The 55,609-nt window shown below is 73.5% G+C and carries 52 protein-coding genes and 2 pseudogenes (1 of these 54 only partly in view); 26 read left to right on the top strand and 28 right to left on the bottom strand.

Features of this window, described 5'->3' with window-relative positions:
- Positions 1-639, bottom strand: the 5' portion of a protein-coding gene (gene nusA / locus ACFOWE_RS13630; protein WP_377289106.1) for a transcription termination factor NusA. 354 nt of this gene lie to the left of the window's left edge; the window shows 639 of its 993 coding nt (coding positions 1-639); the start codon lies at positions 637-639; its stop codon lies off the left edge, out of view.
- A 23-nt stretch (positions 640-662) separates the two neighbouring features.
- Positions 663-1,172, bottom strand: coding sequence for a ribosome maturation factor RimP (gene rimP / locus ACFOWE_RS13625; protein ID WP_377287659.1), 510 nt, complete (start codon positions 1,170-1,172; stop codon positions 663-665).
- 187 nt (positions 1,173-1,359) lie between these two features.
- Between rimP and ACFOWE_RS13620 the strand changes: the two genes are divergently transcribed.
- The 4 genes from ACFOWE_RS13620 (at position 1,360) to ACFOWE_RS13605 (ending at position 3,048) form a co-directional block, all read left to right on the top strand.
- Complete coding sequence (locus ACFOWE_RS13620; protein ID WP_377287658.1) at positions 1,360-1,845, top strand: hypothetical protein; 486 nt, start codon at positions 1,360-1,362, stop codon at positions 1,843-1,845.
- Positions 1,842-2,411, top strand: coding sequence for a ferritin-like domain-containing protein (locus ACFOWE_RS13615; protein ID WP_377287657.1), 570 nt, complete (start codon positions 1,842-1,844; stop codon positions 2,409-2,411). The genes ACFOWE_RS13620 and ACFOWE_RS13615 overlap by 4 nt, the downstream gene beginning before the upstream one ends.
- 93 nt (positions 2,412-2,504) lie before the next feature.
- Positions 2,505-2,699: a DUF4236 domain-containing protein gene (locus ACFOWE_RS13610; protein WP_377287656.1), complete on the top strand. Its 195-nt coding sequence runs from the start codon at positions 2,505-2,507 to the stop codon at positions 2,697-2,699.
- A gap of 145 nt (positions 2,700-2,844) precedes the next feature.
- The gene (locus ACFOWE_RS13605) at positions 2,845-3,048 is read left to right on the top strand and encodes a DUF4236 domain-containing protein (protein ID WP_377287655.1); all 204 of its coding nucleotides are present in this window, start codon (positions 2,845-2,847) and stop codon (positions 3,046-3,048) included.
- A gap of 141 nt (positions 3,049-3,189) precedes the next feature.
- On the opposite strand, the gene ACFOWE_RS13600 is transcribed toward ACFOWE_RS13605, so the two are convergent.
- On the bottom strand, positions 3,190-4,932 hold the full coding sequence (locus tag ACFOWE_RS13600; RefSeq protein ID WP_377287654.1) for a proline--tRNA ligase: 1,743 nt from the start codon (positions 4,930-4,932) through the stop codon (positions 3,190-3,192).
- A 176-nt stretch (positions 4,933-5,108) separates the two neighbouring features.
- Positions 5,109-5,717 (bottom strand): hypothetical protein, encoded by a 609-nt coding sequence (locus ACFOWE_RS13595; RefSeq protein WP_377287653.1) that lies wholly within the window; start codon positions 5,715-5,717, stop codon positions 5,109-5,111.
- A gap of 118 nt (positions 5,718-5,835) precedes the next feature.
- Here ACFOWE_RS13595 and ACFOWE_RS13590 point away from each other — a divergent pair, with 118 nt between their 5' ends.
- On the top strand, positions 5,836-6,864 hold the full coding sequence (locus ACFOWE_RS13590) for an acyl-CoA dehydrogenase family protein (protein WP_377287652.1): 1,029 nt from the start codon (positions 5,836-5,838) through the stop codon (positions 6,862-6,864).
- Between the two features lie 96 nt (positions 6,865-6,960).
- Here ACFOWE_RS13590 and ACFOWE_RS13585 read toward each other — a convergent pair whose 3' ends face one another.
- Positions 6,961-7,410, bottom strand: coding sequence for a hypothetical protein (locus ACFOWE_RS13585; protein ID WP_377287651.1), 450 nt, complete (start codon positions 7,408-7,410; stop codon positions 6,961-6,963).
- 199 nt (positions 7,411-7,609) lie between these two features.
- On the opposite strand from ACFOWE_RS13585, the gene ACFOWE_RS13580 reads away from it, so the two are divergent.
- Both ACFOWE_RS13580 and ACFOWE_RS13575 read left to right on the top strand, forming a co-directional pair.
- Positions 7,610-8,965, top strand: coding sequence for an FAD-dependent oxidoreductase (locus ACFOWE_RS13580; protein WP_377287650.1), 1,356 nt, complete (start codon positions 7,610-7,612; stop codon positions 8,963-8,965).
- Positions 8,966-9,194: 229 nt separating this feature from the next.
- Positions 9,195-10,784 (top strand): GGDEF domain-containing protein, encoded by a 1,590-nt coding sequence (locus ACFOWE_RS13575; protein WP_377287649.1) that lies wholly within the window; start codon positions 9,195-9,197, stop codon positions 10,782-10,784.
- A gap of 217 nt (positions 10,785-11,001) precedes the next feature.
- On the opposite strand, the gene ACFOWE_RS13570 is transcribed toward ACFOWE_RS13575, so the two are convergent.
- On the bottom strand, positions 11,002-11,898 hold the full coding sequence (locus ACFOWE_RS13570) for a quinone oxidoreductase family protein (RefSeq protein ID WP_377287648.1): 897 nt from the start codon (positions 11,896-11,898) through the stop codon (positions 11,002-11,004).
- A gap of 255 nt (positions 11,899-12,153) precedes the next feature.
- Here ACFOWE_RS13570 and ACFOWE_RS13565 point away from each other — a divergent pair, with 255 nt between their 5' ends.
- On the top strand, positions 12,154-13,338 hold the full coding sequence (locus ACFOWE_RS13565) for a DUF6986 family protein (RefSeq protein WP_377287647.1): 1,185 nt from the start codon (positions 12,154-12,156) through the stop codon (positions 13,336-13,338).
- A gap of 129 nt (positions 13,339-13,467) precedes the next feature.
- On the opposite strand, the gene ACFOWE_RS13560 is transcribed toward ACFOWE_RS13565, so the two are convergent.
- The 3 genes from ACFOWE_RS13560 to ACFOWE_RS13550 form a co-directional block, all read right to left on the bottom strand.
- Entirely contained in the window at positions 13,468-14,142 is a 675-nt protein-coding gene (locus ACFOWE_RS13560) for a copper homeostasis protein CutC (protein WP_377287646.1), read from the bottom strand.
- Positions 14,143-14,185: 43 nt separating this feature from the next.
- Positions 14,186-14,968, bottom strand: a complete 783-nt coding sequence (locus ACFOWE_RS13555; RefSeq protein ID WP_377287645.1) for a GNAT family N-acetyltransferase — start codon at positions 14,966-14,968, stop codon at positions 14,186-14,188.
- A 212-nt stretch (positions 14,969-15,180) separates the two neighbouring features.
- Entirely contained in the window at positions 15,181-15,927 is a 747-nt protein-coding gene (locus tag ACFOWE_RS13550; RefSeq protein ID WP_377287644.1) for a GntR family transcriptional regulator, read from the bottom strand.
- Between the two features lie 562 nt (positions 15,928-16,489).
- On the opposite strand from ACFOWE_RS13550, the gene ACFOWE_RS13545 reads away from it, so the two are divergent.
- The gene (locus ACFOWE_RS13545; RefSeq protein WP_377287643.1) at positions 16,490-17,638 is read left to right on the top strand and encodes an acyl-CoA dehydrogenase family protein; all 1,149 of its coding nucleotides are present in this window, start codon (positions 16,490-16,492) and stop codon (positions 17,636-17,638) included.
- A 10-nt stretch (positions 17,639-17,648) separates the two neighbouring features.
- Positions 17,649-17,855, top strand: a complete 207-nt coding sequence (locus ACFOWE_RS13540) for a hypothetical protein (RefSeq protein ID WP_377287642.1) — start codon at positions 17,649-17,651, stop codon at positions 17,853-17,855.
- Here ACFOWE_RS13540 and ACFOWE_RS13535 read toward each other — a convergent pair.
- A complete protein-coding gene (locus tag ACFOWE_RS13535) occupies positions 17,834-18,805 on the bottom strand; it encodes a glycoside hydrolase family 16 protein (protein WP_377287641.1) in 972 nt (323 codons plus the stop codon). The genes ACFOWE_RS13540 and ACFOWE_RS13535 overlap by 22 nt on opposite strands.
- 522 nt (positions 18,806-19,327) lie before the next feature.
- On the opposite strand from ACFOWE_RS13535, the gene ACFOWE_RS13530 reads away from it, so the two are divergent.
- Positions 19,328-20,626 carry a DUF2252 domain-containing protein gene (locus tag ACFOWE_RS13530; protein ID WP_377287640.1) on the top strand — a complete coding sequence of 433 codons (1,299 nt, stop codon included), beginning with the start codon at positions 19,328-19,330 and terminating at the stop codon, positions 20,624-20,626.
- A 224-nt stretch (positions 20,627-20,850) separates the two neighbouring features.
- Entirely contained in the window at positions 20,851-21,612 is a 762-nt protein-coding gene (locus tag ACFOWE_RS13525; protein ID WP_377287639.1) for an SDR family oxidoreductase, read from the top strand.
- 78 nt (positions 21,613-21,690) lie between these two features.
- Here ACFOWE_RS13525 and ACFOWE_RS13520 read toward each other — a convergent pair whose 3' ends face one another.
- From ACFOWE_RS13520 to ACFOWE_RS13505, 4 genes are all read right to left on the bottom strand, one after another.
- Positions 21,691-22,857, bottom strand: a complete 1,167-nt coding sequence (locus tag ACFOWE_RS13520; protein ID WP_377287638.1) for a hypothetical protein — start codon at positions 22,855-22,857, stop codon at positions 21,691-21,693.
- The gene (locus tag ACFOWE_RS13515; protein WP_377287637.1) at positions 22,850-23,239 is read right to left on the bottom strand and encodes a hypothetical protein; all 390 of its coding nucleotides are present in this window, start codon (positions 23,237-23,239) and stop codon (positions 22,850-22,852) included. The genes ACFOWE_RS13520 and ACFOWE_RS13515 overlap by 8 nt, the downstream gene beginning before the upstream one ends.
- A 205-nt stretch (positions 23,240-23,444) precedes the next feature.
- Positions 23,445-23,867, bottom strand: a complete 423-nt coding sequence (locus tag ACFOWE_RS13510; protein WP_377287636.1) for a hypothetical protein — start codon at positions 23,865-23,867, stop codon at positions 23,445-23,447.
- 61 nt (positions 23,868-23,928) lie between these two features.
- Complete coding sequence (locus ACFOWE_RS13505) at positions 23,929-24,471, bottom strand: RNA 2'-phosphotransferase (protein WP_377287635.1); 543 nt, start codon at positions 24,469-24,471, stop codon at positions 23,929-23,931.
- 178 nt (positions 24,472-24,649) lie between these two features.
- Between ACFOWE_RS13505 and ACFOWE_RS13500 the strand changes: the two genes are divergently transcribed.
- Complete coding sequence (locus ACFOWE_RS13500) at positions 24,650-24,832, top strand: hypothetical protein (RefSeq protein ID WP_377287634.1); 183 nt, start codon at positions 24,650-24,652, stop codon at positions 24,830-24,832.
- A gap of 90 nt (positions 24,833-24,922) precedes the next feature.
- A complete protein-coding gene (locus ACFOWE_RS13495) occupies positions 24,923-25,162 on the top strand; it encodes a M14 family zinc carboxypeptidase (RefSeq protein ID WP_377289104.1) in 240 nt (79 codons plus the stop codon).
- Here the strand turns inward: ACFOWE_RS13495 and ACFOWE_RS13490 are convergent.
- Positions 25,129-26,168 (bottom strand): annotated as a pseudogene (locus tag ACFOWE_RS13490) (RNA-guided endonuclease InsQ/TnpB family protein). The gene ACFOWE_RS13495 and the pseudogene ACFOWE_RS13490 overlap by 34 nt on opposite strands.
- A gap of 149 nt (positions 26,169-26,317) precedes the next feature.
- Between ACFOWE_RS13490 and ACFOWE_RS13485 the strand changes: the two are divergent.
- The gene (locus ACFOWE_RS13485) at positions 26,318-26,689 is read left to right on the top strand and encodes a hypothetical protein (RefSeq protein WP_377287633.1); all 372 of its coding nucleotides are present in this window, start codon (positions 26,318-26,320) and stop codon (positions 26,687-26,689) included.
- A 179-nt stretch (positions 26,690-26,868) separates the two neighbouring features.
- Here the strand turns inward: ACFOWE_RS13485 and ACFOWE_RS13480 are convergent, their stop codons facing one another.
- Together ACFOWE_RS13480 and ACFOWE_RS13475 are read right to left on the bottom strand one after the other, a co-directional pair.
- On the bottom strand, positions 26,869-27,027 hold the full coding sequence (locus ACFOWE_RS13480) for a hypothetical protein (RefSeq protein ID WP_377287632.1): 159 nt from the start codon (positions 27,025-27,027) through the stop codon (positions 26,869-26,871).
- Positions 27,028-27,520: 493 nt separating this feature from the next.
- Positions 27,521-28,372: an ATP-grasp domain-containing protein gene (locus tag ACFOWE_RS13475; RefSeq protein ID WP_377287631.1), complete on the bottom strand. Its 852-nt coding sequence runs from the start codon at positions 28,370-28,372 to the stop codon at positions 27,521-27,523.
- Between the two features lie 196 nt (positions 28,373-28,568).
- Here ACFOWE_RS13475 and ACFOWE_RS13470 point away from each other — a divergent pair, with 196 nt between their 5' ends.
- A complete protein-coding gene (locus tag ACFOWE_RS13470) occupies positions 28,569-29,258 on the top strand; it encodes a TetR/AcrR family transcriptional regulator (protein ID WP_377287630.1) in 690 nt (229 codons plus the stop codon).
- A 68-nt stretch (positions 29,259-29,326) separates the two neighbouring features.
- On the top strand, positions 29,327-30,013 hold the full coding sequence (locus ACFOWE_RS13465) for a DNA alkylation repair protein (protein WP_377287629.1): 687 nt from the start codon (positions 29,327-29,329) through the stop codon (positions 30,011-30,013).
- Between the two features lie 95 nt (positions 30,014-30,108).
- On the opposite strand, the gene ACFOWE_RS13460 is transcribed toward ACFOWE_RS13465, so the two are convergent.
- From ACFOWE_RS13460 to ACFOWE_RS13440, 5 genes are all read right to left on the bottom strand, one after another.
- Positions 30,109-31,017: a carbohydrate ABC transporter permease gene (locus ACFOWE_RS13460; protein ID WP_377287628.1), complete on the bottom strand. Its 909-nt coding sequence runs from the start codon at positions 31,015-31,017 to the stop codon at positions 30,109-30,111.
- A gap of 118 nt (positions 31,018-31,135) precedes the next feature.
- Positions 31,136-32,128, bottom strand: a complete 993-nt coding sequence (locus tag ACFOWE_RS13455) for a carbohydrate ABC transporter permease (RefSeq protein ID WP_377287627.1) — start codon at positions 32,126-32,128, stop codon at positions 31,136-31,138.
- A 9-nt stretch (positions 32,129-32,137) separates the two neighbouring features.
- Positions 32,138-33,550 (bottom strand): N-acetylglucosamine/diacetylchitobiose ABC transporter substrate-binding protein, encoded by a 1,413-nt coding sequence (gene ngcE / locus ACFOWE_RS13450; protein WP_377287626.1) that lies wholly within the window; start codon positions 33,548-33,550, stop codon positions 32,138-32,140.
- Positions 33,551-33,569: 19 nt separating this feature from the next.
- The gene (locus tag ACFOWE_RS13445) at positions 33,570-34,328 is read right to left on the bottom strand and encodes a sugar isomerase domain-containing protein (protein WP_377287625.1); all 759 of its coding nucleotides are present in this window, start codon (positions 34,326-34,328) and stop codon (positions 33,570-33,572) included.
- Between the two features lie 4 nt (positions 34,329-34,332).
- Complete coding sequence (locus ACFOWE_RS13440) at positions 34,333-35,208, bottom strand: MurR/RpiR family transcriptional regulator (RefSeq protein ID WP_377287624.1); 876 nt, start codon at positions 35,206-35,208, stop codon at positions 34,333-34,335.
- A 209-nt stretch (positions 35,209-35,417) separates the two neighbouring features.
- On the opposite strand from ACFOWE_RS13440, the gene ACFOWE_RS13435 reads away from it, so the two are divergent.
- From ACFOWE_RS13435 to ACFOWE_RS13425, 3 genes are all read left to right on the top strand, one after another.
- A complete protein-coding gene (locus ACFOWE_RS13435; protein WP_377287623.1) occupies positions 35,418-36,227 on the top strand; it encodes an SAM-dependent methyltransferase in 810 nt (269 codons plus the stop codon).
- A gap of 26 nt (positions 36,228-36,253) precedes the next feature.
- Positions 36,254-36,895 carry a MerR family transcriptional regulator gene (locus ACFOWE_RS13430; protein WP_377287622.1) on the top strand — a complete coding sequence of 214 codons (642 nt, stop codon included), beginning with the start codon at positions 36,254-36,256 and terminating at the stop codon, positions 36,893-36,895.
- Positions 36,896-36,967: 72 nt separating this feature from the next.
- A complete protein-coding gene (locus ACFOWE_RS13425; protein WP_377287621.1) occupies positions 36,968-40,276 on the top strand; it encodes an NACHT domain-containing protein in 3,309 nt (1,102 codons plus the stop codon).
- Between the two features lie 27 nt (positions 40,277-40,303).
- On the opposite strand, the gene ACFOWE_RS13420 is transcribed toward ACFOWE_RS13425, so the two are convergent.
- Positions 40,304-40,972, bottom strand: a complete 669-nt coding sequence (locus ACFOWE_RS13420) for a ThuA domain-containing protein (RefSeq protein ID WP_377287620.1) — start codon at positions 40,970-40,972, stop codon at positions 40,304-40,306.
- A gap of 275 nt (positions 40,973-41,247) precedes the next feature.
- Here ACFOWE_RS13420 and glnII point away from each other — a divergent pair, with 275 nt between their 5' ends.
- Entirely contained in the window at positions 41,248-42,267 is a 1,020-nt protein-coding gene (gene glnII, locus ACFOWE_RS13415) for a glutamine synthetase (RefSeq protein WP_377287619.1), read from the top strand.
- Positions 42,268-42,425: 158 nt separating this feature from the next.
- A complete protein-coding gene (locus tag ACFOWE_RS13410; RefSeq protein WP_377287618.1) occupies positions 42,426-43,187 on the top strand; it encodes an SDR family NAD(P)-dependent oxidoreductase in 762 nt (253 codons plus the stop codon).
- Positions 43,188-43,205: 18 nt separating this feature from the next.
- Here ACFOWE_RS13410 and ACFOWE_RS13405 read toward each other — a convergent pair whose 3' ends face one another.
- The 3 genes and pseudogenes from ACFOWE_RS13405 to ACFOWE_RS13395 form a co-directional block, all read right to left on the bottom strand.
- Positions 43,206-43,652 (bottom strand): deaminase, encoded by a 447-nt coding sequence (locus ACFOWE_RS13405; RefSeq protein WP_377289102.1) that lies wholly within the window; start codon positions 43,650-43,652, stop codon positions 43,206-43,208.
- Between the two features lie 129 nt (positions 43,653-43,781).
- Positions 43,782-44,333, bottom strand: a pseudogene (locus tag ACFOWE_RS13400) (RibD family protein); the annotation flags it as partial.
- Between the two features lie 154 nt (positions 44,334-44,487).
- Positions 44,488-45,990, bottom strand: a complete 1,503-nt coding sequence (locus ACFOWE_RS13395; RefSeq protein WP_377287617.1) for an EAL domain-containing protein — start codon at positions 45,988-45,990, stop codon at positions 44,488-44,490.
- 347 nt (positions 45,991-46,337) lie between these two features.
- Between ACFOWE_RS13395 and ACFOWE_RS13390 the strand changes: the two genes are divergently transcribed.
- Positions 46,338-47,702 (top strand): serine hydrolase domain-containing protein, encoded by a 1,365-nt coding sequence (locus tag ACFOWE_RS13390; protein ID WP_377287616.1) that lies wholly within the window; start codon positions 46,338-46,340, stop codon positions 47,700-47,702.
- A gap of 94 nt (positions 47,703-47,796) precedes the next feature.
- Here the strand turns inward: ACFOWE_RS13390 and ACFOWE_RS13385 are convergent, their stop codons facing one another.
- The gene (locus ACFOWE_RS13385; RefSeq protein WP_377287615.1) at positions 47,797-49,368 is read right to left on the bottom strand and encodes a BCCT family transporter; all 1,572 of its coding nucleotides are present in this window, start codon (positions 49,366-49,368) and stop codon (positions 47,797-47,799) included.
- A gap of 123 nt (positions 49,369-49,491) precedes the next feature.
- Between ACFOWE_RS13385 and ACFOWE_RS13380 the strand changes: the two genes are divergently transcribed.
- Entirely contained in the window at positions 49,492-51,441 is a 1,950-nt protein-coding gene (locus ACFOWE_RS13380; protein WP_377287614.1) for a protein kinase domain-containing protein, read from the top strand.
- A 157-nt stretch (positions 51,442-51,598) separates the two neighbouring features.
- Positions 51,599-52,348 (top strand): glucose 1-dehydrogenase, encoded by a 750-nt coding sequence (locus ACFOWE_RS13375; protein WP_377287613.1) that lies wholly within the window; start codon positions 51,599-51,601, stop codon positions 52,346-52,348.
- 124 nt (positions 52,349-52,472) lie between these two features.
- Here the strand turns inward: ACFOWE_RS13375 and ACFOWE_RS13370 are convergent, their stop codons facing one another.
- Complete coding sequence (locus tag ACFOWE_RS13370; RefSeq protein ID WP_377287612.1) at positions 52,473-53,129, bottom strand: PaaI family thioesterase; 657 nt, start codon at positions 53,127-53,129, stop codon at positions 52,473-52,475.
- A 558-nt stretch (positions 53,130-53,687) separates the two neighbouring features.
- Between ACFOWE_RS13370 and ACFOWE_RS13365 the strand changes: the two genes are divergently transcribed.
- Positions 53,688-55,544: a CHAP domain-containing protein gene (locus ACFOWE_RS13365; protein WP_377287611.1), complete on the top strand. Its 1,857-nt coding sequence runs from the start codon at positions 53,688-53,690 to the stop codon at positions 55,542-55,544.
- Positions 55,545-55,609 lie beyond the last annotated feature (65 nt).

Here is a 55,609-nt window from a genome sequence, read left to right as displayed (position 1 = left end):
GGCACGAACCGCGATCTTGGTCCGGTGCCCGGCCTCGCGGGCGATCGCGGCGATCTCGACCGTGCCGTCGGCGATCTCCGGGACCTCCAGCGCGAAGAGCTTCTTCACCAGGCCGGGGTGGGTGCGCGAGAGCATCACCGACGGCCCCTTGTGGCCCTTCTTGACCTGGACCACGTAGCAGCGGATGCGCTCGCCGTGGGTGTACTCCTCGCCGGGCACCTGCTCGTTGTGCGGGAGCACGGCCTCGATCCTGCCCAGGTCCACCAGGACGGCCCGCGGGTCCTTGCCCTGCTGGATGATCCCGGAGACGAGCTCGCCCTCACGGCTGGCGAACTCACCGAAGTTGATCTCGTCCTCGGCGTCCCGGAGCTGCTGCAGGATGACCTGCTTGGCCGTGCTCGCGGCCACCCGGCTGAAGTTGCCCGGGGTGTCGTCGTACTCCCGGAGCACCTCCCCGCCCTCGCCGATCTCCGCGGCGTAGATGGTCACGTGCCCGGTGTCCCGGTCGAGCTCGGCGCGGGCCTTGGCGGCCGCGCCCTCGGTCTTGAAGTACGCGATCAGCAGCGCGTCCTCGATCGCCTTGACGACCAGGTCGAAGGAGATGTCCTTCTCTCGCTCCAGGCCGCGCAGGACGCTCATGTCGATGTCCACGAGGCTCCCCCTTAGCCCTCGTCGCCGTCTTCGCCGTCGTCGTCGACGTCGTCGCTCTCATCGAGCCGGCGGAATTCCACCTGCACCCGGCCCCGGGTCAGGTCCTCATAGTCGAAACGGCGCGCGGCGCCCTCGACGTCCAGCTCCACGCCGGTCTCGTCGGTGGCGACGATCCGGCCCTCCACGCAGGCGCCGTCCCGCAGGTCGGCCTTGACCAGCCGCCCCCTCGCCCGGCGCCAGTGGCGCGGCTCGGTGAGCGGGCGGTCGACCCCGGGAGAGGAGACCTCCAGCACGTAGGGGGCGGAGCCCATCACGTCACCGGCGTCCAGCGCGGCGGAGACCGCGTGACTCACCTCGGCCACGCCGTCCAGGCTCACCCCGCCGTCACGGTCGACGACGACGCGCAGCAGCCGGCGCTTGCCCGCCGGTGTGACCGTGACGTCCTCCAGGTCGTAGCCCTCCGCCTCGACGACGGGGGCCAGGAGCTTCACCAGGCGGTCGCGGGATGTGACGCTGCCCATGTCGACCTCCTATTGTCACGATCTCTCAGGGCGGACCTCGCCCATGTGGTTCACCAGCCTATCCACACCGGGGCGCGGAAAGAGCGTCACGCGGTGTGGCGGGACCGCCCGCCGCACGCGGTGACCGCCGTTCCGAGCCCGTACGATGCTAGAGCGTCAGCACCCCACCCGAGACCGGAGGTCGTCCGTGCGTTCCCTGACCCGGCGCGCCCTGTTGCGGAGCGGTGCCCTCACCGCGGCCGCCGCGGCGGCCGCGGGGTGCGCGGCCGAGGAGCCGGAGCCCGCCGCGCAGGAGCCGCCGGATCCGGAGACCGTGCTGCTCAGGCAGCTGATCGCGGACAAGGAGCAGATCGTCGCGATGTACGCGTCGCTGTCCTCGCGCAAGCTCGTCCCCTTCCGGGAGCGGCACGAGGCCCACCTCGCCGAGCTGCGCCGGCGCCTGCCCGCGGTCTCCCCTCCGCCCGGACCGTCCTCTCCGGCCGCCCCGTCCTCCGCGGCCACTCCGGCGCCGGGCGCCAGGGCCAGTCTCAAGAGCCTGCGCGAGCTGGAGCGCAGGGCCGCGGCGGCCCGGCCCGGGCAGACGGCGGGGGCCTCCCCCGCGCTCGCCCAGCTGATCGCGTCCATCGGCGCGTGCGAGGCCGCTCACGCGGTCGCCCTGCCGAGGTCGCTGTGACGGCCGCTGCGAGGACCACGGGGACGACCACCGCGGCGACCACCGTGCCGACCGCCGACCGGGCGCTCGGCACGGTCCTGGCGGCCGAGCACGCGGCCGTCTACGCCTACGGGGTCATCGCCGCGCGCACCACGGGGAGGCTGCGGACCACCGCGACGGCCGCGTTCAACGCCCACCGCGGCCGCAGGGACCGGCTCCGCGCCCTGATCACCGAGCGCGGCGGCACCCCGGCGGAGCCGGAGGCGGCCTACGAGCTTCCGGTCACCCCGTCCGGCGCCGCCCAGGCCGTGGAGCTGGCGGTGCTGGTCGAGGAGGGCGTGACCACCGCCTATCTGGAGCTGGCCGCCGCCGACGACGCCGGGCTGCGCGAGCTGGCCGCGCTCGCCATGCAGGAATGCGTCAAGCGCGCGTACGGCCTGCGCCCCCGGATCGAGGCCTTCCCCGGCATGCCGGAGGGCTCCGGGGCGGTTGCGCCGCCCTCGCCGTCCGGGACCGCCACCCCGGAGAAGAGGCCGGAGGAGCCGGAGAGGGACGGCGCGGACCCGGAGACGGCCCCCGGCTCCTGACCTCCCCTGGAACACCCAGGGTCCGTTTTGCCGATGTTTGACCCGGCCCTGGCGGGTAGCTGGATCCTCCGGACCCACCGAGAGGAGGACACGATGGGCTGGGGATACAGGAAGTCGATGAGGTTCGGGCCGTTCCGCCTCAACCTGTCCCGGAGCGGGGTCGGCCACAGCTGGGGCAACCGCGCCTTCCGGGTGACCAGGACCGCCGACGGCCGCCGCACGCTGACCGTCAACCTGCCCGGCGGCTTCCACTGGCGCAAGACGCTCGGCGGGACCTCCCGCCGCTGATCCGGAACCCTCCGGGGGCGCCCGTCGTTCTCATTGCACACGCGTCCGCCCGCGGGCATGCGAGCGAGCGGAGCGAGCCGATGGGCACAGCAGCCCGGCGGAGGCCGCCGACGGAGAGGCGGCATCCGCCCTGGAGGGGAGAACGATGGGCTGGAACTACCACAAGTCGATCAAACTGGGTCCGCTCCGCTTCAACCTGTCCCGGCACGGGATCGGGCAGAGCCTCGGCGGCCGCCGCTTCCACGTCACCAGGACGCCGGACGGCCGCACGTACGTGAGCGTGAGCCTCCCGGGTGGATTCCACCTCGGCAAGACCGTCGGCGGGCGCCCGCGCCGTCACCGCTATTAGGCCTGTCAGGCGGCCGCCGGGCGGGTGTTCCGCCGCCGCCACCAGGCGGCCGCCGGGCAGGCAGGAAGGCGCCGGGCGCACCGGAGAGGGCGGCGCCCACCGGGGAGCCCGGCGGGCGCCGCCCTCGCGTCCACCGCGGGATCAGGCCCGGCAGGCCGCCTCGACGCGGTCGGCGGCCTCGGCGACCGGGATCTCCTCCTTGGCGCCGGTGACCCGGTCGCGCAGCTCGGCGACGCCCTGGGCCAGGCCGCGGCCGACGACCAGGATGGTCGGCATGCCGAGCAGCTCGGCGTCCTTGAACTTCACGCCCGGCGAGACCCCCGCGCGGTCGTCGAGCAGGACGCGCAGGCCGCGGTCCCTGAGCTCCTCGGCGATCCGGGTCGCCACCTCGATCTGGTTCTCCTTGCCGGTGCCCACGATGTGCACGTCGGCGGGGGCCACCTCACGCGGCCAGACGAGCCCGAGCTCGTCGTGGCGCTGCTCGGCGAGCACCGCCACCGCGCGGGAGACGCCGATGCCGTACGAGCCCATGGTGATGCGGATCGGCTTGCCGTCGGGGCCGAGGGCGTCGAGCTTGGCGGCGTCGGCGTACTTGCGGCCGAGCTGGAAGATGTGGCCGATCTCGATGCCGCGGTCGATGGACAGGGCCGAGCCGCAGGTCGGGCAGGCGTCCCCGGCGCGGACCTCGGCGGCCTCGATGGTGCCGTCGGGGACGAAGTCCCGGCCGCAGACCACGCCGGCGGCGTGCCTGTTCGGCTCGTTGGCCCCGGTGACCCAGGCGCTGCCGGGGACCACGCGGGGGTCGACGAGATAGCGGACGCCGAGGTCCTTGAGAACCTGCGGACCGATGTAGCCGCGGACCAGGCCGGGGTGCCTGGCGAAGTCCTCGGCCTCGAAGATGGCGGGCTCACCGGGGGCGAAGGACGCCTCCAGGCGCTTGAAGTCGACCTCGCGGTCGCCGGGGACGCCGACGACCAGGACCTCGGCCTTGTCGGAGCCGGGGGTGGTCACCTTGACCACGACGTTCTTGAGCGTGTCGGCGGCGGTGACCTCCATGCCGTGCTGCTCGTTGAGGCAGTGGACCAGCGACTCGATGGTCGGGGTGTTGGGGGTGTCCAGCACCCGCAGGGCCGGCTGCTCGCCGGTGACGGCGGGCGGGGCGGGGGTGGTGACCGCCTCTGCGTTGGCCGCGTAGCCGCAGCTGCGGCAGGCGACGAAGGTGTCCTCGCCGGTCTCGGCCGGGGCGAGGAACTCCTCCGAGGCCGAGCCGCCCATCGCGCCGGAGGTGGCGAAGCAGATCTTGTAGGTGATGCCGAGCCGGTCGAAGGTCCGGATGTAGGTCTCGCGGTGCTGCTCGTAGGAGCGCTTGAGGCCGTCGTCGTCGAGGTCGAAGGAGTAAGAGTCCTTCATGACGAACTCGCGCCCGCGCAGGATGCCGGCCCGGGGGCGGGCCTCGTCGCGGTACTTCGTCTGGATCTGGTAGAGCGTCACCGGGTAGTCCTTGTAGGAGGAGTACTCCCCCTTGACCATGTCGGTGAACATCTCCTCGTGGGTGGGGCCGAGCAGATAGTCGGCGCCCTTGCGGTCCTTGAGGCGGAAGAGGGTGTCGCCGTACTCCGTCCACCGTCCGGTGGCCTCGTAGTACTCCCGGGGCAGCAGGGCGGGGAAGAGCACCTCCTGGCCGCCCATCCGGTCCATCTCCTCGCGGATGATCCGGGTGACGTTCTCCAGGACCAGCTTGCCGAGCGGCAGCCAGGAGTAGACGCCGGGCGCGACCCGGCGGACGTAACCGGCGCGGACGAGCAGCTTGTGGCTCGGGACCTCCGCGTCTGCCGGGTCGTCCCTCAGCGTTCGAAGAAACAGCGACGACATGCGCAGCAGCACGGTCACTCCTAGCTCGCAGGGAATGGATGCCCTACAGGTTATCGACCCGGGCGGGGCGGGCGCTCGCCCATATGCGGCGCCGGCCCCGGCCTGCTGCGCCCGCGCTCCTCGCGCGCCCGCGGCCCTGCCTCACCCGCGCTCCTCACCCGCCGCCGTCCCTGCTGTGCCCGCGCTCCTCACGCGCTCGCGGCGATCACGACGTGCGCGGCGCCGAGGGCGACGGCCACCAGGGCGGCTCTGACCGCCCCGGTTCCCCGGCGCAGGGCGAGCACCGCGGCGAGCACCGCGACGGCCGCGACCAGGACGCTCCAGGAGCCGGAGCGCGCCGCCTCGGCCACCTCGACCAGCAGGACCCCGGCCGGCAGCCCCGCGGCGAGGTCGCCCGGCAGTCCTTCCCGCCCGGCGAGGTGGGCCAGCAGGGCGGCCACCGCGACGGCCAGGAGGGTGATGCCGGGCACCATGGCGTCGCCGCCGAGATAGAAGGAGGGGCGTCCGGCCGGGAAGAACGTCGCGGCCAGCATCGCGACGACCGGTCCGAGCGCGGCCAGCGTGCCGCCCAGGGCGGCCCAGCCGAACCCTGCGGCGCTGTGTCCCACGACGACGGCGAACAGCAGATAGGCGTAGGGGTCGAAGGCCGCCGAGAGCGGCTCCGGGCCGTGGGCGAGCACCTCGCCGAGGGCGCCCAGCAGCAGGCCTCCCGCCAGCGAGAGCACCATGTGGCGCATGATCGCCCGTTCCCGGCGGTCCCAGGCGAGGAAGTCGAGCGCATCGTCTTGTCCAACCAAAGCCGCATATCCCCCGATACACACCTTAATGTGGCTATGCAGAGCATATATGACCTGCAAGAACGCGCAAAAACGGTCAAGCCCTACCAAGCAAACGGTCGCTTGTTATGCTGCGCCTGTGCGCCTCGACGACACCGCCCCCGCCGGACCCGCCTCCGCCGACGACTCGCCCGGCCTGAGCCTCACCGAGGAGCATGCCTACCTGCGGGACACCGTCCGCTCCTTCCTCGCCGGGCATCCCGGCTCCGCCTGGAGCCGGTTCGCCGGGGAGCTGGGCCTGGCGGGCCTGGCCGTCCCGGAGGAGTACGGCGGGGCCGGGTGCGGCACGGCCGAGCTGGCGGTGGTCTCCGAGGAGATCGGCCGTGCGCTCTCCCCCCACCCCTACTTGGCCACCGCCGTGCTCGCGGTGGAGGCGCTGCGCGCCGGAGGCGACACGGAGGCCATGGCCCGGCTGCTGCCCTCCATCGCCGACGGCTCCCGCACCGCGACCGTCCTGCTGCCCGGGGACGCCGAGCTGACCCTGAGCCGCGGACGGCTCACCGGCGCCGCCCCCTGCGCGCTGGACGGCGAGGTGGTCCTGGCCTTCGTCGGCGACGAGCTGGTCGAGGCCGCGCCCTCGGCCCGCACGCCGCTGACGACGCTCGACGGGACCCGCCCGCTCACCGCGTTCTCCTTCGACGCCGTCCCGGTCCGGCCCGCCGGCGACGGCGCGGCACGCGACCGGGTCCGCGACGTGGGCGTCGCCTGCCTGGCCGCCGAGCAGGTGGGCGGGGCCTCCGCCTGCCTGGAGACGGCCCTGTCGCACGCCCTGCGGCGCCACCAGTTCGGCCGCCCCATCGGGTCCTTCCAGGCCGTCAAGCACAAACTCGCCGACCTGCTCCTGCGGGTGGAGTCGGCCCGCTCGGCCGCGCTGGCCGCCGCCCGCGCCCTGCCCGCCGAGCTCCCGGTCGCCGCCGCGGTCGCCGGCTCCTACTGCGGCGAGGCCTATCTGGCCGCCGCGGGGGAGAACATCCAGATCCACGGCGGCACCGGGATCACCTGGGAGCACTCCGCCCACCGCTACTTCAAGCGGGCCACCTCCGACGCGCAGCTCTTCGGACCGCCGCACACCCACCGCGCCCGTCTCGCCGCGGCCGCCGGGCTCTGAGCGCCCGGCCCCGCCCTCCTTGCCCTTCCTTGCTCTCCCCTGCCCTTCTCTGCCCTTCCCCGCCGACGCCCTCGTCCGGCGCGCGGGCCGTACGGCTCAGCCGCCGAGCAGCTGCTCCCAGGGCCGGGGAGAGGGGCCGCGGCGGGTGGTGTCGAGGGCCTCGGCCAGGCGCCAGGGGCTCAGCCGGGTGCGGGGACGCCGGCCGAGCGGGTCGACGGCGCGCAGGAGGAAACTCACGCCGATCACCTCGACGACGGCCGAGCACGGCGTGCCCTGTCCGACCGGACCGGCCAGGACGCCGGGGCCGCCGGCCCGTTCGGCCAGGACCTGGGCCACCTCGGTGGCGTAGGGCCCCTCCCGCCACTCGATGTGCCAGCTGTGGTCCGCCCCTCGCCACCAGGTCAGGTCACGGCACGATTCCAGCAGCTCCGCGTCGCCGCCGAGCGCGGCCATCACCCGGCCGAAGGCCTCGAAGCGGCGCGCGCCCGCCCGCTGGATCTCCTCGAGCGCGCTCGCGCAGCTCTCCCCCCCGACCGGTCCCCTCATGCGTCGCAAGCGTGCCAGCCCCCGCCGGCCGGCCGTCCTCTCTTTGCCGCTTCTTCGCCTCCTCCTCACCTGAATTCGCCCGAGCCCCGCGCCACGGAACGGGCACCGCCGCAAGACCCTTCACACGGGTGGTCCCCGGAGTAGGTTGGAGGTGCGCCCGGCCGGTGCGCGGCCACCGGCACGAACCCTGGGAGGCGATGTGTCACTGCGAGTCGCGATCGTCGGATCGGGCCCCGCCGGGATCTACACCGCCGAGGCCCTGACCAGGCAGGCCGGCGGCCCCGTCGAGATCGACGTGCTGGAGCGGCTGCCCACGCCCTACGGGCTGGTCCGCTACGGGGTGGCCCCCGACCACACCTCGATCAAATCGATCGCGGACTACCTGCGGCGGGTGCTGGAGCTGCCGGGCGTGCGCTTTCTGGGAGGCGTCGAGTTCGGCCGCGACGTCAGCCGCGACGACCTGCTGGCCTGCTACGACGCGGTGGTCTACTGCACGGGCGCGATGGTGGACCGCAGGCTCGGCGTCCCCGGCGAGGAGCTGCCCGGCAGCGTCGCCGCCACCGACTTCGTGAACTGGTACTGCGGTCATCCGGACGTACCCGCCGACCGCTTCGTCCTCGACAGCCCCGAGGTCGCGGTGATCGGCGTGGGCAACGTGGCGGTGGACGTGGTGCGCATCCTGGCCAGGACCGCCGAGGAGCTGCGCGGCACCGACGTGCCCGAGGAGGTCCTCACCCGGCTGGCCGCCAGCAGGGTCAGGGTCGTGCACATGATCGGCCGCCGGGGACCCGAGCACGCCAAGTTCACGCTGAAGGAGCTGCGCGAACTCGGAGAGCTGGCCGGCGTGGACGTGTGCGTGCGGCCGGAGGAGGCGGCCGCCGAGGTGGAGGGCCTGCCGCGGCAGATCCGGGGGAACGTCGAGGTGCTGCAGGGCTGGGCCGCCCGCACCCCCACGGGCCGTCCCCGCCGGCTGGACGTGCGCTTCTGGCTGCGGCCGGTGGAGATCGTCGGCCGTGACCGGGTGGAGGCCCTCCGGCTGGAGCGGACCCGCCTGGCCGACGGCCGCGTCGTCGGCACCGGGGAGTTCGAGACCCTGCCCGTCGGCATGGTCCTGCGCTCGGTCGGCTACCGGAGCGTCCCGCTGCCCGGCGTGCCGTTCTCCGAGACCACCATGACCGTGCCCAACGAGGCCGGCCGGGTGCGCGACCGCGAGTACGTGGCGGGCTGGATCAAGCGCGGCCCCACCGGAGTGATCGGCACGAACAAGTCCGACGCCGCCGAGACCGTCCGGACCCTCCTGGCCGATCTCGCCGGCCGCGCTCCGGCGCGCCGCACGGACCCGGACGCCCTCCTCGCCGGGCGCGGGATCACCCCGGTGACCTACTCCGGATGGCTGTCCATCGAGGCCGCCGAGACGGCGCTGGCCCGGACCCTCGGCCGCGGTCAGCGGGTGAAGCTCCCCGGTCTCTCCGCCATGCTCGCGGCCCTGCGGGAGCGGGCGGACCGGGCCGCGCCGGCGACGGACGCCCCGGGGGACCCCGCCGCCGCCCGGTAAAGAAATGATCTACCGGTGGCCGGGGGAAAAGACTACAGAGCCGTCTCCCGCCGCCGATGAAGGGCGCGTGAACGGACCGTTGATGGACCCTGCCGCGCGACCGGCGTCACGGCTTCCCGCCGCCCAGGACACGGCGGAGCCGGGTCACGCCGAGCGGGCCGCTCCGCCGGACGCGCCCCCCGTGCCCGAGGATCCCCCGAGGCCGGCCGGGACCCTCACGGCCGGGGAGATGGCCGCCGAACTCCAGTCGATGGAGATCAAGATCGGCCACGACCTCGAGACGGCGTTCGACCGCGCGGTGGCGCTGGAGCAGGCCGCCGAGGCCCTCGGCGACACCGTGCTGGCGCTGCGCGCGAAGCTGGTCCAGGTCGACGTGCAGACGCGCTGGGGCGAACTGAGCTCGGTCATCCCCGTGATGTGGCAGGCCAACCAGTGGGCGGCCGAGAACGACTGCCGGCCTCTGCTGGCCCGCAGCCACCTGCTGATGGCCCGGGCCTACCGGGACCTGGGCGACCCGGCGTCCTCGCTGGAGCACACGGTGCGCTCCATGGAGGCACTCGACGAGCACACGCCTCCCCGCGTCCGGCTGACCCACCTGATGAGGCTCGCGGACGCGCTCGGCGAGACCGGTTCCGTGGACGCCGCCCGGGAGCGCTACCGGCAGGCCGAGCGCCTGGCCGCCACGATCGACGTGGAGCGGCACGTCACGACCATCAACAACCTCGCCTACGCCGAGTACGAGGCCGGACGCCACGACCTCGCCTGGGAGGCCGTCGAGCGCATGCTGGCGATCGGCACGGCCCACGGCCACGAGTTCGACGTGCTCATCCTGGACACCGTCGCCCGCGTCCAGATCGCCCTCGGCCACCACGACGAGGCCGTGATGACCGCGCAGACGGCCCTCCAGATGAACGACGACCAGGGGCTGCAGCAGGCGGCCGCGCTCCCGGAGCTCCTGCTCACCCTCGCCATCGCCCAGCGGCATCTGGGCACCCTGCCGCAGGCGCAGGAGAGCCTGGAGCGCGCCCGGCTGATCTGCGAGGAGCACGGCTTCGTCAGGATCCTCGTCCAGGTCCTGCAGGAGCAGGCCGAGCTGCACGCCGCCACCGGCGACCACCGCCGGGCGTTCGAGACGTACAAGGCCTACCACGCCGCCGAGCGGGAGCTGGTCTCCCGGCAGCAGGAGGCCCGGGCCCGCACCCGGCAGGCCATGTTCGAGGCCGCCGAGGCCCGCCGGGAGGCCGAGCTCTTCCGCGAGCAGGCCCGCCGCGACCCGCTCACCGGGCTGCGCAACCGCCGCTACGTCGACGAGCACCTGCCCGAGCTGCTCTCCACCGCCGCGGTGACGGGCAGCACGGTGACGGTCGCGCTCGTCGACCTCGACCACTTCAAACGAATCAACGACACCTGCTCCCACGACGTCGGCGACCAGGTCCTGGTCGCCGTCGCAAAGATGCTCGACGCCGTCCCGGACCCGACCTGCACCGGCCTGGGCTTCGCCGCGCGGATGGGCGGCGAGGAGTTCCTGATCGTCCTGGACGGGATGAGCCCGGCCGCGGCCGTGGCCCGGCTGGAGGACCTGCGCGCCTCCATCGCCGCCCGCTCCTGGGCGCCGCTCACCGGGGAACTGCCGGTCACCGTGAGCATCGGCGTCACCGCCTCCCACCCGCACAGCACCCAGGGCGAGCTCATCGCGCTGGCCGACGCGAACCTCTACACCGCCAAGAACAAGGGCCGCAACCGCGTCTGCGCCACCTCCGTCACGCCCTTTCCCGAGCGGCGCCGCTACCGCGACGCTCCCCGGCCCGGTGCGGGCTGAGGGCAGTCCCCAGACGGCCCTTCCGCATGACGGCCCTTCCGCATGACGGCCCTTCCGCATGACGGCCCTTCCGCATGACGGCCCTTCCGCATGACGGCCCTTCCGCATGACGGCCCGCGATCCGGCCCGACCCGGTGCCGGACGTCGTCGGCCGGCCCGCCGCGCCGCGCCATGGGCGACCGCCCGGCCGCACCGGCCGTGCCGTTCATCGGACAGGCTAGGGGCTCAGGACCACCTTGCCGAAGACCGCGCCCGACTCGAGGCGCTCGTGCGCGAGCGAGGCCTGGGCGAGGGGGACGGTCTCGCCGGCGACGCCCCGTAGGACCCCGCGGGCGGCGAGGTCGAAGACGGTCTTCAGCCCCGATCGACGCCCCGCGGCGTCGACCGAGCTGAGACTGAACATGAGCAGCGACGGGGAGCGCGGGAAGAGCCCCAGAAGGCCGGCGGCGAAGTCCGGGGCGGGCAGTCCGCCGGCCGCGCCGCACAGGACGTAGCGGCCGCCGGCCCGCAGCCGTCCGAGATGGCGGCCGAGGTCGGGACCGGCCACGGGGTCGACGATGACGTCGTATGCGGCGTCCTCGCCGTCCCGGGTGGAGAACCCGAGTCCGCCCAGGCGCCCGGCATGCGCCGCCGACCGGGTGCTCGCGGTCACCGCCGCCCCCAGGTGCGCCGCCACCTGGGCGGCCATCAATCCCACGCCGCCGCTGGCGCCGCGGACCAGAACGCTCTCTCCGGGGGCCACGCCGGCCCGTTCGCAGAGCAGCAGCGCCGTCAGCGCGTTCACGCCGAGTGCCACGGCCTGCGCCGGGGAGACCTCCGGCGGCAGCTCCACGACGTCGTCGGCCACCGCCAGCTCGGCGTAGCCGCCTCCGTCGAGCAGGGCGTAGACCCGCTCGCCGGTCCCCCTGACGACGCCCGCCACCTCCAGCCCGGGGACGAATCCCGGGGCCGGGAAGCCGGGGTCCTGCCCGCGGCGGGACATCACATCGACGTATCCGACGCCTGCGGCCTCGACCTCGACCAGCGTCTGTCCCGGCCCGGGAACGGGATCGGGGAGGTCGACGAGGCGCAGGACGCCCCCGTCCCCGAACGAATGCACAGTGATCGCCTTCATGCCCCTCACCGTAGGGATCAGCGGAGGTGCGGGACGATGCTCGAGAAGACCCGATCCATACGAGATCGTGCGGGCCGCACGGCGTGGATCCCTCCGGCGGCGTGATCGGCGGTACGAGGGCCGGACGGATCGTGCGGCAGGGGACGGATGGCGAGGTGAGCCCCGGCCCCGGGCGCGGCCGGACGGGACCCCGAGCGGATCCGGGGCTCAGGACACTAGGGTTCGGGTCAACCTCCCGGCGGCAAGGAGCACCACATGCGCGTCACGCTCTCCGACCCCCTCGCTCTGATCCCCGGCTTCGAGCGGGCCCACCGGGAGCAGTCCGCGCTCTGGCCCGCGGCGGAGCCCCGGTGGCAGCCGGTGCACACCGTCTACGTCCCGGCCGACCGCTTCGGCGCCGGAACGGTCGCGGAGTGGGGGCGGACGGCGCTGGAGCTGCTCGACCGGCACCTTCCCGGACCCGGGCGGCTCGCCGAGGTCTTCGGCGTGCCGGAGGAGACGGCCGCGGAGCTGCGCCCCCGGATCGCCGCGAAACTGGCGGCCGAGCCGGTGGAGGACCTGCGGGTGGACTTCGAGGACGGGTACGGCGTCCGCCCCGGCGAGGAGGACGGCGACACCGTCCGGGCCGCCGCCGCGGTCGCCGCCCTGCACGCGGCGGGAGCGCTGCCCCGCCGGTGGGGACTGCGGGTGAAGTCGTTCGCCGACGGCGACCCCGGCCGGAGCGTGCGGACCCTGGACGGCTTCCTGACCGGGATCATGGAACAGGCCGGACGGCTGCCGGAGGGGTTCGTCGTCACCTTCCCCAAGGTCCTCGTGGAGGACCACCTCCACCGGTTCGCCGACTGCCTGGGCGCCCTCGAGGAGGGACTGGGCCTGGCCTCGGGCACGCTCCGCTTCGAGTTGCAGGTCGAGGCCGCCCCGACCCTGTGGTTCCTCCGCCCCGGGCTGGCCGTCTCGCTCGGCGGCAGGCTCGCCGCCGCGCACTTCGGGGTCTTCGACTACACCGCGAACTGCGCGCTGCCCCCGCACGAGCAGCGGCTGGACCATCCGGCCTGCGACCACGCCCGGCACGTCATGCAGACGGCGTTCGCCGGGACCGGCGTGGAGCTGTCGGACGGCTCCCTGGCCGCCTCCCCCGCCTCCGGCGAGGACCGCGACGTGCACGCCCTGTGGGCGCACCACGCCCGCCTGGTCCGGCACTCCCTGCGGCGCGGCTTCTACCAGGGCTGGGACATGCATCCCTCGCACCTGGTCAGCCGCTACGCCGCGGTCTACGACTTCCACCTGCGCCACCGCGCCGAGTACGCCCGCCGGGTCCGGGCCTGGCAGGAGCAGCGCGGGCCGGAGGGCGGCGTGATGGACGAGCCCGCGACCGTCAAGACGATGAGCGCCGCGCTGCGCCGCGCGGAACTGGCCCTGGAGCGGCCCCCGGGCCGCTGACCCCGGGCCGTCTCCTCCCTGCGGCCGCTTCCCCGCGGGCCGCCCCGGGACCGGAGGACCGGGGGCAGGGCCGGAGCGGCCCGGACAGGACCGTTTCCGGCGGACGCGGCCGGGGTCCCGCCGGGTCCGTCAGCCGATCAGCTCCCGCCACCTGCGGACCAGGTAGGCGTCGACCGGATCCGACCACGACGGCCGCACCGCGCTGCCCACGTGGAAGGCGCGCACGCCGTACTCCAGCAGGGGCGGGACGTGGCCGGGCCGCAGCCCGCCGCCCGCCAGGATGATCGGGCCGTCCCCCGCCTCGCAGCGGGTCCGCAGGACGGCCAGGCCGTCCCGCACCCCGGTGGGCGCCCCCGCGGTGAGCACGGTGGCGAGGTTGGGCAGCAGCCGGACGGCCCGCCAGCCCGCCTGGAGGTCGGCGGCGTGGTCCACCGCCCGGTGGAAGGTCCAGGGCAGCGGAGCCACCGCGTGGATCAGCGCCTCGGTGGCCGCCAGGTCGACCTTGCCGGCGGAGTCGAGGAAGCCGAACACGAACCCCGCCGCCCCGGCCTCGGCGAGAGCCTTGGCGTCACGCCGCAGGCCCTCCAGCCCCTCGGGCGAGGCCAGGAAGGTGGCCTCGCCGCGGAGCATCACCATCTGGGGCAGCCTGCACTCCGCGGCGATCGCCGCGACCGTCTCCACCGCCGGTGTGAGCCCGCCGGCCGCCATGTCCGCGACGACCTCCAGACGGTCGGCGCCACCCTCTTCGGCGGCGACGGCGTCGCGCACGTCGAGCGCGATCACCTCGAGCAGTGATCCGGTCATGAAGTGAGGCTATCGGATGAGTTTGTCCGGGGATCGCCGTGGTTCAGGGGTACTCCGTCAGCAGCGGCGGACGGCTCCCGCCGGCCGGGCGGGCTCCGGCCCGGGCGGGCTCCGGGATGGGCGCCGGGATGGGCTCTGGGATGGACGCCGTGGCGCCGCGCAGGCCGCCGGGCCGCTGGAAGAGCGCGCCCGAGGCGCGGTGCGGCAGGTCGACCGTGCGCAGGTGGGCGAAGCGCAGGCGCCGGTAGTACTCCTGCAGCCGCCGGTTGTCCTTGGCGCAGTCGAGCCGGAGCCACCGGCGGCCCGCCGCGACCACGCGCAGGCCCGCCCAGTCGAGCAGCGCCTCGCCCAGCCCGCGACCTGCGTGGCCGCGCGCCACCGCCAGCTTGTGGACGTAGAGCGCCGAGCCGGGGGCGTCCTGCGCGGTCCAGAACTCCGGATCGGCCTCGCCGTCCAGCGCCACGGTGGCGATCGGCCCGGCCGGGCCGTCCAGCAGGTACATGTCCCCTCGATCGACCAGCGGGGCGATGCGCTCGGCCGGGAACCCGCCGGCGGGCCACTGCCGTACGCCCTGGCGGTTCAGCCAGGCGGCGGTCTCCGCCAGGAGTGCGAGCACGCCCGGCAGGTCCGCGGCGACCGCCCGGCGCAGCGTGAGTCTGCGCCCGCCGGCGGCGGGAAGGACGGCCGGGAGGCTCTCGGCCCGGGGGGCCGTCCCGGGAGCGGGTACGGCGGGAGCGGGAAGCAGGGGGACGGAGGGGGACGGGGTCGCGGAGGCGACAGCGGGGGACGGGGTCGCGGAGGCGACGGTGACGGTGACGGAGTGCATGGTTCATCCCTTCGTTGCGCTTGGTGTGCGGAGTGACACGGAGCGTGTTCGTCTGATGACGTACGGTGTCCGTGACGGACCTGGGAGCCCCGCGCTAGGGCCCCGAGGCGAGCAGGGGGAGGCGGCCGCGACCGCGAGGGCGGGCGGAGCCCGGTGGCCGCCCTCCGGCACGGTCGGGCGGAGGCCGGCCCATCAGGGCGGCCACGGGGAGGTCAACGGCTTTCCAGCTCGTATCTGATCAGGTGCTTGTCGGCGGGGAGCACCGACACCGCGACCCGCACGGGGACGTCCTCGGCGTCGTAGCCGACCCGGACGTAGACGACGACCGGGGTGCCCGACTCCAGCTGGAGCCGCTCGGTCTCCGTGCTGGTGGGCATCCGCGCCCAGATGTCGTCCACCACTCTGACCTGGGCGTGGCCGAGTTCCTCCAGCACGCGGTTGGCCCCCCGCTGGATGTCGCCGGGACGGGCGACCTCGGAGCCGGAGACCAGCCAGAGGGGGAAGTAGGAGTCGTTGGTGTTGTACGGCTGCGCGTCCACGAAGCGCAGCCGCCGCCGGACCACGGCGAGGCCGTCGTCGGGCAGCTCCAGCCTGCTCGCGATCTCCTCGGGCGGGTGCACGATCGACACCTCGATCTCCTGGCCGGGCTCGCGCCCTTCCTGGGAGACCGCCCACGCGAAGGCCTCCCTGGTCTCACCGGGCTGCGGCCGGAGCTCGCGCTGCGGGTGGATCAGCAGGGGCCGGCGCTCCCTGACCACGGTGCCCCGGCGGGGCGTGCGGGTGACCAGCCCCTCGTTGACCAGCTCGCCGAGGGCCAGCCGCACGGTGTTGCGGCTCACCCCGTGGGTGAGCATCAGCTCCGCCTCGGTCGGCAACTGGTCCCCGGGCTTGAGCGCACCGGAGTAGATGGTCCTCCTCAGTTCGGAGGCCACCTGCTGGTACAGCGTCGACCGTGCCATTTATGTCCCCTTTGTGCCAACAAAACTAGACGATTTAGTTCTGATGGGGAACAGCCCCTTGACCTAGGGTCCCAGGACTTGCATTATCCAATCGTTGGTACAAATCCATTGAAAAGTCTTCAACCTCGTACCGACCTCCCGTGCGGCCGACGGTGTGAGGACCCCATCCCTCGCCGGGGTCCTCGCACCACCGCGACGGGAAGGAGCGCGTCCTGGCGGGTCCCCCACGCCCGCCAGGGCGCGTCTTCCCCTCATCGCGCCGGGCTCGCCCGGCCACCCGCGGTCCTGCTCCCCCTCGGGACCCCGCCCCCGGTCCCGCCCGGATCCGCTCCGTCCGGCCCCCACCCGCCCACGGCCCGTCCACAGCCTGTCCGGGCCTCTCCGCCGTCCGGGACGGGCCCGGCGCCCTTCTTCCGCCCCGCGCTCCCGGAGACCGGGACCGCGTTTGACGCCCTCCGCCGCACCCTCCTAGCTTGCCGGGCAGTCGCCCGGTGACGGGGAGAGCAGGAGAGCCGGCCCGCCGCCCCGGAAGGGCGGGCCGGACGGAGGAGGCGGGACGACCATGACGGGCTTCCGTGAGGAGATCCGGGCCTGGCTGCGGGAGCAGCTGGAAGGCGAGTTCGCCCACGCCCGGGGACTGGGCGGGCCGGGCCGCGAGCACGAGGGCCACGAGGTGCGCCTGGCCTGGGAGCGGCGGCTCGGCGAGGCCGGGTGGACCTGCCTGGGCTGGCCCGAGGAGCACGGCGGGCGGGACGCGTCCCTGGCCGAGCAGGTGATCTTCCACGAGGAGTACGCGCGGGCGGACGCCCCGGCCCGGGTCGGCCACATCGGCGAGGGCCTCATCGGGCCCACGATCCTGGAGTTCGGCACCGGGGAGCAGAAGCGGCGCTTCCTCGAGCCGATCCGGCGCGGCCACGAGCTGTGGTGCCAGGGCTACTCCGAGCCCGAGGCCGGCTCCGACCTGGCGGGCGTGCGCACCCGGGCCCGGCTGGAGGGCGGCGAGTGGGTCGTCACCGGGCAGAAGACCTGGACCTCCCTCGCCCACGTCGCCGACTGGTGCTTCGTCCTCGCCCGCACCGAACCCGGCTCACAGCGGCACGCGGGCCTGTCGTACCTGCTGGTCCCGCTGGACCAGCCCGGGGTCGAGATCCGCCCCATCGTCCAGCTGACCGGGACGAGCGAGTTCAACGAGGTCTTCTTCGACGGGGCCCGCACGGCCGCCGGGAACATCCTGGGCGCCCCCGGCGAGGGCTGGCGGGTCGCGATGGCCACCCTCGGCTACGAGCGCGGCGCCTCCACCCTCGGCCAGCAGATCGGCTTCCAGCGGGAGTTCGAGCAGGTCGCGGCCGCCGCCAGGCGCACCGGCGCGGCCTCGGACCCGATCCTGCGCGACCGCCTGCTCCAGGCGTGGCTGGAGCTGCGGATCATGCGCCTGAACGCGCTACGCACGATGACCTCCCTGTCCGCGGGAGAGCCGGGGCCTGAGGTGTCGATCGCCAAGCTCTACTGGTCGGAGTGGCACCGGCGGCTGGGCGAGCTGGCGCAGGCCGTGCAGGGACGGGCCGGGCTGGTCGCCGACGGCGGGCCGTACGAGCTGAACGACCTGCAGCGGCTCTATCTGTTCAGCCGCGCGGACACCATCTACGCCGGGTCCAGTGAGATCCAGCGCAACATCATCGCCGAGCGCACCCTGGGCCTGCCCCGGGGGTGACGCTCCCCCGGTGAAGGCGCTGGAGGCGCTGGAGGCGCTGGAGGCGCTGAAGGCGGAGGCGCTCCCCGGAGCGGCCTCCGGGGACACCGGGGACACCGGGGACACCGGGGGCGCCGGGGGCGCCGGGGGCGCCGGGGGCACGGCCGAGCCGGGGAAGGGCGGGCCCGCGCGCGGCCGTGCCCGGCCGGGGCGCTCTCACCGGCTCATCCGCACGTAGTCCACAGTCAGGGCGCTGCGCAGGTCCCGGGCCGGGCGGCCCGCCTGCGAGCCCACGGCGACGTTGAGGATCAACCGGGCGGGCGTCCCGGCGGGCACCCGGTAGGGCAGGGAGCGCACGAACCGGCCGTCGACGTAGAACCGGGCCCGGCCCGACCGCCCCGTGCTCCAGGTCACCTTGTACACGTGCCAGCGGGTGGCGTCGACGTCGTAGACACCGCCGGCGCTGGAGCGGTCCGTGTGCACGTGGTACTCGGGGTTCCACCGCGAGCCGTTGAGGCCGTTCTCCATCAGGTCGATCTCGCCGTAGTGCCGCCGCCCGCCCCGGGGCTCGGCGAGCAGCCAGATCGCCGGCCACGCGCCGCGCCGCCAGCCGGAGACCTTCGCCCGCACCTCCACGGTCCCGCTCTTCGGCGCGTGGGCCGAAACGAGCCGCGCCGAGGTGTACCTGCGCCGCACCCCGTGATCGCCGGTGAAGGACTCGCGCCGGGCGGTGATCACGAGGTGGCCGTCGCCGTTCAGCCGTGCGTTGCGCCCGTCCGCGGTGTAGCACTGCCGTTCGGCCCGGTGCCCCCACAGGCACCCGGTGAGCTGCGTCCACCGCGAGGGTGCCGGAGGGCTGCCCTCGGAGCCGGAGAACTCGTCGCGGAAAACGTACTCCCGGGTGTCGCGGTCCCGGGTGTCGCGGTCCCGGGTGTCGCGGTCCCGGGTGTCGCGGTCCCGGGTGTCACGGTCCCGGGTGTCGCGGTCCCGGGTGTCACGGTCCTCCGCCTCCGGGTCGGCCCTGCCCGCCGCGCCGCCCGCCGCGAACGGGCCGTACGCGGAACCCGCGCCGCCCGTCCCCCGGCCCCCCTCCGGGACCGCCGCGGCCGCACCGCGGGCGAGCACGGCGCCCTCCAGGCACAGCGCCGCCACGGCCACCGCCGCCACGGCCAGGCTTCCGACTCCCACCGCTGGATTCCCCTTTCCCGGACGGAACCGTCTCCCACGGGATCCGGGGGCCGTGCGAGGCGCCGGCACCCGGAGAGAGGATCATCACTCATTGTGATCGGCTAGAAACATACCGCGAGAATGCCCCGGCATCGAGCAGGCGGCGGGGGCACGCAGGAGTCCTTCCGCATCCCCGCGGAGTGCGGATCCCGGCGGATCGTTATCTTCCATTGACATACATCGCCCGGTACACGATGCTGAGAGCGCTCTCCCACTGGATGTCCTTGCCCGTCTCAGGAGGATCGCCGTTGTGAGAGCGCTCTAAAGATGTCCGCCGCACGCCGTCCCGGCCCGGCCGCACGCCGTTCCCGACCCGGCACGCGACCGGACCGGGCGCCGGGGCGCGCGGCCGCCGCACGGCCGGCGGGCCGGGAGGAAGAGAAGGCCTCCCGGCCCACCGGTCCCCTCTCCGTCACCGGCGCGTCTCCCGGATGCGATCTCCCGCTCTGGCCGGAGCCACCGCGGGGACGTACCGTGCGCACCATGACCACCCAGCAACGCTCCGCCCACGTCCTCGACGTCCTCACCACCGAGTTCGGCGACGCGATCCGGCGGGACCCGGCCGCCTTCCGGCGCAAGTTCCGGAAGATGGCCGCCTCGCCCTTCGCCTTCTACCGGGGCAGCGCCTGCCTGTTCTACGCGGACATGACCGGCGCCTTCGCCGACGAGGCGTTCCTGGACGCCCGGACGAGCCGGGTGTGGATCCACGGCGACCTGCACGCCGAGAACTTCGGCACCTACATGAACGCCTCTGGCGTGCTGGTCTTCAACGTCAACGACTTCGACGAGGCCTACGTCGGGCCCTACACCTGGGACCTCAAACGGTTCGCGGCCAGCGTCGCCCTCATCGGCTACGCCAAGGCGCTCTCCGACGAGACGATCTCCGAGCTGGTCACCGGGTTCGCCCGCGCCTACCTCGCCGAGCTGAACGGCATCGCCCGCGGCGGCGACGAGGCGATCGGCTCGCTGACGCTGGCGACCACCACCGGGGTGCTCCACCGGGTGCTGCAGATCGCCAGGCTCAACACGCGGGTGGCCCTGCTCGACCGGGAGACGACGGTCGAGAACTACGACCGCCGCTTCGCCGCCATGGAGGGACGCTTCCCGGTCGGCGAGGAGACCCGGGAGGCGGTCGAGGCCGCCTTCCTCGACTACCTGACCACGCTCCCGGCCGTCTCCGAGGTCGAGCACCAGATCAAGGACGTCACGCTCCGCACGGGCGTCGGCATCGGCTCGGCCGGGCTTCCCTCCTACAACCTCCTGCTGGAGGGCCACACCGAGGCCCTGGAGAACGACGTCATCCTCTACATGAAGCAGGCGCAGGTCCCGGCGGTGGCCCGGCACATCGCCGACGAGCGGGTGCACGGCTACTTCGAGCACCAGGGGCACCGCACCGCCGAGTCGCAGCGGGCCCTGCAGGCCTACGCCGACCCGTGGCTCGGCTACACCACCCTGGGCGGCGCCGGCCAGCTGGTCGCCGAGGTCTCGCCGTACGCGGCGGACCTCGACTGGGGCGAGGTCAACGAGCCCGAGGAGTTCGCCTCGGTCATCGGCGACCTGGGGCGGGCCGTGGCGCGCATGCACTCGGTGGCCGACGACGAGTCCAGCCACGACCTGGTCGACTTCTCCACCGAGGAGGCGATCGTGGCCGTGATCGGCGGAGACGGGGACGGCTTCACCGAGATGCTCGTGCGCTTCGCCCACGCCTACGGCGCCCGGGCCAGGACCGACCACCAGCTCTTCGTCGACCTGTTCCGCAACGGCCGGCTCCCCGGCCTCTGACCGGCCTCTGACGGGCGCCGGCGGCCCGCCCGGCGGTCCCCCGTGCCCTGGCTCCGTCAGCCCCGCCCGCCCGTCCGACCGGCCGGGCGGGCGGGCGGGCGGGACCCGCGCCTCGCTCCGCCTCCGCGGGTTTGTCGGCGGTGATGTTTCCCACTCACCCGGCGACGATGTGACCGACCGGTCGGTATGGACGTGGCGACGGCCGTACGGCATGCTTACCGAACATGAGTCTGTTCTCGGTGCAAGGCAAGAAAGTCGTGGTCACGGGAGGTTCCCGGGGCATCGGCCGCATGATCGCGGCAGGTTTCGCAGAGGCGGGGGCCACGGTCTACATCTCCTCCCGCAAGGCCACCGAGGTCGAGAAGACCGCGGCCGAGATCGGGTGCGTCGCCGTACCGGCCGACCTGTCCACCGAGGAGGGCGTCGCCGCGCTCGTGGAGGCGGTCTCCGCCCGCGAGGACCGGCTGGACGTGCTGGTCAACAACGCCGGCGCGACCTGGGGCGCCCCGCTGGAGGAGTATCCCGAGCACGCCTTCGACAAGCTCTGGAACATCAACGTCAAGGGCGTGTTCTACCTGACCCAGCGCTTCCTGCCGCTGCTGCGCGCCGCCGCCTCCCCCGAGGACCCGGCCCGCGTCATCAACGTCGGCTCGGTCGACGGCATCCGGGTGCCCGCCCTGGAGACCTACGCCTACTCCACCACCAAGGCGGCCGTGCACATGCTCACCCGCCACCTCGCCCACCGGCTCGTACGCGACTCGATCACGGTCAACGCGATCGCGCCCGGCCCCTTCGAGTCCAAGATGATGGCCTTCGCCCTCGACGACCCCGGCATGCGCCAGGCGATCGCCTCCAGCGTGCCGCTGGGCCGGATCGGCGCCCCCGAGGACGTGGCCGGGACCGCGATCTACCTCTCCTCCCGGGCCGGCTCCTACCTCACCGGCACCGTCATCCCCGTCGACGGCGGCATGACCACCCACGGCTGAGTCCCGGTCGGCGGGCGCGGTGTGCGCTCCGGAGCGCACACCGCGCTCGCGCCCGCGCCCCCACCGGGGCCGCGCCCGTCAGGGGATCGCCTGCAGATCGACGACCAGGAACCCGTCGTCGAGCCTGTAGCGCAGCAGGCGATCGTCCTTGGCGACGGACGGTAGCGGCGCACTGTCCTTCATCGCCGGGGCGAGGCTCACCGCGATGTTCCTGTCGAAGTCCTGCAGGACGGGCTGGAGCGCCCCCGGAACGTCCGCCACGCCGGCGATGAAGCGGTCCCGGACGAGTCTGGCCATCGGGTGCGGCCTCATCGCCAACGGCACCGCCCGGCTCCCGCCGTCCGCACGCCCCTGCGCGTCCACCCGTCCCTGCACGGCCCCGGTGCGGGAGGGCCCGTCCGCGCTGCTGACGCACCGGCGCACCCCGCAGGCGACCAGCGCGTCCCCGGAAGCGCTCGGGGCCCGCTTGACCTCACCCGTCTCGACGTTGCGGGCCTCGGCGAACGTGCCGTCGCCGTACGGCATCGGCCCCGGGCTGCCGACCCACGGCCACGACAGCAGGTGCCGGCCCTCCGTTCCCTCGACCTTCCGCACCTCACCACCGGCCGCGGCGCGGAAGACGCCCAGGTTCCCCTGGGACCAGACGACCTCCTCGCCGGTCACGGTGAGAGCCGTGACCGGCACCTGCCGATGGTCGCGCTGCGGCTCGGCGGCCGCCGCGACGACCGGTTCGCCCCCCGTCACCGGCACCGTCCAGATCTCCACGCGCTCGCCCCTCCGCTCCTTGCGCGCGGTCCACCAGGCGATCTTCCCTCCGCCCATGGCGAACCCGTCGGGGAAGAGAACGGTGTCCCGCGGCACGGGAATGTCGGCGATCTTCGTGGTCTTCCCGGACCCGAGGTCGTAGGCCCAGAGCGTGTCGGCCTTCTCGAAGCTCGCCTCGCTGGTGATCAGGATCGTGGAGTCGTCCAGGAAGAGGTACGGAATGATCTTGCTGCCGTCCGGAAGTCTCCCCGGAAGGCGGTGGACCGCCTGGGGCCAGATCTTCCCCACGTCGGGGAGCTCCGGCCCGGCCGCCACCGTGGCGGTCGCCGCGAGCGGGACCGGTTCGACCGGCGCCTGCGCGCCCTGAGCGCCCCCCCGGCCTGCCAGCCAGAACCCGCCGACTCCGACCAGTGCGACCGCCAGCGCGCTCGCGGTCGCCCCGGCCCACCGGGCCACCCCGCTCCGCCTCGGATCACGCATAGAAGTACCTCGTCCCTCCGCAGTTGAAGGTCCGGACGACGCCCGATACCGAGTCCCGGCTGCACACGTCCACATCGATTCCGGTGAACTCGACGAGGTCGAATCGGAAGAGCTCACCGCCATTCGCGCCACCGGCATAGTCGAAAGTGCGCAAATACGATCCCCTCACCCACGATCTGGCGCGGACACCGTACCCGTCCTTCTTGTAGTCGTAGACATAGATGCTCTCGATCTCCCCGGACCGGCCTCCATCACTGAAATCCGCACCTCCGGAGATGTCGCCGTTGAACACCGAGCCGCTGCTCGCGTGCGCCGCGTTCGGAAACACCAGGACCGCGAGGACGGCGGCCACCGAGAGAACTGCAAGGAAAAGCCTTTTCAAAGGACCGTACCAGCCTTTACTCCAGGCATTACTCCGCGATTCATCCGGCAAATTACATGATCACGGAGCACAACTGAAGATCTTGACTTCCCCGCCGCCCTGTGGTCATGGCCGGTCGGCGGGTGTTCAGCCTCGCCTCGGGGACCGTCCCACCCGTGGAGTGCGGAGTCCCGCCCGCCGGACCCGTCCCGGCCCGCGGGCCGTCCTACCCGGGCGGGGCCGTGTGCTCCGGGAAGCGCCGGTCGAGGGCCTGGATCCACTTGGCCGCGACGGCGGCCACCTGGACCAGCTCGGTGCGGAGCGCCCCCGGGTCGTCCTCGGCGAACGCCTCCAGGACCTCTTCGATGAGGATGTGCCGCCACGTCAGCGTCCCGGCCGCGGCCGCCGCGGCGGTCTCGTCCTTGGCCCGCTCGGCGGCGGCCGTACCCTCCGGGCCCGTGCCGTCGGGGACGTCCTGGATCCCCCACCGGGCGTCCTGCGCCGCCCGCTCCGCCCCGATCTCACCGAGCACCCGGGCCAGCGAGCCCGGCATGCCGAAGTCCCCGTCCGCCGCACCCGCCGGCACCGTCGCCGGCGCCGTCGCCGTCACCTTCCTTCGCGCAGACGCCTGCGCCGCTGTCTCGTCCACGCCGAGGCACGCTACCGTCTCCCGACCGGGCCCGCCCGGCCGGGAGAACGGTCCACCGGGCTCAGCCGGGGAAGCGGATGAACGGCGGCGGGACGTGGCCGGTCAGCCAGACGCCGTTGGCGCTGCGGCGGAACTCGTGCCCGGCCGCGCGCATCGCCCCGGCGTCGACGGCCAGCACGACCGGCCTGCCCCGGCGCGCCCCGACCCGGGTGGCGGTCTCCCGGTCCGGCGAGAGGTGGACGTGGTGGCGGCCCATCGGCCGCAGCCCCTCGGCGCGGATCGCGACGAGGTTGCGGGCCACCGTGCCGTGGTAGAGGAAGGCGGGCGGCTCGCACACCGGAAGGTCGAGGTCCACGGGGACCGAGTGGCCCTGGCTCGCCCGGATCCGGCCGCCCTCGATCACGTAGCGCCGCTTGTCGTTTCCGGCCACGACCTCGTCCAGCTCGGCCCGCGAGATCGGGAACCCGTGCTCCGCCGCCGCGGCCAGCAGCACGTCGATTTCCACCCAGCCGTGCGGGTCCAGTTCGATCCCGATCCGCTCCGGCCGGTGCCGCAGGTGCCTGGCCAGGTACTTGGAGATCCCGACCAGCCGTCGCTCGTCCATCGTGCGCCTTCCCGCCGGAGTCCCGTCATCCCCCGTCCCGCCCGCCGGGCACGGTGAAGGTCCAGCCTTCCCTTCGGTGAGCGGCGCGTCCACGCGTTTTCCCGGTGGCTCCCGTCGGGTTCCCGGCGGATCCCGTCGAGCGGGCACCGCGGCACCCGATGGAATGTCACGTCTTGTCATGATGATCACCGGTGTCAGCGTGATCGACATGGCGAACCGCTTCACGGTGATCGCGGCGGCCCTGCTGGCCGCCGCCCTCGCGATCCCCGCCGGGGCCGCCCACGCGGACCCCGCCCCGGCGACGTCCCCCACCGCGTCGTCTCCGGCACCCTGGCCACCAGCGCCCAGGGGCGGCCGGTGAGGTACGCGATCGTCGGCGAACCGCGCACGATCAGGAACCTGCCCGCGGTCCAGGCCGCGATCCGCTCACCCCGCGCCCGTCGCCCGCGCCCTGGCCCGCGCCACGCCGGCGATCCTCTGGATCACCGGCAACGTGCACGGCGGTGAGGAGAGCGGCACCGACGCCGCCCTGAAGACCCTCCACGACCTGGCCGGGCGGGTCGACTGCGCGGACCGGCGCATCCTGGCCAACGCCGTGGTCGTCGTCGTGCCGGCCCAGAACCCCGACGGCCGCGAGGCCGACACCCGGCGCAACGCCTACGGCTTCGGCTTGGCTTCCTCCCCCTCGTAAACGAGGGCGATTCCAACCGTCGCCGGTCGGCCTTCCTGCTTCACCGCCGGTCGCCTTCCCGAGAGGACTCCCGTTGAGGTCTCACACCGGCTCCACAGGCGTTTCACCTCTCCGCCAGCCCGGCGACGAGGATGTCCTTCGCGGCGTTGACGTCCCGGTCGTGGAGTGCGCCGCAGGCGCACTGCCAGAACCGGACGCCCAGCGGCATCGCCTCTCGCAACGCGCCGCAGGCCGAACAGAGCTTGCTGGAGGGCAACCAGCGGTCCACCGCCACCACGGTGCGCCCGTACCACTGCGCTTTGTACTCCAGCATCGTCCGCAGCTCCCGCCAGGAGGCATCCGAGATGGCACGGGCCAGCGAGTGGTTCTTGACCATGGTGCGGACGGTCAGGTCCTCGATCACGACCGTTTGGTTCTCACGGACGAGCCGAGTGGTGAGCTTGTGCAGGAAGTCGCGGCGGCGGTCGGTGATCCGCGCGTGGGCGCGGGCCACCTTCACCCGCGTCTTGGCCCGGTTCGCCGACCCCTTCGCCTTGCGGGCGAGGTTCCGCTGGGCCTCGGCCAGGCGGCGCCGGTCGGCCCGCTCGTGCCCCGGGTTGGTGATCTTCTCGCCGGTCGACAGGGTGAGCAGGGACGTGATCCCGGCGTCCACCCCCACCGACTGCTCCACGGGCTCCAGCGGGGCGATCGTCTCCTCCACCAGCAGGGACACGAACCAGCGCCCGGCCGCGTCCTTCGACACGGTCACCGTGGACGGCTGCGCGCCCTCGGGAAGCGGACGCGACCACACGATGTCCAGCGGCTGATCCATCTTCGCCAGCGTCAGCTGCCCGTCGCGCCAGCGGAAGGCGGAGCGGGTGTACTCGGCGGTGTAGGCGCGGGTGCGTTCTTCGAGGGCCTTGTTGTAGACGTAGCGGACGCAGCCGAATGTGCGGGCAAGCTCGGACGCCTGCTCGGGGGTCGGGTGGAGGCGGTACTTGTAGGCCTGCTTCACGGTCTGCGTCATGCCTCACGTAATATCGCGGGATCGGTTAAGAATCTCATGGTTGTTCGATACGGCGGTCCGCCTCGCGGCGGATCGCCTGCCCCTGCCCTGCTCCGCAGGGGTCCGATTCCTCCCCCGCCTGAAGGCGGGGGTCTCCTCGGAGGTTTCCGATGAACCGCGACTGGTTCGCGCGGACCCAGCCGGAGACCGACGGCAAACTGGAGCTGCTCCGGAGATATCCGCCGCAGCTGTTCATCGACGCCCACGAGATGGGCGGCACGGAGTTCTTCTTCCCGCCCAACACCGACCCGGTCTACCACGAGATCGCCGAGCCGGCGGTCGGGTGGATCAACGACGTCTACGGCGCCTCGATGATCGAGGAGTTCACCGCGCGGAGGATCCCGTTCTTCAACCGCGACGTCTACGACCTGTTCTACCCGGGCTACGGCGACACGGTCCCCACCACCGGCTTCAACGCCGCGGGAATGACCGTCGAGAAGGGCGGCTCCGCCCCGATCGCGGCCCGCGCCTTCGAGCAGTGACTCACCCAGTGGGTCTCCCTGTCGGCCGCCGCCGACCGGAAGACGGAGATCCTCACCGCCTGGGCCGGGATGCACCGGGAGGCGTTCCGGCAGGGTCTGGCCGGCGAACCGGAGCCGAACAGGGTCTACAACTCCGGCGGCGAGGTCGTCACGCAGGTCCCGGACCTGAAGGTCCGCCGCTACTTCCTGCGCGCCGACGACCCCGCCGAGACCGAGCTGATCTTCCGCCGCCTGCAGCGCATGGACGTCCGGGTCCTCGAACTCTCCAGGCCGCTGACCGTCCCGGACTTCAAGCAGTACGGCGGGCCCTCGGCCAGGACCGTGCTGCCGAAGGGCACCTACTGGATCCCGCTCGCCCAGGGGCAGAAACACTGGATCCAGGCCATGCTCCACGAGGACCCCTACACGCCGTTCCCGTACTTCTACGACGTCACCGCGTGGAGCCTGTCACTGCTGGCCAACGTCTCCGGAGGCTCCTCCGGCGGGGTGCCGGTACCCGCCGCGACCCCGGTGCGGGCCGTCGGCGCCCCCTCCGCGGCGATCACCACCTCCCGCCGGGTCGACGTGCTGCAGATGGCCGGCGTCGAGCAGAACGCCAACGAGTCCGCCGGCTGGCTCCGGCACCGGCTCGACCGCGACCGGAGGCTCCCCTACAAGGTCCTCGCCCCCCGCCGACGTCGCCGCGGGCGGTCTCGACGGCGTGGACGTGCTGCTGGTTCCCGACGGCCCGGCCGCGGCGGCCGGGGGGCTGACCGGGCTCGGCGCCACCTGGGCCGAGCAGCCCGCCTCCGGCGGCGCGGTCCGCCGGCGGGGCCGGCCCGATGGCCTCCGTCAGGAGGCGTGCTCCAGCACCGCGCGCGCCAGGGCGTCCGCGGCGCCGGGGGCGTAGCGCAGGAAGAGGTACGGCTCGGTGAGCTCGACCTCGATGAGGGCGGGCGAGCCGTCCGGGAGCCGGACGAGGTCGACCCGGGCGTACAGCAGGCCGGGGAACTCCGCCAGCACCCGCTCGGCCAGGGCGACCTGGTCGGGGGCGGGGTCGCGGAGCTCGGCCCGGGCGTTGTCGGCGTCCGGCGCGGCGGTGCCCCCGGCCAGCATCGGGTTGCGCCGTACGGCGTGGCTGAGCCGGCCGCCGAAGTACAGCAGGGAGGTCTCCCCCTCGGCCTCGACCATGTCCAGGTAGGGCTGGACCATCGCGGTCCGGCCCTCGGCCGCCAGCCGGGCCGCGTGCTCGGCCGCCTTGTCCCGGTCGGTGGTCCGGATCGTGTCGCGGGCGCCCGCCGAGATCGCGGGCTTGACCACGTACTCGCCGAGGCCGGGGAGGTCGGCGGCCCGGCCCGGCGCCACCCACCAGGTGGGGATGATCGGCACCGGCAGGTCCCGCAGGTAGGTCTTGTCGGTGTTGCGCTCCAGCACGGCCGCCGGGTTGGCCAGCCGGGTCACGGACTCGACCCGGCGCGCCCAGGCGAGGAACTCCGCGCGCCGGTCCACGTAGTCCCAGGCCGAGCGGACCACCACGAGGTCGAAGACGGACCAGTCGGCCTCCGGGTCGTCCCAGCGCACGGCCCGTCCGGAGATGCCGGCTCCGGCCCAGGCGGCGAGAGCGGGCTCCTTCTCGTCGTCCAGCCCCTCCGGGTCCGCGTAGGTCACGTACGCCACGGCCATGCTCATGAAAAACGCCCCCATGTCAGGATCAAAAGACTAGAAAGGACATTACACAGAAGGTCGGGACCGGACACGCCCCTGTCTGGCGACTGGCCTCGCCTTTACGAAGTATGTCCAAATTTATCCACCGAGCGGCGGGAGCCGTACGGCCGGCCCCGCGGTCCCGGCCCCGCGGTTACCTGAACAAGCGATTGCGCAAGGGCTCATAATGGGAGGCGTGAACACGCGAAAGAACTCCGGAGGCGCGACCACCACCCCGGTCAGGCGCCGGGGTGCGACGAAGCGGGCGGCATCATCCGGCTCCGCCTCGGAGCGCCGCGACCACCTCGTCAAGCTCGCCGCGGAGCTCTTCGCCCGCAAGGGCTTCCAGGCGACCACCGTCCGGGAGATCGCGGAGGAGGCCGGCATCCTGTCCGGAAGCCTCTACCACCACTTCGACTCCAAGGAGACGATCGTCGACGAGGTGCTCAGCACCTTCCTCCACGACATCGTCGGCCGCTACCGGACCGCCCTGGAGAAGGGTGGCGACCCCCGCACGATCCTGTCAGAGATGGTGCGGATCGGCTTCAGCACCCTCGAGCCCCACCGCGCGGCGATCACGGTCATGCAGAACGACTGGAACTACCTGCGCTCCCTGCCCGGCGACCGCTTCGACTACCTGGTCAAGGCCGAGGACGAGGTCGAGAGCATGTGGGTCGAGCAGATCAAGCGCGGCCAGGCCGCCGGCCAGTTCCGTCCCGACGTGGACCCCAAGCTCACCTACCGCATGATCCGTGACACCATCTGGGTCACCGTCCGCTGGTTCCGCCCGGGCGGGCGCCTCGACACCGCCGCCCTCGCCGAGCACTACGTCGCCGTCCTCTTCGACGGCCTGGCCACGGGCCAGCGGACGACCCAGCAGGCGTAGGCGGGAGGCCACGGGGCGGGCGGCGAGGGTGCCGTCCCGCCCGTGGAGTGCACAAAAGAGGTGGGTACGTGAGCGCGGAGGCGCTGCAGAAGGCCGTGCGGCTGGCGCTCGCCGAGGCCGCGGATCCCGGCAAGGCCCCGGCCATGCAGGCCTACATGAAGTCGGCCATGCCGTTCCTCGGCGTCCAGGCCATGCCCCGCCGCGCGATGCTGCGGAAGGTCTTCGCCGAGCACCCGTTCGAGGCCGCGCCCGAGTGGCGCAGGGCGGTGCTGGCCCTGTGGCGGGAGGCCGAGTACCGCGAGGAGCGCTACGCGGCGATCACCCTCACCGGTCACCCCCTGCGCTGGGGCCGGACGCTGTACACGCTCCCGATCTACGAGGAGATGATCGTCACCGGCGCCTGGTGGGACTTCGTCGACGAGGTCGCCATCCAGCGGATCGGCCCGCTGCTGCGGGAGTTCCCCGACACCATGCGGCCCCTGATGCTCGAGTGGGCGCACGGCGACGACCTCTGGAAGCGCCGCACCTCGATCATCTGCCAGAACAAGTTCCGGGCCGCCACCGACACCGGTCTGCTCTACGCCTGCATCGAGCCGAGCCTGTCGGACACCGACTTCTTCGCCCGCAAGGCGATCGGCTGGGCGCTGCGCGAGTACGCCAAGACAAACCCCCGCGAGGTCCTGCGCTACGTCGACCACAAGGGCATCAGCGGCCTGAGCCGCCGCGAGGCGCTGAAGAACCTCCCGACCGCCTGATCCCCGCCGGGCACGGCCCTTCCCGCCGGACACCCGCCGAGGCCCGGTGGCGACCCTGGGCCCCCCACCGTGACCGTCCTGACGGATCCGGCGGGCTACTTCAGCGCCCCGGCCGTCAGGCCCTTCTGGATCTGGCCCTGGAAGATCGTGTAGACCACCAGCATCGGCAGGACGGCCATGCTCAGCGCGGCGAACAGGGCCGCCCAGTCGGCGTTGTAGCCGGCGGTCGTGGAGATCTCGTTGATGCCCTGGGTCAGCACCCACTTCTCCTTGGCGGAGGTGAGCAGGACCAGCGGGAGCTGGTACTGGTTCCACTGGCCGAGGACGTTGAAGATCGTCACGCTGACGATGCCCGGCCGGGCCATCGGGAGCATGATCTGGAAGAAGACCCGGGTGTGCGAGGCCCCGTCCACGAAGGCCGCCTCCGCCACCGCCTCCGGCAGGGTCCGGAAGAACGCCGCCAGGAAGAAGACGGTGAACGGCAGCGAGTAGGCGATGTAGACCAGGACCAGCCCGCCGTGGGTGTTCAGGCCGATGAACGGGCCGACCACCGGGATCGAGCCCAGGTTCTGCACCACGAAGAAGAGCGGGGTCAGCGCCAGGTAGACCGGGAAGGCCAGGCCGGAGACGAACAGCAGGTAGATCGCCCGGTTCCCGCGGAACCGGTAGCGGGCGAGCACGTAGGCGGCCATCGAGCCGAGCAGCATGGTGCCGAACGTGCTGAAGGCCACCACGACCACGCTGTTGAGCATGTAGCGGCCGATGCGCGCCTGGTCCCAGGCCCGCGCCCAGTTGTCGAAGCGCAGGACGGCCGGCAGGGACCAGGCGTCGCCGAAGATCTCCTGCTCGCTCTTGAACGACGCCAGGAACGTCCACAGGATCGGGACGACCACCAGGACCGTCCAGACCAGCAGCGTGACGTGCGTCAGCGCCGAGAGCGGCCCGAGGCGCCGGGCGCGCTCCCGCCTGACCTCCGCGCGCGAGGCCGCCGCCGGGACCGTCACGGCCGCCCTTCCCAGGCCGTGAACGCCCTCTCCGCGCTCACCGGCCGCCCTCTCCAGGTCATGGACACACTCTCGCCCCAGGTCATGGACACCCTCCCGGCGCTCACCGGCCGCCCTCTCAGAACTCGAGCCGCTCGCGCCGCGACAGGCGCAGGGACAGCGCGGCGAAGCCGACCGCGAAGAAGAACAGCACCACGCCCATCGCGGAGGCGTAGCCGAACTTGAAGTACTCGAACGCGTTGCGGTAGATCTCCGCCGCCATCACGGTCGTGGAGTAGTCGGGGCCGCCCTGCTCGGCCGTCATCACCCAGACGACGGCGAAGACGTCCAGCGCGGCGATGCCGAGGTAGACCCAGGCGACCTGGACGGTGTCCCGCAGCAGCGGCAGCGTGACCCGCCGGAAGAGCTGGACCCGCCCCGCGCCGTCGATGGCCGCGGCCTCGAACAGCTCCCGGGGGATGGAGGCGATGCCCGCGGAGAAGAGCACCACGTAGAAGCCGACCGCCTGCCAGACCAGCACGGCCAGGACCGACCAGAACGCCACGCCGGTGTCGGACAGGAAGCCGACCGGCTCCAGGCCCAGCGCGATCAGCGGCGCGTTGAGCATGCCGCTCCGGTCGGGCCGGAAGACCTGCTGGAACAGGACCGCGACCACGGCGACGGCCAGCACCTGGGGGAAGAAGAACACCACGCGGTAGAACCTCGATCCCCGCACGCCCCGCACCCCCGCCCGCCCTCCCGCGTTCAGCAGGAAGGCGAACAGGAGCGCGATGGCGATGGTGAGCAGCGGCAGCAGCGCCAGCAGGACGAGGTTGTGGCCGACGGCCTTGAAGAAGTTGCCGTCCTCCAGCAGCCTGCGGAAGTTCTCCAGCCCGACGAACCGGGGCGTGGCGTTGACCCCGCGCCAGTCGGTCAGCGCGATGTGGAACGCCTGGGCGTAGGGGGAGATCACGTAGACCGCGTAGAGCGTCACCGGGAGCGCGAGGAACCCGGCTATGAACAGCGGCCGGGCGAGCCGCGCCCGCGCCCGCGCGAGCCGTCCGGGCCGCGGGACACCGCGTCCCGGGCCGCCCGCGGCCGCCTCCGGCCGCTCATCCTGCTTCAGGCTCACCCGCCGGCCCTACCTCTTGAACTTCTTGACCGACGAGTCGCTCTTGATCGCGTCGGCCTTCTTCTGGGCCCGCTCCGCCCACTGCTCCGCGGTCAGCTTGCCGTTCATCAGCTGGCCGGAGGCCGCGGCGACCTCGTCGTGCAGCTCGGCGTACCACTTGCGGAACAGGAACCACACGGCGTTGCCGCCCGCCGCCGCCAGCGCGTCGGAGGCGCTCTTCAGGCCTGGAGAGAGGGTACGCCCCTCGCCGGCCCCCTTGACCACGGTGAGCGTGGAGACCTTCTCCATGAAGTCGCCCGCCGCCTTCTTCGAGAGCATCGCCCGCATGTACTCCAGGCCCGCCCGGGGGTTGGCCGACCGGGCGGAGACGACGTACTCCTCGCCCGGCTGGACGTGCAGCGTGCCGTACGGCATGGCGTCGGAGGAGCCGAAGTCCGGCAGCGGGAAGAGCGCGTAGCCGAAGTCGGCCGGGGTGGTGTCCTTCTGCTCGTTCTCCAGCCAGGAGCCGCAGGGCAGCATGGCGACCTGCCCGTTGTTGTGCGCGGTCTGCGTCTGGACGTGGTCCAGGCCCGCGGTGCCCTGCAGGAGGTACTTGGCGCCGATCTCGGCGAAGGCCTCCGCCGCCTGCTTGACCGGCTCGGCCTTCCAGGCGCCGTCCTCGAGGTTGTCGATGTTCCGCAGCACGTCCTTGCCGCCGATCTTGGCGGCGAGGGTGAGGATGGCCTCGTAGATGTAGTAGGGGTGCTTGCCGGCGTAGGTGAACGGCGCCGTCCTGCCCGACTTCTCGATGGTCTCGCAGAGCGCGAGGAACTCCTGCCACGTCTTCGGCGGCTGCCAGCCGTTCTCGGTGAACAGCTTGGACGAGTACCAGATGCCCCAGACGGTGTTGGCGTAGTTCAGCACGTACGGCGTGCCGTCGTAGGTGCCCAGCTCGATCGCGGCGGGGTCGATCGTGTCGCGCACCTTCACGTCGGGGTCGTCCCAGCTGGGCGCGTCGTACAGCGGGGTGAGGTCGGCGAGCTGGCCGTCCTGGACCAGGGCGCCGAAGTCCATCGCGTTGGCGCCGGAGTTGTTGACGAACTCCGGCGGGTTCCCTCCGGCGAAGCGCGGCTGGAGGGTCTTGGCGATCTCCTGGGTCGTGTTGTGCTTGATCTCCAGCTTCGGGTACCTGCTCCTGAGCAGGGGCTGGTGGATCTCACGGGCGTAGGCGTCGCCGAAGCCGCCGTCGAAGATCCAGATCTCCAGGGGCCTGTCCTCGGCGAGGCCGAGCGGGTTGGCGGCGCTGGTGGCGCCGGGCGCGGGCGCCGAGGAGGCGCTCTGGCCCCCGCCCCCGCCGGGGGTGGCGCAGGCCGACAGCACGGGCAGCGCGAATCCGGCCAGGACCGCGCTGCGCAGGAGCTCACGCCTGGATGGGTGGGACACGGTTCCTCCTGGTGGGGGGTCAGGCTCCTCGCCGGATCCGTCCGGCGTAGCGGCTCTCGAGGGTCCGGTTGTGCTCGTCCCCGCCGACGGTGTTGGCGGAGCGGTAGACGGGCGGGTCCTGCCCGGCGTCGGTCAGGGAGCGCACCACCTCGGCCACGACCGCCTGCGCCAGCAGCGCCGAGGTGATCGTGGAGACCGCGCCGAACGCGCCTCCGCCGGCCAGCGGCAGGACCGCGTCGCCGTACGGGGCGCCGTTGTCGAGCACCACGTCGGCGTGGTCGAGGAGCTTGCGCCCGGAGGGGTGGCGGGAGGTCATCGCGGTGCCGTGCCGGACGGAGGTGATGGCGATCAGGTCGTGGCCGCGCTCCTTGACGACGGAGGCCAGCTCCACCACCGCGCCGTTCACGCCGGAGCTGGAGACCAGCACGAAGACGTCCCGCGGGTCGACGGGGGCGAGCTCGTAGACCCGCCGGCCTGCCGACGGGTCGCGCTCCAGCTCCCCGGGGGCCCCGGTCAGCACGCTCACCGGGGCTCCGCCGTACAGGACGACGTCGCGCGGGGAGAGCCGGTTGCTGGGCACGAGCCCGCCCGCCCGGCCGGCCAGCTCCATGGCGACGGCCTCGGAGTGGCCGGAGCCGAACGCCTGGAGCACCCCGCCGGCACGCAGCGAGGCGGTCACCAGCGCGGCGGCCCTCCCGACCGCCTCGGCCTGGGTCCGCCAGACCTCCTCGACGCGGGCCCGGATCTCGCGGACGTAGTCGGCGGCGCCGATGCCCATGCGGTCAGCTCCTCTCCACGCGGTGGCTCTCCAGGGCCCGGATCGTCCGCCCGAACGCCTCGTTGGTCCGCTCGTAGGTGCGCTGCGCGACCGCGACGTAGACGGCGTCGAGCACGAAGAGCTGGGAGTGCACGGCGGCCAGGCCGCCCAGCCGGAAGGTCGTCTCCCGGCTGGCGGTGGTCAGCACCAGGGACGCCAGCTCGGCCAGCGGGGAGCGGGCGAAGGAGGTGACCGCGACGGTCAGCGCGCCCCGGTCGCCGGCCTCGGCCAGGGACTCCAGGACCTCGCGGGTCCGGCCCTGGTGGGAGATGCCGACCGCGACGTCGCCCTCGGCGAGCAGCGCCGCGTCGGCCAGGGCCTCGTGCGCGTCGGCGTGGCTCCAGCAGGGCACCCGGATGCGGCGGAGCCGGCCGCCCATCATGCCGGCCACCGCGCCGCTGGTGGAGACCCCGAAGATCAGCACGCGCCGGGCCGCGACGATCGCGTCGGCGACCTCGGCGACCTTCGCGGGGTCGAGCTGGGCGGCGGTGTCCTGGATGAGGCGGGAGTCCGCGGCGGCCATCACGCCGATCGCCGCGTCGAGCGGGTCGGTGGGGCCGATCTCGTGGCCGACCCCGGTGTCCCAGTGGGCCTGGGCGGCGCGGCCCGTCTCGGTGGCCAGCGCGACCCGCAGCTGGGCGTAGCCGCCGAAGCCGAAGACCCGGCAGAAGCGGGTGACGGTCGCGGGCGAGCTCCCGCTGAGCTCGGCGAGGGCGATGATCGTGGACCGGGCGGCCCCGGCGGGGTCGGCCAGGATCGCCTCGCCCACCCGGCGGAGCGCCTCGGGCAGGGCGGGGGTCTCGGTCCGGATGCGTCCGAGCGCGCCTGCGGCCACAGACATTCCTTTCACCCGACCGGCGGTTGGATGAAAATTATTCTTGCCCGGATCCGGCGTCAAGAGGAGCGGGCGCTCCGTCTCCCGGCCGCCGCGGGTCCGCCTCCGGCGCTCCGGAGGAATTCACCCGCCCGGAAAAATCCCAGTAAAGATCACAGATCCGCCTCCGTCGCCTAGCATCGTCACAACATGATCGACATGGCGGAAGGAGCGCGATGACCGAGGAGCGGGCACCCGCGGGGATCGATCCGACGGTGCCGAGTGTGGCCCGGATGTACGACTACTTCCTGGGCGGCAAGGACAACTTCGCCTCCGACCGCAAGGCGGCCGAGGAACTGCTCAAGATCATACCCAGCGTGCGGACGCTGGCCCGGGACAACCGCGCCTTCATGCGCCGCGCGGTGACCGAGATCGCCCGGCGCGGGGTGGACCAGTTCCTGGACATCGGCTCCGGCCTGCCCACCCAGGAGAACGTCCACGAGATCGTGCACCGGGTCGTCCCCGGCGCGCGGGTCGTCTACGTGGACAACGACCCGATCGTCATGGCGCACGGCAGGGCCATCCTGGAGGACAACCCGCACACGGCCGTCGTGCAGGCGGACATGCGTGAGCCGAAGGCCCTGCTCGACCACCCCGAGATCCGGGCGCGCCTCGACTTCGACCGGCCGGTGGCCGTGATCCTGCTGGCGATGCTGCACTTCGTCCCGGACGACGAGGATGCCGCCGGCATCGTCGCCGCGGTCCGCGAGACGCTGGCCCCCGGCAGCCACCTGGTGATCTCCCACGGCTACGCCGGCAACCTGCCGGCCGACACCGTCCGTGAGGGGCAGGAGATCTACCGGTCCACCTCCGCCGGGTCGGCCACCCTGCGGACCCCCGCCCACCTCGCCGCCTACGTCGACGGCCTGGAGGTGCTCGAGCCCGGGATCGTCCCCGTCGAGGCGTGGCGGCCGGAGTTCGAGGAGGACGCCGTGCCCGACTTCGAGCGGCCCGGCGCCCTGTGCGTGGTGGCGAGGGTGCCGTAGCCATTGGCTACCCGTACTATCCAAGGATGAGGATCTCGCAGCTCAGCACCGCCTCCGGCGTCCCCGTCCCGACCATCAAGTACTACCTGCGTGAAGGTCTGCTCCCCGCCGGGGAGCAGACCTCGGCCACCCGCGCCGAGTACGGCGAGCGCCACGTGCGGCGGCTCCGCCTGATCCGCGCGCTGCTGGAGGTGGGGCACCTGAGCATCGCGTCCATCCGCGAGGTCCTCGCCGCGGTGGACGACGAGGGCATGAGCATGCACCGCGTGCTCGGCACCGCCCACTACGCCCTCGCCCCCCGGATCGAGCCCGACCCCGGCGACGAGGAGTGGCGGCACGCCCGGGACGAGGCCGACCGGCTGATCTCCGGCCTCGGCTGGGAGGTCGACGCCCGCTCCCCCGCCCGCACCGAGCTGGCCCAGGCCCTCCTCACCCTCCACCGGTTCGGCCTGTCCACCGCCGAGGCGGCCCTGCGCCCCTACGCCGAGGCGGCCGAGCGGCTGGTCTCCGAGCACGAGATCCACACCGTCGCCCGGGACGGCACCCGCGAGGAGGCCGTCGAGGCCCTGGTGGTGGGCACCGTCGTGCACGGCCGCGTCCTCGACGTCATGCGCCGCCTGGCCCAGGAGTCCGCCTCCGCCCGGATCTTCGGGACACCTCCGGCCTGACACGGCCAGACCCAACGGATCAAGACATCATCGGCCTGACACGGTCAGGCCCTGCGAGATTAGGCTCCCCGCATGGCCAAGCCGATCAGTTACGCCGACGCGGTCCGCATGCTCGGCGACGAGCCCGTGGTCACCGCCCTCAACGACGTCTTCGGCGGGGCCCTGCTGAGCGCCGCGACGCTCGGCCTGTCCGACGCGCTCTCCTGGTTCGACCCGAAGCCGGACGCCGTACGGCTCGGCCACAAACTCGTCGGCGGGCTCCGCGACAAGATCACCGGTCTCGGCCGGCACGACCGCACCCGGCGCCTCCAGGCCGCCCACGCGATCATCGTGCTCACCGCGTTCTACGAGGCGATAGACGAGATCGGGCTGCCGTTCTCCGCCAAGGAGATCGAGCTGGGCCCCGAGGACCTGGTGGCGATCGCGACCGTCGAGAACGCCTCCGGCGTGCTGGCCTCCTCGCTCCTCCACCACGGCCTGCCCGTTCCGCAGGCGCACCGGCCGTACGAGGAGGCGCTGGAGTCCCTGCGCGCCTACTACGCCGAGATCGGCACGGACCTGCTCGGCCACCTGCACGGACTCGCGGTGTGGTGGAACCTCGACGCGACGCGACGCGACCGCGCCCTGCGCACCCTCCAGGGGGGCCTGGCCGACGCGGCCCTCGCACGGTACGAGGTGCTGTACCGGCAGCTCGCCGTGGACTTCCCCGAGTTCGCCTTCTGGGCCGGCCTCGGCCAGCACCGGGCCACCCGAGAGGAACTACGGACCGGCCTGGCCGAGCTGAGTCGGCTACTGACCGGGCTCACCCCCGGCCGGGTTCCGGACCATCAGCTCACCGCCCTGACCCTGGCCAACGAGGCCGCGCTCGGCCGCCCCGTCACCGAGAGCGCGGAGCAGCTGGACGGGCTGACCTTCCCCACGCTGGGCAGCGCCTACATCGACCCGGGGTTCAAGGTCGCCGACGCCCCCGACGGCGCCGACCTCGGCACCGAGGAGCGCTGGGAGACGCTCCGGGTCCGCGACGACCTCCCTCTGTTCCTGGCGGGCCACCTCACCTCCTCCCGCGCCGTCGAGGCCCCGCTGGTGGTGCTCGGCCAGCCGGGCGCGGGCAAGTCCGTGCTGGTGAAGGTGCTGGCGGCCCGGCTCGGCGCCGAGGGCTTCCTGCCGGTCCGCGTGCCGCTGCGCTCGGTCTCCGCCGACGCCCAGATCCAGGAGCAGATCGAGCAGGCGGTCCACTCCGCCACCGGTGAGCGCCTGTCCTGGCCGGACCTGGCCCGCTCCGGCGGCGGCGCCCTGCCGGTCGTGCTCCTGGACGGCCTCGACGAGCTCCTGCAGGCCACCGGCGTGCAACGGGCCGACTATCTCGTCCAGGTCGCAGACTTCCAGCGGCGCGAGGCCGAGCTCGGCCGCCCGGTGGCCGTGGTCGTCACCACCCGGACCGCCGTCGCCGACCGCTGCCGCCTGCCCGCCGGCACCCTGGCGGTACGGCTGGAGCCGTTCGACGACGGGCGGGTGGAGCGCTGGCTGCGGGTCTGGAACGCCGCCAACGCCGGATACTTCGCCTCGCGGGGCCTGCGGCCGCTGTCGGCCGAGGCCGCCGCGGCCCACCGCGAGCTGGCCGGGCAGCCGCTGCTCCTGCTCATGCTGGCCCTCTACGACGCCCACCCCGACAGCAACGGGGTGCTCGACGGGGAGGGGATGAGCGGCGCGGAGCTGTACGAGCGGCTGCTGGTGCGCTTCGCCGGGCGGGAGGTGGACAAGCACCACGCGGGGCTCGCTCCGCGCGAGCGCGGGCGGGCCGTCGAGCACGAGCTGCTCCGGCTCTCGGTCACCGCGTTCGCCATGTTCAACCGGGGGCGGCAGTGGGTCACCGCCGAGGAGCTGGACGCCGACCTGGCCGCCCTGCTCCCGGGTCCTCCTCCGGCCGCGCCCGCCGGTTTCCAGGCCGCGCTGAGCCAGGCCGACCTGGCCGTCGGGAGCTTCTTCTTCGTCCACCGGTCGCAGGCCGTACGGGACCGGCGGGAGCTGCGGACCTACGAGTTCCTGCACGCGACCTTCGGCGAGTACCTCGTCGCCCGGTTGCTCCACCGGGTCCTGGCCGACCTCGCCGACCAGGAGGAGCGGGCCTCCCCGCTGCTCGGCGGATCCGGGCCCGTGGACGGCCTGCTGCACGCCCTGACCTCGTTCACCGTGCTCACCACCCGGCCGCCGGTTCTGGATTTCCTCGCGCAGCTCGCCGGGGGCGACGACCGGCTGAAGCCGCTGCTGATCCGCCTGTTCCAGGCGCGGGAGGAGCGGACCGACCGGTCCTACGAGGCCTACCGGCCGGTCCCCGGCCTCTCGGTGATCGCCCGGCACGCCTGCTACGGGGCGAACCTCGTCCTGCTGGCTGTCCACCTCTCCGGTGACCTGCGGGTGAGCGAGCTCTGCCGCCCCGGCGAGGACCCGGTCCGCCTCTGGCGGAGCCTCGCGCCCCTGTGGCGGGCGGCCTTGACCTCCGAGCAGTGGCAGGGCACAGTCGGAGGACTGGCGGCCGTCCGGATGTACGACGACGGCCTGCGCGACCTGCGCCTGCTCTCCGGCCGCGGTTCCGCGTCGGACACCGTCGATCTCGCCTGGACACTGGATCTGGGGGAGGACGGCGTCTACTACGACATCGCCTACCTGGAGCCAGCCGACCTCCGTGCGTCGACGGGTCTGCTCTGCCTGCCGGAGGTCGACCTCTTCGTCGCCCTCTCCGACGCCTTCGACGACGGGGACGCGCTCCTGCAGAGCCTCGGGGCGTTCGAGGCCCCGGGCGGCTCCACGGTCACCTCGATGGCCGCGGCGCTCATCCGGGTCCTCATGGCGTCCCGGATCGAGGACGCGGAGGAGCTGTCCCGGATCTACCGCGCGGCCTGCTCCATCGCGACGCGCCCCTCCCATGCTCATCTGGACAGCACCCTGCCGGTCATCCTGAGCCGGCTGGAGCAGGACCTGCCGCGTCTTCCCCGCGAGACCTCGATAGAGATCCTGGAAGGTCTCGCTCCGTTCCGTGACCGCTGCGCCGCCCCGTTCGTCCGCTGCGCCCTGGCACTCACGGCCCGGCACCAGGTGTACGCGCAGGCGGAGCGGTGGCTGAGGCTGGAGGAGGCGGTCTCCCCGCTCGTCGCGCTCCTGACCGTCACAACGGTCATCGAACTCGGTCCCGACATGGATCCGGAGAACATCGCATCCCAGGCTTTCCGCGCGGTCCGCGAATTCGACGCCGCCGACCTCCTCATGGTCCACCACGAGGATCCCCAGCTCTACCATCGAGCGATGAAGATCATCACTGCGTACGGCGAGCCCTACGGGCTCGCCCACCTCGAATGGCAGGACATGCTGAACCCACATGCCTGAACCTCGGCACGTGCACGGCGGGAGCGCCTACTCGCTCAGCGGCTGCCTCAGCAGCCACTGGGCGGCCCGGCGGAGCAGGGTGCGGTGGGCCGGGCTGTCGTAGGAGCGGGTGTCGTGGCCCAGCGCGTCGTAGACGAGGCGGCCGCGCCGCACCGGGCGGGCCCACACCAGGGGCTGGCCCATCGACGAGGCCAGTGGCCTGACGTCCGGCAGGACCGTCAGGTCGCTGTAGACCTCGTCCACCACGTCGAAGTCCCGCAGGTCGTCGACGATGGGATGCCCGCCGTGGACCCGGACGGTGGTCCAGCCCAGCGGCGGGTGGTGCGACTTCGGCCACTCCCAGCGCCCGCCCAGGATCCGCGGCCAGCCCTGCCAGTCGTCGAAGCAGATCGAGGCGGCGTGCACGCAGAGCAGGCCGCCGCCGCGCTCCAGGTGGTCCAGGAGCGCGGTGCGGGCCGCGGCGGGCAGCTCGAACCCCCACCGGTCGCGGTGCGGAGCGAACTGGCCGGCGCGCATCCGGCAGCGCAGGGCGTTGACGGTGATCAGCCGGTACTCCGGGGCGTCGGCCAGGCCGCCGGCGATGTCGTCGGTGATGTCGGACTCCACCCCTGCGTCGGCGAGGACCTCGGCCAGCGCGGCGGAGGTCGCGGGGAAGTCGTGGAACGGACCGCCGGACAGGATCAGGTTGCGTGCCACGGCTCCACTCCAGCACGGAAGGCGGCCTCGCGCCATCCCGCTCCGGCGGCACGGCGCCGGGCGCACCCGGCCTCGCCCCCGGGGACGGCCCGGAACGCCCTGCGAAAGCGCGGCTCACAGCGGCGTAATGACCCGGTGAGGATTTTCCGCCCGCCCCCGCCTGCCGGAATGGACTCAAGTAACACTCCGTTCACATATGAGCAACAGGCGGGAAATCGCCGTTTGCGACTCTTCAGGAGCAGCGAACCACACTTCTTCCTCCAAGGACTCCGCCGATGACCTTCAAGGCTGAATACATCTGGATCGACGGCACCGAGCCGACCGCCAAGCTCCGCTCCAAGACCCGGGTCCTCGCGGACGGCGCCGAGATCCCGATCTGGGGCTTCGACGGGTCCAGCACCAACCAGGCCGGCGGCCACTCCTCCGACCGCGTGCTCAAGCCGGTCTTCACCTGCCCGGACCCGATCCGCGGCGGCGACAACGTCCTGGTGCTGTGCGAGGTCCTCATGCCGGACATGACCCCGCACTCCAGCAACACCCGCGCCCTGCTGTCCGAGGTGGCCGAGCGCTACGCCGAGCAGGACTCGTGGTTCGGCATCGAGCAGGAGTACACCTTCTTCAAGGAGGGCCGCCCGCTCGGCTTCCCGCTGGGCGGCTTCCCCGCCCCGCAGGGCGGCTACTACTGCGGTGTCGGCGCCGACGAGGTCTTCGGCCGCGACATCGTCGAGCTGCACCTCGACCGCTGCCTGGCCGCCGGACTGAAGATCTCCGGCATCAACGCCGAGGTCATGCCCGGCCAGTGGGAGTTCCAGGTGGGCCCGGCGGGCCCGGTGGAGGTCGCCGACCACATGTGGGTCGCCCGCTGGCTGCTCTACCGCACCGCCGAGGAGTTCGACGTGGCCGCCACGCTCGACGCCAAGCCGGTGAAGGGCGACTGGAACGGCGCCGGCGCGCACACCAACTTCTCCACCAGGGCGATGCGCGAGGGCTACGAGCCGATCATCACCGCCTGCGAGGCCCTGGGCGAGGGCGACAAGCCCCTGGAGCACGTCAAGAACTACGGCCACGGCATCGAGGACCGCCTCACCGGCCACCACGAGACCGCCCCGTGGGACAAGTACAGCTACGGCGTCTCCGACCGCGGCGCCTCGGTCCGCATCCCGTGGCAGGTCGAGGTGGACAAGAAGGGCTACATCGAGGACCGCCGCCCGAACGCCAACGTCGACCCGTACGTGGTGACCCGCCTCATCGTGGACACCTGCTGCTCCGCGCTGGAGAAGGCCGGCCAGGTCTGATCCCGCGGACGGGCCGGGGGACGGAAGCCGCGGGCGCCCTGCCGGGGGGCGCCCGCGGCTTCCGCGTTCCCCGCCTTCCCGGCCCCCGTTCCCCGCCCGCCGCTCCCCGACCGGCCTGCGTCCGGCCACCGCGCGGCGGCCTGTTGTAGCGTCGTGTCGTGGACCTCGGAATCAAGGGGAAGGTCGCCCTCGTCACGGGCGGCAGCGCCGGCCTCGGCCTCGCCTCGGCCAAGAGCCTCGCCAGGGAGGGCTGCGCCGTCTGCGTGAGCGCCCGCTCCCCGGAGCGGCTCGCCGACGCCGTGGTCGAGCTGCAGGAGTACGGCGGGACGGTGCACGCGGTCCTCGGCGACGTGGAGGATCCCCAGGCCGCCGAGCGGATCGTCGCCGAGACGCGCGAGGTGCTGGGGCCGGTGGACATCCTGGTCGCGAACGCCGGAGGGCCTCCGCGGGGGGATTTCCGCAGCGTCGGCATGGACGCCTGGGAGGTGGCCGTCGAGCGCAACCTGCTCGGCACCGTCCGGCTCATGCGGGCCGTGCTGCCCGACATGTGCTCCCGCGGCTGGGGGCGGATCGTCACGATCACCAGCCGGTCCGCGCGCGAGGCGATCGACGGGCTGGCGCTGTCCAACGCGACCCGCTCGGCGGTCGCCGGGATCGTCCGCACGCTCGCCCGCGAGGTCGGCCGGGACGGCGTCCTGGTCAACAACGTGATGCCCGGGCCGGTCCTCACCGACCGGCTCCGGGAGACGACGCCCGATCCGGCGGAGCTGGACGAGCGGGGCGAGCGCATGCCCGTGGGCCGGCTCGGCCGCCCCGAGGAGGTCGGCGACGTGGTCGCGTTCCTGGTCAGCGAGCGGGCCTCGTTCGTCACCGGCGCCTCGCTCCTGGTGGACGGCGGCGAGAGCCGGATCATCGCCTGATCCGTCCGCGGCGCGCGCCTACCCGAGCAGGTGCGCGTTGGGCTCGCGAGCCGGCCCGGCCAGCCCGGGGAGCTCCACCACGGCCACGCCCGCCGCGGCGAGTTCCTCCGCGCCGTGGCAGTCGGCGAAGAGCACCGGCTCCCGCCAGGCCAGCACGACCCGCCGGATCCCGCTGTCGATGATCAGCCGGGTGCAGGTGCGGGGCCGGGACCGGCGCACGCTGCACGGCTCCAGGCTGCTGTAGATCGTGGCGCCGGGCAGCCGGGGGTCGTCCGGGGAGATCTTGGCGAGCGCGGCCTCCTCGGCGTGCACGTGAGGGTCGCCGCCCTCCCGGGAGTGGCCGCGTGCCAGCTCGGTGCCGTCGGCGGCGACCACGACGGCGCCGACGGAGAAGGCGGTCCGCGAGGGCGGGCAGAGCCGGGCGAGCTCGCAGGCGAGCCGGAGCCGGTCATGGTCGTCGTTCATCGCCCGCCTCCCGGATCCGGGGCCTTCCGGCCCGGGACCGTCCGGTCTGATCAGGTATCTCAGCAGCGCGACGTCGCCGAGCGGGCGGATCTCCGCCAGCTCCATCCGGCGCCGCGGGCCCTGCGGGAACGGCCCGCCGCCGACGAAACGCGGCGCGGCGGGGTCGCCGACGAGGAACGGCGCGACGGCGAGGTGGAGCTCGTCGGCCAGGTCCTCCTTCAGGAACCGGGTGTGCACCGAGCCGCCGCCCTCGACCATCAGCCGGCGGACCCCGCGCCCGGCCAGGTCGCGCAGGACCCGGCGGAGGTCCACGGGCTCGCCCGCGTCGACCACCTCGGCAGCCGTCCCGAGCCGGGAGGCGAGCCCGCCCACCGCGCCCGACGCGGCGTAGACGATCTTCTCCGCGTCCCCGGCGGTGAAGAACCGGCCGGCCGGGTCGAGGTCTCCCGTCGCGGTCAGCGTCACCTTGGCGGGGCAGGCCGGCAGGCCGCGCGCCGTCCGGGCCCGCCGCCGCTCCGGTGACCGGACCAGCAGCCGGGGGTCGTCGCAGCGTACGGTGCCCGCTCCGACCAGGATCGCGTCGCAGCCCGCCCGGACCTCGTCGACCCGGTCGAAGTCCTCGTCCCCGGAGAGCAGGAGCCGGTCGGGGGTGGCGTCGTCGATGTACCCGTCGACGGACATCGCACAGCTGAGCAGCACGTAGGGACGCTCGACCGGTCCGCCCGCTCCGCTCACCGCGCCTGCCCCCTCCCTCGCCGGGTGACGTGCCCGTGCCTGTCACCGGCCGCGATGCTACGCCACCGGGGAGCCCGCCGGGCCGGCCGGGGTACGGCCCTCACGCCGCCCGGGCGGCGTGGCGCACGCCCCCTTCGAGTCCGTCGATGAGTTCCGTGCCGTGGCGCAGGAGCTGCCGGGCCAGCTCGGGGCTCTCGCTGATGGCCACCTCCCACAGGTCCCGGGTGTTCTCCTGGCGGCGGGCCATGACGACGAGGGCGGAGCTCGGCGAGAGCGCCACCAGGAAGCCGTGCTCCAGCAGCGGGTGACCGGCCGGAAGGTCGGCGCCGCGGACCCGCCAGTTGCCGTACTTCGCCACGTCGGCGCCCAGCACCAGCACCAGCGGGCAGCGGGCCAGGAGGATGCTGTAGATGACCGCCATCTCGGTGCTCCACCCGGACTCGGGCAGCAGGAAGGCGACGACCGGAGCGACCGAGGACTGGACGATGGGGGCGGCCAGGTTGGGGGTGAGCTCGTTGATCTCCTCCCACCTCAGCCCGCCGGACACGTGCGCGCCGGACTGGACGACCAGGTTCCAGGGGGAGACCGCGGGGCCGGACGGCAGCTCGCGCAGCCGGATGGGCGCCTTGGGGGGCGGCACGGCGGCCGGGAGTTCACCCGGACGGCCGTGGAAGAAGCCTCGCTGATAGGTGCCGCCCAGGCTCCGGCCCGTCAGGGCGCCCGCCTGGTTCTCGACGTTCTCCACCAGCAGCGTCGCCCCGCTGCTCTTGGCCTCCGACAGCACCGCGGTCAGGGCCTGGCCCGCGTAGGCCCGGCCGTAGGTGAGCAGGCGGTGGTCGATCTTGACGACGTCGGGCTCCAGCACGGGCAGCATCCCCTGCCCGGCCGGGCTGAACTCGATCTCCCCGACCGAGACGCCCCAGCGCGCGGCGCGGGCGCGCCGTACCGTCTCCAGCACCTGCTGGGGATGGCGGTTCATCGCCTCCCCGTCGATCTCGATGAAGACCCGCAGCTCCCGGGTCGCCTCCCACACGATCGGGAGCAGGTCCTCGGGGCACTCCACGATCAGCGAGGCGGCGTCGACGTTGACGAACAGCGAGACCGTGGCGGGCATCTTGCGCTGCAGCATCTGCCGGAACGCCTCGGCGCGGCAGATCCAGTCCAGCTCGCCGGCACGGCCCACCGCGCGCGCCGCGGCGAACAGCCGGTCCGGCGTCCGCAGCGGCGAGTTCCGCGGGCCGCGGCTGAGCGCCTCGAACCCCACCACCTGGTCATGGGCCAGATCCACGATCGGCTGGAACACCACCTCCACCAGCCGCCTGTCGATGATCTCGTGGATCAGCTCGGTGTACTGGCTGATGCCCAGCGGCTGCTCGTGGACGAACCGCGCCTGCACCGGGCTCAGTTCCGGCGCGGGGAGCGTCGCCAGCCGGTCGGCGGCGGGGGCGGGCGCCGGGACGGAGACTGGCGCGGCGAGCGTGGCGGACGCGCCGGCGAAGGCGCTGTCCTTCCGCTCCCAGAGCGTCCGGCCGCCCTGCGGCTCCTGCGGCGGTCTGGGATCGCGCTCCCAGAGGATCCAGCGGGTGGAACGGTCCTCGGACACGGTCGGTTCCTTTCCGAAGCCAACGTGAAGAACGTGAAGTAACAGGGGGTCTCCGCCCCGCCTGCCGGGCGTCGCCGCGACGGCCCGGCGGGGACGGAGGCGGTGCTCCACGTGGAGGCACCTCCGAGGGAAACGCCCTCCTATCGGCGGACTCCGCCGTCACCTGACCAGAACCGTCCGGACCGGAGTCCTCCGTTCCCCCGGCTGTTTCCCGGGGCGGGCCCGCCCCGGGAAACAGCCGGGGGAGGTTCCCGGCCGGGGCCTCTGGGCGGTGGCGGCCCCGGTTGTTAGGCTCACAGACCGAGCGGTCGGTCAAGCGATCGCCACCTCCGGTGAAGGGCGGGTCGATGGCGGCAGAGGACGGGGCCGGGAGCGGCTCCCCGACGACGGTGGCCGGGCACTGCGACCCCCGGTTCGCCCGGGTGCGCGAGGTGTTCGGCGAGCACTTCGCCCGCGGTGAGGAGATCGGCGCGGCGTTCGCCGTCTACCTCGACGGCGAGCCGGTCGTGGACCTGTGGGGGGGCGTCGCCGACCGGCGCACCGGCCGCCCCTGGGAGCGCGGCACGCCCGTGCTGGCCTACTCGTGCACCAAGGCGGTGACCGCGACGGCCGTGCACCTGCTCGCCGAGCGCGGACTGCTCGACCTGACCGCGCCGGTCGCCCGCGTCTGGCCGGAGTTCGCGGACCGGGGCAAGGAGCGGATCACCGTCGAGCACCTGCTCACCCACCAGGCGGGGCTGCCGGCGATCGAGGAGCCGGTGCCGGTGGAGGAGTTCGAGGACCAGGCGGCCATCGCCGCCCGGCTGGCCCGGCAGGAGCCGCTCTGGGAGCCCGGCACCGCGCACGGCTACCACGCGCTGACCTACGGGTTCCTGCTCGGCGAGGTGGTCCGCCGGGTGTCCGGCAAGAGCGTGGGCGAGCTCGTGGCCGCCGAGATCGCCGGACCGGCGGGACTGGAGCTCTGGGTCGGCGCGCCGGACGACGTGGCGGCGCGGGCGGCCCGCCTGTCCGCCGGCGAGCGCGCCAGGCCCGGTGCGCCCGCCGCGGACTCCACCGGCGCCGCGGCCTCCGCCGTCCCGGACACCGCTGCCTCCGCAGACACCGCGGCCTCCGCCGTCCCGGGCGGCGTCTCCCCCGCCCCCGCGGGCGGCTCCGCGGGAGCCGAGCCGCGGGGTTCCGCGCACGGCGCCTCCCCGGCGGGAGGTGGCGGGCAGGGCCTGGTCCACGAGATGGCCCGCGCCGCACTGGATCCCGCCAGTCTCATGAACCGGGCCCTGGGCAACCCGCCGCTGCACAAGCTGGCCGGCGGCGCCAACCATCCGGTCGCGCTGCGGGCGGGCTGGCCCGCCATGGGGGCCGTCACCACGGCGCGGGGCCTGGCCGGTTTCTACCGTGAGCTGATCGGCGGGCGGATCCTGCGCCCGGAGACGCTGCGCGACGCCGTACGGCCCCGGGTCGCCGGCCCCGACCGGGTGCTGATCGTGGACAGTTCCTTCGGCCTGGGCTACATGCGCCCGTCCATGACCTATCTCACCCCCGCCAGGGGGGCGCGGACCGCCTTCGGCCACACCGGCATGGGCGGCTCCCTCGGGCTGGGCGACCTCGAGCACGGCCTGGCCATGGCCTACACGATGAACAGGATGGCGGGCGCCGTCTCCGGCAGCCTGCGCGCCTACCGGCTGGCCGAGGCCGTCTACGAGTCGCTCGGCTGAGGCCGGAGTGCCACGGGCCCGACGCCGCCGTGCCGTGCCCTCCGGGGGCGAGGGCGGCCCGCTTCCGTCTCCGGCGTCCGGCGCCGCTCCCCGCTCACTCCGCGCCGTCCTCCCCGCTGACCCTGCGGATGGCGTCCGGCAACCCGTGCGGATGGAGGTGCAGCACCGGTCCGGCGCCGGGATCGTCGCGCAGCTCCTTCACCAGCGCCGCGCAGAGCAGGAGCATGACGGCCACGAACGGCAGCGCGACCAAGATCGTGGCCTGCTGCAGCGCCTCCAGCCCGCCGGCCAGCAGCAGCACCAGCGCGACCGTCCCGACCAGCACGCCCCACATCACCACCAGGGGGCGGGGAGGGTGCAGTGAGCCCCCGGTGGACAGCGAGCCGAGCACCAGGGAGGCCGAGTCCGCACTCGTGACGAAGTAGAGGGCCACCAGCAGCGCCGTGACCGCGGTGGCGATCGTGCCGAGCGGCAGCTGGGCCAGGAGTGCGAACATCGCCGCCTCCGCCCCCTCCGCGATCTCCCCCGCGAAGTCCGCCGTGCCCGAAAGCTGCAGCCACACGGCGCTGCCCCCGCTGATCGAGAACCAGAGCAGGCTGGCGCCGGACGGGACGAGCAGGACGCCGACGACGAACTCGCGGACGGTCCGGCCCCGGGAGATCCGGGCGATGAAGGCGCCCACGAACGGCGCCCACGACATCCACCACGCCCAGTAGAAGATGGTCCAGGCGCCGAGCCACTCCTTGTCGACGAACGCGCCCGTCCGCGAGGACATCGAGAGCAGGTCGTTGAGGTAGCCGCCGAGCGAGGCGGGGACCAGGTCGAGGACCGCGACGGTCGGGCCGAGCAGGAAGATGAACAAGGCCAGGGCGGCCGCCAGATAGACGTTGAGGGTGCTGAGGATGCGCACGCCGCGGTGCACTCCGGTGGCCGCCGAGACGACGAACCCCGCCGTCAGCGCGATGATGACGATCACCTCCAGCCGCCGCCCGCTCAGCCCGAGCAGCTCGTTGAGGCCGTACTCGACCTGGAGCGCCCCCAGGCCCAGGCTGGTCGCGGTGCCGAAGACCGTGGCCAGTACGGCCAGCAGGTCCAGCACCCGTCCCGCGAGCGGCCGGGGCCTGCCGCCGAACAGCGGGGTGAAGGCCGCGCTGAACCGGTTGCCCCGTCCCTTGCGGAAGGTGGAGTAGGCCAGGGCCAGGCCGGTGACCGCGTAGATGGCCCAGGGGTGCAGGGTCCAGTGGAACAGCGAGTACTCCATGGCGGTCCGCGCGGCCTGGGGCGAACCCGCCGCCAGCCCCAGATCGGGCGGGGGACTGAGCAGGTGCGTCATGGGCTCGGCGACACCGTAGAACATCAGCCCGATGCCCATCCCGGAGCTGAACATCATCGCCGTCCAGGCGAGATCGGAGAACTCCGGCACGTCGCCGTCCTTGCCGAGGCGGACCCGGCCGAACCGGCTGAGCCCGAGCACGACGGCCAGGACCAGGAAGAAGTCAGCCGCCACCACGAACAACCAGCCGAGGTTGCCCAGCACCCAGCCGAGCGCGGCGTCGCCGGCCGCGGCGAGCGACTCGGTGAAGACCGCTCCCCACACCACCACGGCCAGCAGCGCCCCCACGGCGACGGCCAGCAGCGGGACGTCGGGTTTCGACGGGCGCATCATCCCTCCAAACTGACTACTGTCAGTGACTTCTATGCTGCCCACCGTCAAAGTCGGCGAACCGTGACAACCCACCGCCCGGGTGAGACCGTCGAACAGTGCGACGGCACTCGACAGGGGGACTGCATGGTTCCGGGATACCGCGAGGTCCGCGAGCTCGGCGCCGGGAGCGGCGGACGCGTGGTGCTGGCCACCTACGCCGGCACCGGCGCCTACGTGGCCATCAAGTACCTGAACGCCTCCCTCCGGGACGACGAGCGCTTCCTGGCCCGTCTCCGCGAGCAGGCGCGCGTCCTGGTCGAGCTCGACGATCCGCACCTCGTCCGGCTCCACGAGTACTACGAGGACGTGCTGGAGGCCGCGCTGGTCACGGAGCTGGTCGACGGCGTCGCGCTCCGCAGGCTCCTCGACGGCCACGGCGCGACGAGCCCGGAGGCCGCGCTGGCCGTGCTCAAGGGCACGCTGCTGGGCCTGGCCGGAGCCCACGCCGCGGGCGTCACGCACCGTGACTTCCGGGCGGAGAAGATCCTCGTCCGGGCGGACGGGACCGGGAAACTCACCGGCTTCGGCTTCGCCGCTCCCGCCGCGGAGCCGGTCCCGCCACCGGAGGCGTCCGGGAAAGGGAGCCCCGCGCCTCCCGGACGGACCGCCCCGGAGACTCCCGGTTGGGCGGACCCGGCGGCTCCCGGACGGACCGACCCGGCGGGCGAGGCCGCCGACGTCCGGGCCGCGGCCCGCGTGTTCGCCGAGTGCGTCACCGGCAGGCCGTACCGGACGGGCCTCACCACCCCGGCGGGGTGGGAGCCGGACGGGCCGGACCCGCTGGAGGCCCTGCCGGACCCGGTGCGGCGGCTGGCCGCCCGCGGCCTGGCCGAGGCTCCCTCGGACCGGCCGCCGGCGGCCCGGGCGCTCGCCTCGGAGTTGGAGGCGGTCGCGCTCTCGGTCTACGGGCCGGAGTGGGAGCGCCGCGGGCGGCGGCACCTGGCCGAGCGGGCGACCCTGTTCGCGCTCGACTTCCCGCTGGCCCGTCCGGCCGGCCGGACCGCCTCCCGGTCCGCCGCCCGATCCGCCGCCCGGGCGGGCGCCTCGGTCGCCCGGCACGTGCGCGGGCGGGTGGGCGGGCTACGCCGTACCCGCCCGGGGTCCCGGATGCTGGCCGGAGCGGGGCTGGCGGCGGCCGCGGTCGTCGTGGCGCTGGTCGCCGCGGGCCCTCCGGCGGGCCCGCTCGCCTCGGACCGGGTCTTCACCCCCTCCCCCGGGACCCCGAGGGAGGGGAGGCCCGCGGCCCCGGACCGCTCGCCCTCCGGTCCTCCGGACGTCCCGGAGCCGTCCCGGGCCGCCGCGCCGACCACGCCGCCGGGCGCCACCGGCCCGGCCCGGCGGCCGCACCCGGCGGGCACCGCCCCGGCCGGGCCCACCGCGGCCGCCTCCCGGCACTCCCCCGCCCCGGAGCCCTCCGGGAGCGCCTCCGATGACCGGGGCCCCGGCACGACCCCGCCCTCCGCGCCGGGCTCCGCCTCGCCGCCCGGCCGGACCCCCGCTCCCTCCCCGAGCGACGTACGGCCGTCGTCCGTGCCCCCGCACACGGTCGACGACCTGGCGGTCATCGCGGTCGACGCGACCGGGGCGGTGATCGGCGTCCGCGCCTCGGGCCCGGCGGACGTGGTGCTGACCGTCACGTTCGCCGAGGGCCCGGCAGCGGACCGGATGACGCGGGAGCCGGCGCGCACGCTGACGCTCACCGGCTCCGGCTCCTACCGGCTGCTCGTCCCGCACGCCTTCACGGTCCCGGCCTGCGGGCAGACGCTCCTGCGCCGGGTCACCGCCGAGACCCGGCCGTGGGCGCCCCAGGGCGCGCCGAGCCGTACGGTCGCGGTCACCGCCGACCCCTGCCCGGCGTCCGGCACGCCGTCACCGGGGTCCGGGGACGCCACCGGGGACACCGCGGGAGACAGCGCGGGGGACGCCGCCGGTGGCGTGCCGGACGTGCCGGAGGACGTGATGGAGGACGTGACGGACGATCCGGCGGGCGCCGGGGGCGGCGCGGCGGAGAACGAAGATCAGGGCGTCTTGTAAGGAAACCAAGCGTGCGCTAGTTTGACAGCCACGACGCCCCGGGGCGCCCGCCACCTCGAGGAGCGCGTGCCGCACTCCGGCGCGCGTCTTCGGGAGCCGGCCGCCCCGCCACGAGACCGCCGCGAGAGCGGCCCGAGTCACCGCGAGGAGCCTCACGATGGGTCTGCTGGACGGCAAGGTGGCACTGGTCACCGGCGGCGCGCGGGGCATGGGCGCGTCCCATGTGCGGCTCCTCGCCGCCGAGGGCGCGCAGGTCGTCTTCGGTGACGTGCTCGCCGAGGAGGGCAAGGCGCTCGCCGAGGAGACCGGGGCGGTCTTCGTCCCGCAGGACGTGACCGAGCCCGGCGACTGGGAGCGGGCGGTGGCCACCGCCGTCGAGACGTACGGCAGGCTCGACGTCCTGGTCAACAACGCAGGCGTCCTGAAGTTCCGCCGGATCGCGGACATGACGCTCGAGGAGTTCGGCCGGGTCATCGACGTGAACCTCAAGGGCACCTGGCTCGGCGTCAAGTCGGTGATCGAGCCGATGAAGGCTGCGGGCGGCGGCTCGATCGTGAACATCTCCTCGATCGAGGGCTTCATCGGCGCCGCGGGCATGTCCGCCTACTCCGCCTCGAAGTTCGGCGTGCGCGGCGTCACCAAGGCCGCCGCACGCGAACTGGCTCCCTTCGGGATCCGGGTGAACTCCGTGCACCCCGGAGCCATCAACACCGGCATGGTCAGGGACCCGGAGATCGCGGCCGAGGTGGACGGCGAGGCGTTCCTCAAGTCCATGGTGATCCGGCGCTTCGCCAAGCCGGTCGAGGTCTCGCACGTGGTGGCGTTCCTGGCCTCCGACCGGTCGAGCTACTGCACCGGCAGCGAGTTCACCGTGGACGGGGGCCTGCTCACCGGCGCCGGATACTAGCCGGAGCCGCACGGAGGGTCCGCGCCGGGTCTTGACCGCCTCGTGGGCGGCCCTTGACCCTGCGCCCTCCGCCCGGCGGGGCCTCCCCCTTTCCGCCGCCGTCCCGCCCGGCCCCGCGCCCGCCTCAGCCAGCCTCACCCGCGGACTCCGGCCCCGGCCCCTGGCCGGACCACCAGGACGGGGCGATGAACAGACCGCTCGCCTCGACCAGCACGGTGCCGTCCGGGAGGGCGATCCGGCCCTCGGACCAGTGCTTGCGCCCCTCCGAGCGCACGTACTCGGCGGTGGCGACCAGCGGCTCGCCGTACGGCACGCGCCTGCGGTAGCGCAGGGTCAGGGTGCCGGTCATCCCCGGGAAGCCGGCCACCGCGGTGGCGTGGCCCAGCAGATGGTCGAGGATCATGGCGCTGACCCCGCCGTGCACCGTGCCCGGCGGCCCCTCGTGGGCCGGGCGGAAGCTCAGCTCGGCCCGGACCGTCCGCTCGGGGGTGACCTCGGCGACCAGCGGGAGGGCGTGCGGGTTGGCCGAACCGGTCACCGCGTTGCCCAGGTTGCGGGGGGCGCCGTCGGGGCCGATCTCGAACGACCGCGGGGAGTCGCGCCGCACCGCGTTGAGGCGCTCGGTGAGCGCGGCCACTTCGGCCGCGGCGGCGGCGAGTTCGCCCTCCGGGACGTCGGTCAGCGCGACCGCGTCGATCAGGTCGCGGACCCGCCGGCTGAGGTCGGTCAACGCGGCGAGCTGGGGTTCGGCGTCCTCCGTGGAGGCAAGGTCGAGCGTCATGGCCACATTTTAGAACGCGTTCTACAGAATCTCATTCTGAGGGTGCGGTTCCGACCTGGCGGGCGGAGCCGCACCGGAGGACAGAATCCGGGCCTCGCACTCAGGCCCGGGCCCGGGGCTCGGACCGGGCGGGGCCGCGCGCCCCGGGGGCACGGCTCCACCCCGCGGGACACACCCCGGATGACGCGCCCCGGACGACCTGCCATGGATGACACGCCCGGAGGACGGGTCCACCCCGCCCACCTTTTTCGTAGATTTTTTGCCTTTCCGGTTTACCGGAGGAAAGTTCGCAAACCCCTATGACGTCGGACTTTGCGCCTGATGGAGGGTCAACGGGACCCTGGTATCCGCTTGGCACGGTCTTGACCTGCTTTTGCCTGCGGGTAACCTCCCTCGTCACGGAAGACCACTGACCCATGGCGCCGCCACACGCACCCCGTCCTCCCCCGGCGGGTCGGCGTGAACGCGCCATCGTCCGACCCCGGCCTTCCGGAAGCCCGGTCGCGGGGCGGCGCGGCCATGCCAGTACGGCTTCCGGAGGGTTCTCCCCACTTCCATATGACGCCTGAGATCGAAAAGTTCATCGAGCTGCTCGAGAGCGAGCTCGGATACTCCGAGAAGAGCAGCGGCTACACCAAGTTCGGCAGCTGGTACGCCGAGAACGTCGCGAACGACGACGCCTTCACGAACGCGGCCTGGTGCGACATGTACCTGTCGTGGGCGGCGAAGAAGCTCGGCTACGAGGAGTGGATCGGCCAGTTCGCCTACACCGTGTACCACGCGCAGTGGTTCAAGGAGCAGGACGCCTGGGGCACCACCCCCGAGGTCGGGGCCATCGTCTTCTTCGACTGGAGCGGCACCGGCAAGCTCAGCCACATCGACCACGTCGGGATCGTCACCAAGGTCGAGGGCCGGACGATCCACACGATCGAGGGCAACATCGACGGCGGGGTCGCCAAGCGCAAGGAGCGTGACACCGCCAAGGTCGTCGGCTACGGCTACCCGGCGAAGATCAAGGAACGGCTGGACCGGGAGGCCGCGGAGCAGAGGATCGCTCCCACCGTCCAGGAGTCCGCCTTCGTCTTCGTGAACCCGCCGTCCAGCCTGCCCCCCTTCGTCCCGACCTCTCCGATCCTCATCGCCGTCCAGCCGGACGGCACGGAGGACGGGAAGCCCGGCCAGCAGGAGGAGAGCGGGAAGGCCGAGCGGCCCGCGACGGGCAAGCACGCCAAGCCGGCCCAGAAGACCACCGCGAAGGCCGCTCCGAAGACCACCGCGAAGACCGGCGTGGCGGCCGCTCCGAAGACCACCGCCGGGACCGCGGCGGAGACCGCCCCGGGCACCACCCCGAAGACCCCCGCCACCGCGACCTCCGGCGGCGTCCCCGGGACCGCCACGGCCCCCGCCGGGACCACCGCGGCCGCATCCTCCCCCGTCCGGAGCGTCCCGGCCCGGAGCGGCGGCAAGCACGCCAAGCCGGCCGCCGCCGACACCCAGGCGATCGCCACGGCTCCGGCCGCCGCGAGCGACGGCCTGACCCCGACCGTCCCCGACCTCTCCAGCCCCAACGTGCTCGCCCCGGTCCTGCTCGCCGCCGCGGCGATCATCGCGCACGCCAAGGTGAAGCAGGCCGGACTGCGCCTGGCCTTCGCGAGCGGGGCCGCGGAGCGCCCCTCTCGCCGGAGCGGAGGCTCCCATCGCAGCGGAGGCCGCCGCCGCGCGCCCGGCCGCCGGCGGCTCGGCCGCCACGCTCCGCTCACCCGCGGATCCTTCGCGACCCAGGAGTTCTCCCTCTCCCCGGACGGGCCCGCCGTCCGGGACCTGCCCGCCGTCCGGGACCTGCCCACCGTCCGGGACCTGCCCGGCCTGGCAGGGGACCCGGCGGCCACGGGTCCCGTCCTCGGGCTCGCCCCGGCGGCCCGGGGTGAGGGGATCGCCCCCGCCGAGCGGCCCCGCCTCCCCTACCAGGGCAGGCGCCGTCTCCGGGAGCGCCCGGTCGTCCCCGCCGTCACGGCGTCCTCGACGTTCGTCCAGGACGCGCCGCTGCGGGGCCGCCGCCACCGCCGCACGGAGACGACGGCGCCCCCGGTGCCTTCGGTGTCCTCGCCGTCCCCCGGGTCCTCCGGGTCCTCGACGGCCCCGGCCGCCGCGTTCCCCGCCGCCTCCCCGGCGGCCCTCGTCTCCCCGGTCTCCTCGGCGTCCTCGGCGTCCTCGACGTTCGTCCAGGACGCGCCGCTGCGAGGCCGCCGCCACCGCCGCACGGAGACCGCGGTCAGCACGACCCTCCCGGCCTCCGCCCTGTCCGGCTCCGGCTCCGGCTCCGGCTCCGGCTCCGGTGACATCCTCTCCCCCGACCTCGATCGTGCCCCGCTGGATTACCGGGGCCGCCGCCGCCGGGAGCCGGCGGCGGTCTGAACCGGCTCCGCCCCGGACCGAGGCCGGACCAGGACCGGCGGGCCGCCCCGGGCGGGGACCCGGTC

This window comes from Planomonospora corallina (genome assembly GCF_042650625.1).
Taxonomy (GTDB): domain Bacteria; phylum Actinomycetota; class Actinomycetes; order Streptosporangiales; family Streptosporangiaceae; genus Planomonospora_B; species Planomonospora_B corallina.
This window is presented reverse-complemented; position numbering and strand designations above follow the sequence as displayed.

Coding starts and splice junctions, on each gene's coding strand:
- ACFOWE_RS13500 (WP_377287634.1), top strand. CDS start 24,650: ATGATGATCACCGGTGTCAGCGTGATCGACATGGCGAACCGCTTCACG.
- ACFOWE_RS13555 (WP_377287645.1), bottom strand. CDS start 14,968: ATGCACTCCGTCACCGTCACCGTCGCCTCCGCGACCCCGTCCCCCGCT.
- ACFOWE_RS13440 (WP_377287624.1), bottom strand. CDS start 35,208: ATGTCTGTGGCCGCAGGCGCGCTCGGACGCATCCGGACCGAGACCCCC.
- ACFOWE_RS13425 (WP_377287621.1), top strand. CDS start 36,968: ATGGCCAAGCCGATCAGTTACGCCGACGCGGTCCGCATGCTCGGCGAC.
- ACFOWE_RS13435 (WP_377287623.1), top strand. CDS start 35,418: ATGACCGAGGAGCGGGCACCCGCGGGGATCGATCCGACGGTGCCGAGT.
- ACFOWE_RS13485 (WP_377287633.1), top strand. CDS start 26,318: ATGAACCGCGACTGGTTCGCGCGGACCCAGCCGGAGACCGACGGCAAA.
- ACFOWE_RS13525 (WP_377287639.1), top strand. CDS start 20,851: ATGAGTCTGTTCTCGGTGCAAGGCAAGAAAGTCGTGGTCACGGGAGGT.
- glnII (WP_377287619.1), top strand. CDS start 41,248: ATGACCTTCAAGGCTGAATACATCTGGATCGACGGCACCGAGCCGACC.
- ACFOWE_RS13370 (WP_377287612.1), bottom strand. CDS start 53,129: ATGACGCTCGACCTTGCCTCCACGGAGGACGCCGAACCCCAGCTCGCC.
- ACFOWE_RS13475 (WP_377287631.1), bottom strand. CDS start 28,372: ATGGGGGCGTTTTTCATGAGCATGGCCGTGGCGTACGTGACCTACGCG.
- rimP (WP_377287659.1), bottom strand. CDS start 1,172: ATGGGCAGCGTCACATCCCGCGACCGCCTGGTGAAGCTCCTGGCCCCC.
- ACFOWE_RS13560 (WP_377287646.1), bottom strand. CDS start 14,142: ATGACCGGATCACTGCTCGAGGTGATCGCGCTCGACGTGCGCGACGCC.
- ACFOWE_RS13570 (WP_377287648.1), bottom strand. CDS start 11,898: ATGAAGGCGATCACTGTGCATTCGTTCGGGGACGGGGGCGTCCTGCGC.
- ACFOWE_RS13610 (WP_377287656.1), top strand. CDS start 2,505: ATGGGCTGGGGATACAGGAAGTCGATGAGGTTCGGGCCGTTCCGCCTC.
- ACFOWE_RS13375 (WP_377287613.1), top strand. CDS start 51,599: ATGGGTCTGCTGGACGGCAAGGTGGCACTGGTCACCGGCGGCGCGCGG.
- ACFOWE_RS13530 (WP_377287640.1), top strand. CDS start 19,328: ATGACCACCCAGCAACGCTCCGCCCACGTCCTCGACGTCCTCACCACC.
- ACFOWE_RS13380 (WP_377287614.1), top strand. CDS start 49,492: ATGGTTCCGGGATACCGCGAGGTCCGCGAGCTCGGCGCCGGGAGCGGC.
- ACFOWE_RS13585 (WP_377287651.1), bottom strand. CDS start 7,410: ATGAGGGGACCGGTCGGGGGGGAGAGCTGCGCGAGCGCGCTCGAGGAG.
- ACFOWE_RS13365 (WP_377287611.1), top strand. CDS start 53,688: ATGACGCCTGAGATCGAAAAGTTCATCGAGCTGCTCGAGAGCGAGCTC.
- ACFOWE_RS13520 (WP_377287638.1), bottom strand. CDS start 22,857: ATGCGTGATCCGAGGCGGAGCGGGGTGGCCCGGTGGGCCGGGGCGACC.
- ACFOWE_RS13575 (WP_377287649.1), top strand. CDS start 9,195: ATGGCCGCCGAACTCCAGTCGATGGAGATCAAGATCGGCCACGACCTC.
- ACFOWE_RS13605 (WP_377287655.1), top strand. CDS start 2,845: ATGGGCTGGAACTACCACAAGTCGATCAAACTGGGTCCGCTCCGCTTC.
- ACFOWE_RS13505 (WP_377287635.1), bottom strand. CDS start 24,471: ATGGACGAGCGACGGCTGGTCGGGATCTCCAAGTACCTGGCCAGGCAC.
- ACFOWE_RS13405 (WP_377289102.1), bottom strand. CDS start 43,652: ATGAACGACGACCATGACCGGCTCCGGCTCGCCTGCGAGCTCGCCCGG.
- ACFOWE_RS13565 (WP_377287647.1), top strand. CDS start 12,154: ATGCGCGTCACGCTCTCCGACCCCCTCGCTCTGATCCCCGGCTTCGAG.
- ACFOWE_RS13545 (WP_377287643.1), top strand. CDS start 16,490: ATGACGGGCTTCCGTGAGGAGATCCGGGCCTGGCTGCGGGAGCAGCTG.
- ACFOWE_RS13430 (WP_377287622.1), top strand. CDS start 36,254: ATGAGGATCTCGCAGCTCAGCACCGCCTCCGGCGTCCCCGTCCCGACC.
- ACFOWE_RS13550 (WP_377287644.1), bottom strand. CDS start 15,927: ATGGCACGGTCGACGCTGTACCAGCAGGTGGCCTCCGAACTGAGGAGG.
- ACFOWE_RS13390 (WP_377287616.1), top strand. CDS start 46,338: ATGGCGGCAGAGGACGGGGCCGGGAGCGGCTCCCCGACGACGGTGGCC.
- ACFOWE_RS13385 (WP_377287615.1), bottom strand. CDS start 49,368: ATGATGCGCCCGTCGAAACCCGACGTCCCGCTGCTGGCCGTCGCCGTG.
- ACFOWE_RS13445 (WP_377287625.1), bottom strand. CDS start 34,328: ATGGGCATCGGCGCCGCCGACTACGTCCGCGAGATCCGGGCCCGCGTC.